The following is a 56,828-nucleotide window of genomic DNA, read 5'->3' as shown; positions in this document are numbered from 1 at the left end:
TTGTTTGACCGACACAGTGGTGGCGAATCAGCCATCTTGGTACATATCGATTTTCAGCAGTCTGCTAGCCAGGACAAACATCAGGAAGATCTACAGGAATTTGTGGAGTTAGTCCGCTCTGCCGGACTGGATGTGATGGACATCATCACTGCCAAGCGCTCCAGTCCCGATCCGAAGTTTTTTATTGGTAGCGGCAAGATTGATGAAATCAAAAGCGTTAAACAAGCAACTGACGCTAATGTCATTATTTTCAATCATAACTTGTCGCCTGCTCAGGAGCGTAATATTGAACGGGCGGTAGAAGCTCGTGTGATTGATCGCATTGGCTTGATTCTTGATATCTTTGCTCAACGAGCGTCGACCTTTGAGGGTAAGTTACAGGTTGAGCTAGCTCAGTTGCGTCATTTGTCTACACGCTTGATTCGAGGTTGGACTCACCTTGAGCGACAGAAAGGTGGTATTGGCTTACGAGGCCCAGGTGAAACTCAGCTAGAAACTGACCGTCGTTTGCTTCGTGAACGTTTAAAATACATTGATAAGCGGCTGGAAAAAGTTTCCAAGCAACGCGAACAAGGAAGACGTTCTAGAAAACGGGCTAATATTAAAACAGTCTCTATTGTAGGCTATACCAACGCCGGAAAATCTACATTATTTAATTACTTAACAACCGCCGGCGTATTGGCGGAAGATAAGCTGTTTGCGACTCTCGATCCAACGTTGCGTCGTATCAGTTTGCCGCAAGGTGCCGATGTCATTATTGCTGACACAGTGGGGTTCATTCGTCATTTGCCCCACGAATTAGTAGCAGCGTTCCGAGCCACACTTGAAGAGTCGGTTGAGGCGGATGTGTTATTGCACGTGATAGATGCTGCCAGCGAGCGCCGCGATGAGAATATGGAGCAGGTGGAAGAGGTTTTAACCGAAATTGGCGCAGAGACTATTCCTAGACTTGAGATTTATAATAAAATCGATCTCATTGAAGGTGCTGAGCCCCATATCGACCGTGATGATAAAGGTCGCCCGATACGTGTCTGGATTTCAGTGATAAAAGAGCAGGGCATTGAGCTGTTGCGTGAAGCGATTGAAGAGCTGGCACAGGAAGAGCAGTTTAATGCTGATCTTCGAATTCCCCCACAGCAGGGGAGGTTACGCGGATTGCTTTACGAATTACAAGCCGTTGAATCCGAAAATACCGAGAAAAATGGTGACATTTTATTGACGGTCAGTCTGCCAAAATCCGACTGGATTCGCCTGGGCCGTCAGCTTGAGAAAGACCTTACATCTTATGTGGTGAATTCATAAAGACTAGAGAATTGTAACATAATGCCCGATTTGCCTTGAAAGGGCGCGGACTGCTCCCTACAATTCGGGATAGATTTTTTTAATAGTGAACTGGAGATGACTATGGCCTGGAATGAACCGGGTAATAACAACGATCAAGACCCATGGGGCAAAAAGCGCCCTAATAATCAAAACGACCTTGATAAGTTGCTGAAACAAGCCGGAGAAAAATTCGGCGGTATATTTGGTGGTGGTAAGGGCGGTGATAAAGGTAGCTCGGGTAAAAACAGCAATGTCTCTTTTATCATTGGCTTTTTGGTGCTGGTAGCAATTTACTTATTTAAATCAGCCTATACCGTGAATGAAAAGCAAAATGCTATCGTCTTAACATTGGGTAAGCATACTCGTACTGATACTGCCGGTTTGCACTTTGCCTTCCCTCCGATTCAACAAGTTTACTTGATTGATGTCGAAAGTATTAAAGACGTTGAAGTCGAAGGCATCATGTTGACCAAAGACGATAATGTGGCAACCGTCAAAGTAAAAGTTCAGTATCGAGTAAAGGATCCTTTGAATTACAAATTTAACGTAGTGGACCCTGTTGAAACGCTAAAGCATGCTACTGAAGCAGCATTACGACAGGTTATCGGACATACTCGGTTACAAGATGCACGTACTGATAAAAAAGAAGATGTTCGTAAGAATGTTGAAAATGAGCTCAAATCCATTCTAAAGCCCTATGATGCGGGTATCGAAATATTCCGACTGAACTTAATCGGTAACGTGGATGTTCCTCCATCAGTGAAGCCAGCTTTTGATGATGCCATTAAAGCGGAAGAAGATCAGCGTGCTTACATTGAGCAGGGTGAAGCTTATCGTAGTAAGCAGATTCCTCTCGCTGAAGGCCAAGCGCAACAGCTTATCCAACAAGCAAACTCTTATCGTGCGCGCGTTATTGAAAAAGCAGCCGGTGAAGTTGCTCGTTTCGAGAAGTTGTTACCAGAATATATGGCTGCTCCCGGCGTCACGCGTCAGCGCTTGTATATCGAAACAATTGAAAGCGTATTGAGCAAATCCAGTAAGATTATGTTGGATGTAGAGGGAAGCAACAATATGACTTATATACCGTTAGACAGTATTTTGAAGCGTAATAAGGCTTCAGGTTCTGAAAACGATAGTCAGAAGCAGTAATAGGAGACGAACATGAATAAGCTAATTTCGTTAATTGTAGTACTTATCATTGCTGCTATCGTAATCATTACCTGTACCTTCAAGGTTAAAGAGTGGGAAACTTCGATAGTGTTGCAGTTTGGTGATATCAAGAAGAATGAAGATGGCACCGCAAAATTGTATCAGCGAGGCTTTCACTTTAAATGGCCTATAGCTGATGAAGTCATTACCATGGACAATCGTATTCAGACCTTTGATGGTGAATCAGATCGTATCGCAACAACTGAACAAAAAGATTTGATTGTCGATAGCTATATCAAGTGGCGTATTGAGGACTTTGATCATTTCTATCGTCGTACCGGTGCTAACTACCGTGTTGCCGAACGACTATTAGATAACACTGTTGAGAATGCTTTGCGTGAAGAATTTGGTAAGCGTACTCGTACTCAGGTTGTTTCAGGTGAACGTGAAGAGGTGATGGGTTTAATGCTCACAGAGACGCAAAAAATTGCGCCTGACCTGGGTATTGAAGTTGTTGATATTCGCGTAAAAACGATCAACTTACCAACTGAAGTCAGTGAGTCGATTTATAACCGTATGCGTAATGAGCGTGTCAAAATTGCTAATGCGCACCGGGCAGAGGGTGAGAAAGATCGTCAAATTATTGTTGCCGAAACAGATGTTCAGATTCAGCGCATTCTAGCTGGTGCGGATCGTGAAGCTCGTGAGATTCGTGGTCAAGCTGATGCAGAAGCTGCTGAGGTTTACGCAAAAACTTATGGTAAAAATCCTGAGTTTTATTCCTTCTTGCGAAGCCTGGATGCTTATAAAGAGGCTTTCAAGAACGAAGATGATGTTATTGTCATCAAGCCTGATAGCGACTTCTTTAAGTATTTCAAAAATGCGGATGGCAAATAGCCACATTGCAAAATCTAAGGCCAGCTTAGCTGGCCTTTTTTAATGGTTTAAGGTTTGGAACGACTTAAGCAGGTGACCTTATGACACAGGAAATTATGATCGCACTGGGGTTATTGCTGGTATTCGAAGGTTTTTTACCGGCAGTGATGCCTAAAGCGTGGAAGCGCATGATGTGGGAAGTGATGAAACGCCCCGACAGCAGTGTGCGTATTGGCGGTTTTATAACCATGCTGGCAGGCCTTCTGTGGGTATTGTGGGTCATATAGGAATTCAGGTTGTATCCTGAACCTAGAAACTATCGGACTTTTAAAGCTAACTTATTGATATTCATAGCCCCGTGAACTGTTCTAATCTGTGATTTGGATTTTTTCAAAAAAAGGGGGATTTTCGCGTTTTTTGACGGTAAAATGCGCGGTTTCCTGTCCTTTTTCGTGGCAATAAACCGATCAATCTACTAAGTAGAGAAAGAGTTAAAAATGGCACAAAGCGTTGTGGTACTAGGCACCCAATGGGGTGATGAAGGTAAAGGTAAAATCGTTGACTTGTTAACTGAACAGGCGAGCGCCGTTGTGCGCTACCAGGGCGGTCATAACGCAGGTCATACATTGGTCATCAAAGGTGAGAAAACCGTGCTTCATTTGATTCCATCAGGGATCTTGAATGACGGTGTTATGTGTTACATCGGAAACGGTGTGGTGCTTGCTCCAGATGCCTTACGCAAGGAAATGGATATGTTGCTAGAGCGAAACGTGCCAGTTTTGGAGCGTTTGCGTGTTAGCCCAGCCTGTCCATTAATTCTTCCTTACCACGTAGCCTTGGACAATGCGCGTGAAGCATCGCGCGATGCACAAAAGAAAATCGGTACTACCGGTCGTGGTATCGGTCCTGCCTATGAAGACAAGGTTTCGCGTCGCGGCTTGCGAGTTGAAGATTTGTTTGACCTTCCTCGCCTGGAAGAAAAACTGCGCGATATTATGAAGTTACATAATTTCGTATTAACCGAATATTACAAAGCCGAAGCTATCGACTTTGATGAAACATTGGCTTTGTGCAAAGAATATGCTGAGTGGTTGAAGCCGATGGTTTCAGACGTGCCAGCAATTCTTGCGGATATGCGTCGCGCAGGCAAAAAATTAATGTTTGAAGGTGCGCAAGGTACTTTGCTGGATATTGACCATGGTACTTATCCTTTTGTAACCTCTTCGAACACTACAGCGGGTGGTGTTGCTACCGGTGCTGGCGTTGGCCCCCGTCATATTGATTATGTCTTGGGTATCACCAAAGCCTACACTACACGCGTTGGCGGCGGCCCTTTCCCAACCGAATTATTCGATGATACTGGCAAGCACCTGGCTAAAGTCGGTAACGAATTTGGCGCAACCACTGGTCGTCCACGTCGCTGTGGTTGGTTAGACGCAGTAGCACTAAAACGTGCTGTTGATATCAACAGTGTATCCGGCCTTTGTATGACCAAGCTGGATGTGTTGGATGGTCTTGAGACGGTTAAAATCGCAGTGGAATATGACTGTCCTGTCAATGGCGTCATGCACAACACACCAAGCTGCGCTGAAGATTATGAGCGTTTAAAGCCAGTTTATATTGAGCTCCCAGGTTGGTCAGAAACAACCTTTGGTGCCAAGTCATTAGGCGACCTTCCAAAGAATGCCATCGACTTCATTGCTAAAGTTGAAGAGCTGGTCGGCGTGCCAGTAGATATTATTTCAACTGGTCCAGATCGTGTCGAAACCATTATTAAGCGTCATCCTTTTGAAGCTTAATAAGATAAACACCTAAAGCGACCTTCGGGTCGCTTTTTTTTGTAGCTGAATAATAAGAAAAGGAATTAGTATGCTGAGTGCAGGTAGCAACCGAATTGCGAGTCTCGATTTAATGCGTGGTGTGGTTATATTGATGATACTGGTCATCAATATTAATTATTTTTCTACTCCAAGCTTATTGCGCTATAACCCCTTGGCATTCGGAGAGTTTTCTGACGTCGATAAATGGACCTGGTTTTTCGAGTATGCATTCGTAAAACAACGTTTTATGACGATGCTGGCGATTTTGTATGGCGCTGGTATTGTTCTGTTTGCCAATAAATACATTAAACAAGGCGTCTCGCCAACTAAGCCATTTATTTTACGCTCGCTGTTGCTGATCATGTTTGGTTTGATTCATGCTTACCTTATCTGGGATGGCGATATCCTGGTAGCTTATGCTCTCTGTGGTCTAATCGTATATTGGTTACGTAACATCAAACCGGTTTTATTGATTAGTATTGGTGTCATTCTAGCCTTTGGTGCTACCTCTCCTGATATTTATGCGTCAATGCTAGCGATCGTTAATCCGCCAGAAACAAGCCCTTACTGGTTTGCAGATGCCGAAACTCAAGAACAAATGCTAACAGCTTACCAAGGTTCATGGTGGCAGTTAACGCCTGAGCGTGTCGAAAGGGCAATAAGCCGCCAGAGCTGGGACTTCCTATACTTTACTCTTTGGCGTTGTGCGGGATTAATGATGATCGGTATGGGGCTGATTAACACTGGCTTCTTTAGCGGAGAACGCAACCATAAAGTGATCATGTGGTGGTGTTTGCTGATAGGCGTTCCAGTTTCGGCACTAACCGCGTGGCTTTATATTGAATCAGGCTTCTCATATCAATTCTTTATGAGCTATTTATCTGTCAGCTTTTATATCGGCGGACTGGTGCTGGCAATGGGATATTTGTGCTTATTTATTGTTTGGTCACAATCAAACTTTGCTAAAGTATTGCAAAGCCTGATGGCACAAGTAGGACGCATGGCATTCACTCTGTACATTATGCAAAGCATTATTTGCGGCTTTATTTTCTACGGTTATGGACTGGATATGTATGGAAAAGTATCGCGCAGTGAGTTGACTTTAGTGACGTTAGCAATCTGGGTTGTACAGATACTGTTTGTTAAGTTGTGGTTTAACTATTTTAAGCAAGGTCCACTAGAAACGCTTTGGCGAAAGGGCTACAGCTGGGGGCAACGTTAATGAGTAAAGATTTACCAAAAGGTACCTATAAACATTACAAAGGCAAACTCTACGAGGTGCTGGATGTGGCGCGTCACTCAGAAACCCTGGAATACTTTGTAGTCTATAAAACTTTGTATGGTGATTTTGATACCTGGATCCGTCCCTTTGATATGTTCACAGAGACTGTAGAGGTTGATGGTGTCCAGGTTAAGCGTTTTGAGTTGGTTGAAGAAAAGTAACAGCTTTGCATTAACCCCAAACAAAACAACTGGCTTGTTTACCCATCACATTGAAACTTAATCGTTTGTTGGCAGGTTTCTGAGCCAGGCCATAGCAAATATGCAATGGTATCAGATGTTCTTCGCGAGGATGGCAATACAGAGCACCTGGTGCATTTTGCCATTCCATCAATCGTTCAGCTCGTTCAAATTCATGCAGCGATGCGCTCATACAGGTCTCCGTCAGCCATTCATCAAAAGACTCATTCAAAAGTCTAGACTGTTGATCTGAAGCACCGAAAAAGGCTTTTAAGTTGTGAAACGAAAATCCTGAGCCAATAATCAATACATTGCTGGATAACAGAGAGCGTAGTGCGCGGCCAAGTTTGATGTGCTCCTCAGGATCTAAGCTGGCCAGCAATGACACCTGAATGCAGGGAATATCGGCTTCGGGGTACATGATTTTGAGCGGCACAAAAACACCATGATCCAAGCCTCGGCTGTTCTCAAAATGACTCGCAATGCCCTTTGACTCGAGTAAAGAGTGAACCTTGTTAGCAAGTTTAGAGTCGTTCTTAACCGGGTATTGAATATGGTATGACTCGTCTGGAAATCCGTAATAGTCGTAATACAGAGAAGCCTTAGAGTTACCGATAATGCTGACTTCGGACTCTTCCCAGTGAGCGCTGAAAACAAGAATGGCATCGGGCTTAGGTATGTCTTTAGCAAGCAACTGCAACGCATCCACCATTTCTTGATGAGCTGGATCGCCCAGCAGCGGCAAAGGACCACCGCCATGAGAAAGAAATGCAATCGTTGCTTTTTGCTCAGCCATATTAAATCCATTAATCAACTTACAATGTATATAAAGTCTATGGTAGCTGACAAACGGGAGTAGGGACTATAACCCAATGCACATAGTCACTGTGCGCTGTTGTTATAACTTGAGATATTTATGAATCAGTTGTGACATAGTTTCAGGTTGTGTCTGTAATAGCATGTGAGTTGCTTCAACGACTTCAACCTGTAAATTGCTGCAAAGCTCTTCAAATGCTTTGACGTTATAAGCACTCACCAAGTTATCCATCGTGCCCTGTACATAGACACAAGGCACATCAATTAGCTGTGTGGGTTTTTGACAAGTAGCAATAGTTATAAGACGTTTTTTCAGATTCGGAAAATCGACTGATCCAACCGCCTTACGAAAAAGAGCAATTAATTCAGGCGATGACCAGCGGTTAAATAAAATATGCGACAGTAGCTTGTCGGGAATAATATTCAAGAGACGAACTGGAAGAAAGCGACCAATCTTACCAATGAAACTAGGCGGCTGCAGGAAGCAGCCAAAGAAAACGATTTGTTTGATATGGAGCTTGTTGCGTTTTGCTAACTCATAAGCCAGTAAACCCGAATACGACTCTACAATCAGAACAATCTCTTCATCACCCACCGCTTCTTCAATAATCGAAACCTGATTCAAAATACTTTGATCAGAATCTTTGGTCAGCGGTATCACCTCGACTGGCACATCAGCTTTGAAGGTATCAACAAAAGGCTCGAATAAAATACCAGTACCATCAACACCTGGAAGTAGAATGATTTTCATAGCTGCACTTAAATTTTGTTATAAGATCATCCTACATCAGAGGGAAGTAAAATATAAGTAGCGAAAAGGGAATGTGAAAAAGCGCGGAATTAATCCGCGCGGCTCATAAATTTCTTTTCTTCGACGTTGATTTTAACTTTCTCGCCATTAGCGATATATTCTGGAACTTGGATGGTTAAGCCGGTAGAGAAAACTGCCGGTTTGGTGCGAGCAGTGGCTGAAGCACCTTTGATTGAAGGGTCGGTTTGTTCGATGACCATTTCAACGGATTGTGGAAGCTCCAGGCCAATGACTTTCTCGTTGACCAGAACGACACGCAAATCTTCGATGTCTTCTGTGATGAAGAGTAGCTCGTCTTCAATGTCTTCTTTATTGAAGGTGTACTGGCTGTAGTCTTCGCTGTCCATAAAGATAACGCTATCACCTTCGCTGTAAGAGAAGGTTGCTGCGCGTTTGGTCAGATCGACGGTAGTGATCTGGTCGTCGCCTTTAAAACGTTCTTCAACTTTCAAGCCGGTCTGGACGTCGGTGAAACGCATTTTGTATAAGGTTGCGGCGCCGCGAGCGCTAGGACTGCTGACTTCAATATTCTTAACAACCAACAATTTACCATTATATTCAACGGCCATGTTGCGCTTGATATCACTTGCTTTTGCCATGATGAACTCTCGATGTATAGAGGTTAAAAATTGGGCATATTGTATGAGGATGCAGGGAAATTGGGAATAGGGCTTACGGAAATAAATCAGCCGTCGATATGTAAAGGGTGTGATAGGGGCGGACCTGTGTCCGCCCGATTGTTATCCTTAAAGGATAGGGGCTTTACAGTGATTTCTTGAAGAACTCGGTCAAATCTTTCTTCAGCTTGATCAAATCAAACTCACGTATATACATCATGTGGCCTGATTCGTAGTAGTACATGTGCACATTGTCTTTGAGCTGTTGAGGCAAGCCCATGTGCGAAAAGGTGTACTCGGTGGCGAAGAAAGGCGTCGCAAAGTCATAATAACCATTGCCCACATAAACCTGCATGTCTGGGTTGCGCAACATGGCTGCGGTTAGCTTGTCGCTGATGTCGCGATTCTGACGATAAAAATCTTCATAGTTCCAGCTTTTCACACCGCCGCCTAAAATGTAATACGGCAAGTCAGACTTATAATTTAGCTCAGTAGAAAGATAGGTCATCAGGTTTTCGGTGTAAGTGCCGTGAATCGCCATGTAGCTCGGGTCGCGATAACCAGCTTTGTTTAAGGCATCCAGCTCAGGTGTGGTGAAACGGCTGTCCAGACGACCGATGGTCTCGCCTTCTGCACGTTTAATGTTATGCACAAAGTCATTCAGAGAAATGCGTAAGTCTTTCTCCATCACCAGATCAACTGACAGACCGGTGAAATCAGCAACACGTTCTGCAATAGCGCGTTTCTTGCGCGGCTCCAGATTATCGCCTTGCAGTAAAGCCAGCGCATATTCGTTTAAGGCAAATTCTTTGGCACGTTCGATGGAGTCTTGTAAATTGGCATCCAATGGCGCTTTCAGCTTTTTGTGATACCAGGCGGCTGCGGTGTAGCTTGGCAACATGGTAACCGGCGGTAACAAATCCATCTGATCATTAAAATCATCCAGCTGGAAATTGAGAACACTGGAAACCAGCATGATTCCATTGAAATAGACGCCGTGGTTTTGTCCCATGTGATAGGCGATACCCGCAGAACGTGTAGTACCGTAACTTTCACCAATCAAAAACTTCGGCGAGCTCCAGCGCTCGTTGCGCGTCATATAGAGGCGAATAAATTCAGAGACCGTAGAAATATCTTCCCAGACACCATGAAAATCTTCGTTTGTGCCTTTGTCGTGCGCACGACTGTAGCCAGTGCCAACGGGATCGATAAAGACGATATCAGTCAAATCCAATAGCGAGTATTCATTGTCGACCATTTCAAAGGGTGGCTTCAATGGGAACCCCTCTTTATCCATGACTACGCGTTTCGGGCCAAGGGTACCCATGTGTAACCAGACTGATGCTGAGCCGGGACCACCGTTGTAGGCAAAGGTAATCGGGCGATCTTTGGTTTTTGCACCTTTCTGGGTATAGGCAGTGAAGAAAATAGAACCGATGACTTCATTGTTTTCGTTATAGACAAAGGAGTTACCCGTTTCAGCCTTATAGTTGATGGTCTTGCCTCCAACTTTAGTTGAATGCTCGGTAATAACGGTTTTCTCTTCAGGATACGGATTCGGTGCTTCTGACTTTTCTTCAGCGGCAATCGCGCTAAAAGATAAGGTCATACTCAATAACAGGACTACTAATTTCATGGAAAATCTCCCAATTACAAAACAAGTAATAATACACAAACAAAATATAACTCCACAGCCTAGCAATATTGGGCGATTGAGCAAGAGAGGATTTGTAAGAAATATTATCGGTTGGGCTGGTATGCCTTAAAAATCCTCGTGCGAATAGTGGCCTGTAAAAATGCCAATCGAATACTTCTTATATTAAAATCTTATGTTAAGCTGAGTCCTGTTGGTGATAACTCGACTACGCTTAGGGATATTTCTTTATGAAAGAGTGACTTAAGGTTCATGTATGGATTCGGTAGAGGCAGAATTTCTGGCGCTATAGTTATTACCTATCACTTCATATATGAATTAAAACAAGCCTTTATGGATTCGCTTGATCCAGATCAAGTATTCAATATCGGTCCTTCCTTATGATCACTCTGCTAAAACACCCTGAGTTTATGTAAGTCCTTGGTTTATAAGGAAGGTTATGATGAGTGAGCTAAAAAAAGATAATTATAACTATAAGGTCATAAGGCAGTTTGCCATTATGTCTGTAGTTTGGGGAATTGTCGGCATGGCGGTTGGGGTTTTAATCGCTGCCCAGTTGATGTTCCCGGCATTGAATTTCGATACCTCTTGGCTGTCTTTTGGCCGTCTCCGTCCTCTGCACACTAACGCTGTAGTTTTTGCCTTTGGTGGGTGTGTGTTAATGGCAACTTCACTGCACTGTGTTCAACGTACCAGTTATGCGCGTCTAATCAGCGATAAGCTGGCGGCGTTTGTATTCTGGGGCTGGCAGTTAGTGATTGTGTTGGCGGCGATAACCTTGCCAATGGGTCTAACCACTACTAAAGAATATGCTGAGCTAGAATGGCCAATCGATATCCTGATCGCTATCGTATGGGTTGCTTATGCGGTGCTGTTTTTCGGCACAATTATGAAGCGCAAGGTGTCACACATTTATGTAGCCAACTGGTTCTTTGGTGCATTTATCATCACCATTGCGGTGCTGCATATTGTGAACAGCGCAGCACTTCCGATTGACTGGACTTCATGGAAATCTTACTCGGTTTACTCGGGTGCGATTGATGCAATGGTCCAATGGTGGTATGGCCATAACGCGGTGGGCTTCTATCTGACAGCGGGCTTCTTGGGTATCATGTATTACTATGTACCGAAGCAAGCTGGGCGTCCGATTTACTCTTATCGTTTGTCGATTGTTCACTTCTGGGCATTGATTGCGATTTATATGTGGGCAGGCCCTCACCACTTGCATTACAGCTCATTGCCTGACTGGGCTCAGTCTTTAGGTATGGTCTTCTCTTTGATTCTGCTTGCTCCATCATGGGGTGGCATGATTAACGGTATTATGACCTTATCCGGTGCATGGCATAAGTTGCGCACTGACCCAATCATCAAGTTCCTGATCGTTTCTCTATCCTTCTACGGTATGTCGACCTTCGAAGGCCCAATGATGTCCATCAAGACAGTGAATGCTTTATCGCATAACACTGACTGGACAGTGGGTCACGTTCACGCTGGCGCATTGGGCTGGGTGGCGATGGTTTCGATTGGTGCCTTATATGCCATGATTCCTTCCATCTTTGGTAAAGAGAAGATGCACAGCATCAGCTTGATCAATATGCACTTCTGGTTGTCGACTATTGGTGTGGTGCTCTACATCGCTGCGATGTGGATTGCAGGTGTGACTCAAGGCTTGATGTGGCGCGCAACGAACTCTGACGGTACTTTGACTTATACCTTCGTGCAGAGTCTGGAAGCCACCTATCCTTACTATGGTATTCGTTTGCTTGGCGGCATCATCTTCCTGGCCGGTATGTTCGTAATGGCATACAACGTGATGAAGACGATTTCCGGCGCAAAAAATGCGGATACTCGTATCCCACAACCGGCGCACTAGGAGGGCACACTGATGAATCATGATAAAGTCGAAAAGAACATTGGTTTAATGGGTATTTTGATTGTAGTGGCTATCAGTTTTGGTGGCCTTGCTGAAATCGTGCCCTTGTTTTTCCTTAAAGATACCACGCAACCCATTTCAACTTTGCGTCCATATACCGCGCTTGAGCTGGAAGGCCGTGATATTTATATCCGCGAAGGTTGCCACGTGTGTCACACCCAGATGGTACGTCCATTTCGTGCAGAAACTGAGCGTTATGGTCACTACTCGGTAGCGGGCGAGGATGTTTACGAGCATCCATTCCTATGGGGCTCGAAGCGTACCGGTCCTGATCTGGCGCGAGTCGGCGGACGTTATTCAGACGAGTGGCACTATGTTCACTTGATGAATCCACGCGACCCGGTTCCTGAGTCAAACATGCCTTCTTTCCCCTGGTTAGATGAGAATATTCTTGATGGTGAGAAAACTGCCGCCAAGATGAAAACCATGCGTAAGTTAGGCGTTCCTTATACAGACGAAGAAATTGCTAACGCAAAAGATCAGGTTGCAGGCGAAAAAGAAATGACTGCCTTGATTGCGTATTTACAGTCACTTGGCCATGAGCATGGCACAGTACAAGATTCAGGAGGTGAGTAATGGATATTAATATTTTCCGCGGTGTTATGACCCTGATTATTATGCTGTTGTTTATCGGCCTCTGTATCTGGGTGTACTCGAAAAAACGCAAGCCAATGTATGAAGATGCAGCACGTATGGCGTTGGATGATGATGACAAGGAGTCTAGTGCCAAAAATGGTAAAAAGGCGGTGACTCATGAGTAATGCATTAAGTTTTTATATTATTCTGATCGTTGCCATCAATATTCTTGGTTGCGTGGCACTACTATTTTTTACTCGTAAGAAGAAGCAAAGTGGTGAAAAGGGAAAGACTACTGGGCATGTATACGATGGTATCGAAGAGTACGACAACCCCATGCCGCGTTGGTGGTTATGGTTGTTCTATATCACCATTGTGTTTGCAGTGATCTATCTGATTTTGTATCCCGGCTTAGGTAAGTTCAAGGGTGTATTAGGTTGGTCGCAAATTGGTCAATACGAAGAGGAAGTGGCGGAAGCAGACGCTAAGTATATGCCTCTCTTTGAAAAGTATGCAGCTATGTCCGTAAAAGACTTACAGGATCAGCCTGAAGCTTTGCAAATGGGCCAATCGATCTTTGCTAACACCTGTTTTGGTTGTCATGGTGCTGATGGTCGGGGTGGAATCGGTTTCCCTAATCTAACTGATGATGACTGGTTATATGGCGGCACTCCTGAGGACATCATGTATTCAATTATGGAAGGACGTAAAGGTGCGATGCCTGCCTGGGGTGGTGCTTTAGGTGAAGAAGGTGTCTCGCAGGTGGTTCACTATATTTTGAGTGAAAACGAAGTTGAGCGTACTTTTAAGCCAGGTTTGGTGGATGAAGGTAAGACTAAATATGAAGCCATGTGTGCTGTCTGCCACGGCAAAGATCTGAGTGGTAACACGGCGATGGGTGCTCCGAACCTGAAAGATACAACCTGGTTGCATGGTGGCTCCATCAGCATGATTAAAGATGTGATTGAGAATGGTATTCAGGCCAATATGCCAGCTCATGATAAAATTTTAGGCGAAGAAAAAGCGCACCTGGTTACTGCCTATGTGTATAGCTTATCTCATGCGGACGATGAGCAAAACAAACAGTAAAAAAGGTAATATTGATCCAAACATAATGCAGGTTTGAGCAATGAGCGAACAACAAGATACTTACGTCGTCGGTGACGAGCAAGACCTCTACGAAAAGCGTAAAAAAGTCTTTTCGAAGAAAGTGTCGGGGCGATTTAACAACCTCCGGGTCTTGTCTGTATGGTTGTTGCTTGGCCTGTATTATGGTCTTCCCTGGTTAAGTTGGAACGGTCAACAGGCCGTTCTTTTTGATCTCCCAGCTCGAAAATTCCATCTTTTCGGACTGACTTTTTTTCCTCAAGATTTTATTTTCCTGACGTTACTATTAATTATCGCTGCCATGGCATTGTTCTTTTTTACTACTGTTGCGGGGCGATTATGGTGTGGTTATGCCTGTCCTCAGACGGTCTGGACTGAAGTCTTTATCTGGATGGAGCGTTTAGCGGAAGGCGATAGAAACAAGCAACTTAAACTTGATAAGCAGCCGTGGAACTTTGAAAAAATTCGCAAGCGGGTGGCCAAACACTCTTTGTGGTTGATCTTCGCTTTATTTACCGGCTATACCTTTGTCGGTTACTTCACGCCGATTACTGAGCTGACCGATAAAATATTAACGTTGAGTACCGGACCGTGGGAAACTTTCTGGGTCCTGTTTTACAGTTTTGCGACCTGGGGCAACGCCGGCATGTTGCGTGAACAGGTCTGTATTTACATGTGCCCTTATGCGCGCTTCCAAAGTTCCATGTTCGACAAAGATACACTGATTATTGCCTATGATGAAAAACGTGGTGAAGATCGTGGCCCGCGTAAAAAAGATATGCCGAAGGAAGAGTATGAGGCAAAAGGACTGGGTGACTGTATTGACTGCATGCAATGTGTGCATGTTTGCCCTACTGGTATCGATATCCGTGATGGCTTGCAGTACGAATGTATCGCCTGCGCAGCTTGTATTGATGCTTGTGATGAAGTGATGGATAAAATGGGCTATGAACCGGGACTGATTCGTTACACTACGGAAAATCGCGATAATGGTAAAGAAGTAAAACTCATACGCGGTAAAACTATTGGTTATGGCTCAGTGCTCCTGTTAATGAGCTTAATTTTTGTTTTGGCAGTATGGTTGCGTACACCGTTAGAACTCGACATCATTAAAGATCGTAACCGCTTATACTTAACCACAGCGGAAGGATTTATCGAAAATATTTATAACTTGAGGATAGTCAATAAAGACCAGGTTGATCATACTTATACCATTGATATAACTGGTCATTCTGAGTTGCTGTATCAGGGGCCTAAGACAGTAACAGTTGTAGCTGGCGGTGTTATGACTGTGCCTGTTCGTGTCTCAATAGACCCTATCAATTTAACCGGCAGGACTGAGAAGCTGACGGTTCGTATGCAAAGCGTGCATGATGAGTCCATGGCAATTAATCAATCTACCAATTTTATTGGCCCTGTTAAAAGACGCTAATCGCGCGGAAGCCACATGAATCAAATGCAAGATACAGATACTAAACCCTGGTACAAACAGTTTTGGCCCTGGTTTGTTATTGCGATTCCAGCCAGCTCGGTGGTGACTGGAATTTTATTGGTAACGATTGCTGTGAACAATCCAGCAAGTATGGTTAAGGATGATTATTACAAAGAAGGCTTAGCAATCAATCAGATTCTAGAGAAGCGTCAGCTGGCGAAAGATATGGGCATTAAGGCGGATGTTGAATTAACGGATAATCGTTTAGAGATCGTATTGCAGTCGAAGCAGCCGATTGAGGATAGTCTTTTTCTGGATTTTCGTCATGCTACATTGGACGTAAGAGATTTTTCTCTGGCATTAAAGCAAAATGCTAATGGCGTTTACTTTGCCGAATTAATGGCGGATGGTTCAGTAAAAGATACTCAGGGAAAGTGGCATGTCACTTTACGCCCACATGGAGATGAGTGGGAACTGGAGCAAGTTTGGACACTACCCACCAAGCGTGAATTAACCTTAGGCTATTGATATGGACGCAAAAGTCCGTGGCGAGTGTTTTCACTGTGGTCTGCCTATTCCGGCAAACTACCAGCAAAAGCTGGAAGTACTTGGTAAAGAACGTGAGTTCTGCTGCGTCGGTTGTTATTCCGTTGCTGAAACGATCGTTAATAATGGCCTGGTCGATTATTACCAGTTCCGAACTGAACAAGCGATTAGACCTGATCAGGAATTACCACCTGAATTAATGGCTTTTGATGAAACCGATATTCAGTCTGAGTACCTAGTTGAACAGAGTAGCCATACTTCTGAAAATAATAATACCTCTTCAATTATTTTATTATCCGAGTCTATTCGCTGTAGCGCTTGTGCTTGGCTGATTGAAAGAACATTAAGAAAAATCAATGGTGTTACTGGCGTACAGGTCAATGTGGCCGCGCAAACCATTAATCTGCAATGGCAGTCCGAAGCCATTGAGTTAAGCAATATTTTGAAGCGCTTACATCAGCTTGGTTATTCGGCGCTTCCCTATAAACCAGAACAGGCTCTGGCCATCAACATCAAGCAGCAAAAAAGTTGGCTACGTCGTTTAGGATTGGCTGGCCTAGGCATGATGCAGGTGATGATGTATGCGGTGGGTTTATATCTTGGCGCATGGGATGACGTTAATCAGCAGCATGGCCATTTCTTACGGTGGGTAAGCTTTTTTATTGCAACGCCTGTGTTGTTTTATGCAGGATTTCCTTTCTATTTCAGCGCTATCCAGTCACTCCGTCAGTTTCGATTAAATATGGATGTACCGATTACCTTAGCTTTATTTTTAGCTTATGGCGCCAGTATCTGGGCGGTCATTACACAAAGTGGTGAAGTCTATTTCGATTCGGTGACCATGTTTGTTTTCTTCTTGTTAATTGGCCGCTATCTGGAATTTAGGGCGCGCCAACAGGTGAGCGAAAAAGTTTATAAAGGCCAGAACAGCTTGCCGGTATATGCGGAAAAAGTAACCGGTAATGAATCGCAAGGTAAAATGGTTTCGTTGAAGAAGCTACAGATTGGCGATGAGATTCTGATCCGTCCGGGTGCAACCGTTCCTATTGATGGGGAACTTGTGAGTGCGCAAGCGGAAGTCAACGAAGCCATGCTGAACGGTGAGTTCTTACCACGTCATAAACATCAGGGGCAGATGGTGATGGCAGGAAGCGTTAACAATCACCAGGCAATTCGCATTAAAGTTTCAGGTAACACAAGCAACAGTTACTGGGCAAAGCTATTGAGCATGCAGGAAGCGGCCTTGTTGGAGAAACCTAAGGTGGGTTTGTTAGCCGACACGGTGGCGCGTTATTTTGTATTGTTTATTTTATTGTTGGCCGCGGTGGTCGCCTGGTATTGGCTACGCCATGAGCCGCAAGAAGCGCTGTGGATTACGCTTTCTGTGCTGGTAGTGAGTTGTCCATGTGCGCTTGGCTTAGCAACGCCGATTGCTATGACCTGTGGCGCCTTGGCGCATAATCAGCGCAATGTGTTAATTAAAGGCCAACACTTTTTACAAAACACCAGTCACATTACCGATGTGATTTTTGATAAGACTGGAACTCTTACCGAAGGGACTTTTACCGTCGATAAAGTGGAGCTGTTAGCTGACCATTCAAAGGCTCAGGTGTTGGCTATCATTGCTGCACTGGAGGCTCAGTCGGAACACCCTATTGCACAAGCGTTTTATGAGCATCAGGTTAAAGATGTTGTTGCCAATGACATCAATCATCATTCCTTCGCCGGAGTATCTGGAAAAATTAAAGAGCAACGCTATTGGTTTGGTAATCGTCAGTTTATTGAAAGTTGTGGTGGTAACACTGACAAGAAAATGGATTCTGGTTTGTGGCTCTATGATGGACAAAATCTTATAGCACATATTGTGTTAACCGATAAGATTCGTCAGCAGGCTAAGCTCATGGTCGAGCAATTAAAAGCTAAAGGGTACCGCCTGCATATTTTAAGCGGCGATCCAAGCGAGCAAACTGAGCAGGTGGCTCAGCAACTGGGTATTGAGATTTGGTGCCATGCCATGAACCCGGAGCAAAAGCTATCGTATGTTAAATCGTTACAGGCAAATGGTGCTCGCGTGTTGATGGTCGGTGATGGACTGAATGATGCGCCGGTAATGTCTGCTGCCGATTCTTCGATAGCCATGGCCAAAGCTTCCGATTTAACGCGCACCACAGCGGATGCCTATTTATTGTCAGAGCATTTATTGGATATACCTTTTGTCTTGAAGAAAAGTCGTCAGACTCAGTCAGTGATCAAACAGAACATTACTTGGGCGCTAGCCTATAATGCGGTAATGATTCCTTTTGCAGCAATGGGCTATATCCCGCCTTACCTGGCGGCAATTGGTATGTCACTAAGTTCGATTGTGGTAGTGGTCAATTCACTGAAACTTAAACGTGAAAATAAGCAGGGCATAAGCTAATTATGGATGCTATATATTTATTGATTCCACTGACATTAGTGTTATTGGCTATCGCTATCGGCATCTTCTTCTGGGCTGTGAACACCGATCAGTATTCGGATCTGGATAAAGAGGCGAGTCGCATTCTTTTTGAAGAAAAAGGTTTTGAAGAGAAAAAGTTTGAAGAGAAAGGTTCTAAAGAAAATCAGCCTGAAGAAAGTAACGAAAAGGAAACCGACTCTGAGCAATCTTCAAGAACAAGCCATAATCAATCAGGACAAAAGCAATGATAAGTGAACAAGTGATCACGGCGCTAGTATCAGCTTTTGCCATGGGCTTTTTAGGCTCGACCCATTGCATTGGTATGTGTGGTGGTCTAACGGTTGCGCTCAATACTGGCACCGATAAAGACAAGTCGCTGCGTTTATCTTTCACCTACCAAATCTTTCGCGTATTGAGTTATGGCATTCTCGGTGCGTTGGCAGGTGGTTTTGGTTACCTGTTTAGCAAGTGGACTAACTTTCCGGTATTAATCGTATTGGGCGGGCTCATGCTGATCATGATGGGCTTTTATCTCCTGAGCTGGCAGAATTTACTGATTTATTTTGAAAGCGTCGGTCGTAAGTTGTGGAAAAAAGTGTCTCCTGTGCAAAGTCGATTCCTGCCAATTAAAAAATTCCATCATGCTGCCGTAGTTGGCCTGTTATGGGGACTGCTACCATGCGGACTGGTCTACAGCGCGCTGGCTATGGCCAGCACGTCTGGTACCGCTCTGGGTGGTTTCGCCAGCATGGTCGCTTTCGGACTTGGAACCTTGCCGGCCATGTTTGCAGTAGGCGTGTTCAGTAATAAGCTGGTTAATTTTTTCCGCAACCCAAAAGTCAGAGCCGTGTTTGGCCTATTCTTTATTGTCTGGGGTAGCTTCTATATTTATCAAGCAGTTACTAAAATGTCGAACGGGCAGGGTGGCCATCAGCATCATCAGATGCAGCAAGAAGTGCAGACAGAAATGCACCATGACCATTGAGCATATAACAAAAGAATCTTAGAAAAAGGTTTACACCGCGAAACTATCGTTGTAAATTTGCCTGCAATGAACAACACATTTAGTCATTTGAACCAATGAATCATACTTTAGTTTTAACAGCACAATTACGACGTCGCAGCTTTCGTATTCGGAAGGCTGGGGTCTATAGCGCGTAAAAAAAGTATGTAACTAGATTTTGAAACCCAGCCAACGGCTGGGTTTTTTTATGCCTGCATAAAAACCTGCCGCTGGCTCTGAGCGAAAATAATTAAAGGTAATTACTATGCAGCACTTTCTAACAACAGAGAGTTGGTCAAAACCGGATCTGCAACAGATTCTGGACTTTGCAAAAGATCTGAAACAATCTCCCATTAAACCTTTGTTAAAAAACAAAAGCATAGCGCTGTTGTTTTTTAATCCTTCATTGCGTACCCGCACCAGTTTTGAAATTGGCATAGAGCAGCTCGGCGGTCATGCGGTGGTGTTACAACCCGGGAAAGACGCCTGGCCGATTGAGTTTGAACTGGGAACGGTCATGGATGGCGAAGCTGAAGAGCATGTTAAAGAGGTGGCACAAGTTCTGTCTTCTTATTGTGATCTGATTGCGATCAGGGCCTTTCCAAAGTTTATTGACTGGCAGCAAGACAAGCTGGATACCCTGCTTAAAAGCTTTGCTCAGTACGCCACCGTGCCTGTGATTAATATGGAAACCATCACCCATCCCTGTCAGGAATTAGCGCACATTATGACCCTGCAGGAAAAGCTCGGTGATTTGCAGGGAAAAAAATATGTGCTGACCTGGACCTATCATCCGAAGCCTCTCAATACAGCGGTGGCCAATTCAGCACTGATGATCGCCAGTAAATTTGGTATGGATGTCACCCTGCTGTGCCCGACGAAAGAGTACGTTTTAGATGAACGCTATATGCAGTCGGCACATAACAACTGCCAGCAAAATAACCAGAATCTAACTGTCACCCACAATATCGAAGAAGCCTATTCCGATGCAGAGATTGTCTATGCAAAAAGCTGGGGAGCTTTGCCTTACTTTGGTCAATGGGAAAAAGAAAAACGGATCCGCGATCAATACAAACACTTCATTGTTGATGAACAGAAAATGGCAATGACCAATCAAGGATTATTCAGTCACTGTTTGCCCTTAAGACGAAATGTTAAAGCAACCGATGCTGTCATGGATGCCGATTACTGCGTTGCGATTCAGGAAGCAGAAAACCGTCTACACGTACAAAAGTCTTTAATGAATTATTTAGTTAACCATCATTCCTCTTGAATGAATAGCCATAGGTAATAGTCATGAGTCAAAACAAAGTTGTTCTAGCATTTTCAGGCGGTTTGGATACCAGTTTTTGTGTGCCTTATTTAATCGATAAAGGTTATGAGGTGCACACCCTGTTTGTAAATACTGGCGGGGTTAATGATGATAAGTGTCAGCAGATTGAAAGTCGGGCATTGCAGTTAGGCGCCAAGCAGCATTGGCAAGTTGATGCGCAGCAGATGCTATGGGAAGAAATTATCACGCCACTGGTATGGGGCAATTCAAAATATCAGGGCCAGTATCCCTTGTTGTGTGCGGACCGTTATCTGATTGCCAAAGAATCGATCAAGCTGTGTCAGCAGTTGGGCACCAACATAGTCGCCCACGGTTGCACCGGCATGGGTAACGATCAGGTACGTTTTGATATTTCGATCAAGGCACTGGGTGATTACACCATTCTGTCTCCAATACGGGATATTCAACAGCAAGTCAAAGATGTGAGAAATTATGAAATTAAATATTTGCAAGACAAGGGGTTTGAAACCTCAACCGAACATAAAAAATACAGCATCAATGAAAATTTGTTGGGCGTGACTGTTTCCGGTTGTGAAATCGATCAGTGGCAGGAGCCGCAAGATGATACCTATGTGTTAACCAATCACTACCAGAATTTTCCACAGCAGTCTCAGAAATTAATCTTGGAGTTTATCAAAGGTGAAGTGGTTGCCGTCAATGGTCAAAAGATGGCGGGAGTAGAGATCATGCAATTGCTCAACAAGACGCTAGGCCAGTATGGCGTAGGGCGCGGCATCTATACCGGTGATACTGTGATTGGCTTAAAAGGTCGTATTGTGTTTGAAGCACCAGCACTGTTTGGTTTGCTGAAAGCACATCAAGCCATTGAAGAGGTGGTGCTGACGCAATGGCAAAATCAATTCAAACCGCAAGTCGCTGAAAAATGGACAGAGTTGGTGTACAAGGGTTTTTATTTTGATCCGCTGAGCAATGACTTACACCAGTTTCTTGCTTCAACTCAATCGCACGTTAATGGCTCGGTAGAGTTATTGGTTTATCCCGGACAACTTCAAGTGGTTGCTGTCAATGCTCCAACTATTTTGAGCACTAAGGATGCCTGCTATGCACAAAGTGCAAGTTGGGGAATACAGGAGGCAGTTGGCTTTATTCAATTGTATGGTAACAGCACTGCAATCTGGGCCAAAGTGAAGCAAGAGCAGCAAGAACGGGAAGGTGCTGCATGACCTCGATACTTTTAGAAAATACCATCAAGCATCTTAAAGCTTTAGTGGCTTTTGACACCAGCAATCCACCACGCAAAATTCATGAGTCTGGCATCATTGATTATTTGACTGAGCACTTAAGCGATGCCCAAGTTGAGATTCTAGATTATGGCAATGGATCAATTAATGTCTATGCGGTAAAAGGGCAGCCCAAATATTTATTCAATTTTCATATCGACACCGTTCCGGTTGCACAAGGCTGGAAAAGCGATCCCTTTACCTTAGTGGTTAAAGATGACCAAGCTTGTGGTCTAGGAAGTTGCGACATCAAAGGTGCAGCCGCCTGCTTTCTGGCTTGTGTTGAGCAAGGGTTGAATGATTATGCTGTTCTGTTTTCATCGGATGAAGAGTATGGCAATAGTCTCTGCGTTAAATCATTTTTACAGCAAAAGCATAACTACCAAGGCGTGATAGTGGCAGAGCCAACACAGTGCAAAGCTGTTACTGCGCATCGTGGTGTAGCTACAGCCGAAGTGTCTTTCACTGCGGAAAGCGGCCATAGCTCTGAACCTAGAGCACTTTCTGAAAATGCCATCCATCAGGCAACGGCGTGGATGACGCAGGCGATTGAATGGGCGACTCAACAGCTTGGCAATCACTATCAGAATCTAAAGGGTACTTGTCTTAATCTAGGCAAGATAGAAGGCGGTATCAAACCGAACATTATTGCGCCGAATGTGACTTTGCAAATGGGTATCAGACCATTACCGGGAGACGATCCAGAGCAAAAGCTACAAGAGATGGTTCGCGCAATCAAGGTGAATCATCCCGTCACGGTTACTGCAAAGTTCATTGCCCCGTCATTCCCTTTGAAGCTTTCAAATAAGCATTCAAACCAAGAACCATCTAGCAATGCACTTCTGGCAAACAAGCTTGGTTTAGAGCTCAGTGAGCCTGTGAACTTCTGGACAGAAGCCGCATTGTTTTCTGCCGCAGGCTATCCGGCCATTGTCTATGGGCCTGGCAATATTGATAAAGCTCACACTGCCAATGAATGGGTTGCGCTTAGGGATCTGGAAACAGTGGTTTCAAATTACTGGAGGATTCTTGGCAATGACTAATCATAAAGTCAAAGAGACCATTATTCGGTTGCTCAATAATATCGGCAGCGAAAGTGAGATCAGGAAATATTTAAAACGATTCTCCAGTAACGAAGGGATGAAGTTTGCCATTATCAAAGTGGGCGGAGGTATTCTTAAACAAGACATTGATAATCTGGTGTCTTCGCTGTCGTTCCTGCAACAGGTTGGCTTGACGCCTATTGTCGTGCATGGCGCTGGTCCTCAGCTGGATGAACAGTTGCAGCAGGCAAATATCAGCCCACAATTTATTGATGGAAAGCGAGTAACGAATCCAGAAGTGCTTAAAGTCGCGCGCAAGGTTTTTATTTCTGAAAATCACAATCTGGTCAGTGCATTGAAAAGCGCGGGTGTTGACGCTGTATCATTTTATTCTGGTATTTTTGAGTGTGAACTGGACGCTAAAGACCTTGGCCTGGTGGGTACCATTAAATCGGTACATGATGAAGATTTAATCGAGAGTGTAAGAAACGGTGCCATTCCTGTAGTCAGTCCTCTAGGCGAAACGGAACAGGGCCAGATCGTTAACGTCAATGCAGATATCGCTACATTAGCTTTGGCAAAAACCATAGAACCCTACAAGGTGGTCTTTTTAACCGGAACCGGCGGCATACTCGATGCGAATGATAAGCTGATCCCGGTTATTAGTTTACAAAATGATTATGAGCACATGATGCAGCAAGACTGGTTGCATTCTGGCATGAAATTAAAGTTGCAACAGATTCATGAGTTACTCAATAGCGTATCGAGTGCAACCTCGGTTTCGATTACCAAGCCCGGCTTAGTCGCCAAAGAATTGTTTACCGACCGAGGCTCTGGAACTTTAGTTAATAAGGGTGAAAAAATTCTTACATTCACTGACTGGCAACAGATCTCAAGAGACAAGTTGGCGCAATTAATCGAATCGTCATTTGGTCATAGTTTATCCGATGACTACTTTGAACAAACACGGCTGCATACCGCTTATGTCACCGAGTGTTATCGCGCGGCCACCATTGTTACGCACGATTACACAGTGCCCTATTTAGATAAGTTTGTGGTAGAGGATGGTGCCAAAGGCGAAGGGCTGGGAACTGCTGTGTGGAATACCATGTTGCATGATAATCCTCAATTGTTTTGGCGTGCGTCGACATATAACCCTATTAATAAATTTTATTATTCCGTGGCTGATGGCTTTATTCGTGGCAAGGAATGGAACGTATTCTGGCGAGGGATAGATGACTTGTCATTGATTCAGTCGTGCATACAGCAGGCAACTGGTAGAGCACGTACTGTTGTCAATTCAGGAGAGATACCAGGAGAGCAATCATGATCCAGCAATACAGCGTGGCTCTGATTGGAGCCAGAGGTTACGTGGGTGAAGAATTGATTAGACTTCTGAGCCAGCATCCAGTTTTTGATCTGCAGTTAGCAGTCTCGCGCAGTAAACAGGGGGTGCCTGTTGAGGGCTACAGCAAGCGGCCATTGGTCTACCAGGACTGTACGCCTGCTAAGGTGGCGGAAGGGAAGTATGATTTGATTTTTCTCGCGTTGCCGAATGGACTGGCGAAAGATTATGTGGAGCAAATTGATCGTTTATCCAGCGAGTCTGTGGTCGTCGATCTCAGTGCTGATTATCGTTTCGATGATAACTGGCATTACAGTGTACCTGAGTTGAATCAGACCAATGGTGTAAACCGGATCAGTAACCCTGGTTGTTACGCCACCGCTATGCAGCTTTCTTTGGCACCGCTTGCTTCTTTGCTGGATGGCTCTGCACATTGCTTTGGCGTGTCAGGATATAGCGGCGCAGGAACAACACCAAGCGACAAAAACAATGCTCAGCTGTTACAAGATAATTTGATTCCCTATCAATTGTCAGAGCACGTGCATGAAAAAGAAGTAAGTCGTCATCTGGCGATTGATGTGAAGTTCACTCCGCATGTTGCCAGCTTTTTTCGCGGCATTTCTATGACCACTCATATCAGTTTGCAGCAAGCTATGACTATTAAAGCTGTCATTGAACAGTATCAAGGGTGTTATCAACAGCATCCATTAATTGACGTTTGCGAGACAATTCCTTTGGTCAAGGATATTCAAGGCCAGGCTGGCGCCATCGTAGGTGGCTTTAAATTGGATCACAGTGGTAAGCATTTGGTGGTCTGTTGCGTCCTAGACAACTTATTAAAAGGCGCCGCGGTGCAAGCGCTACAAAATGCTAATCAGGCATTCAATATTAATTCTTTAGAGGCAATTCATTATGATTAAGCCAAAACAATTGTGGGCAACCAGTGGTAAGGAAAATAAAGCTACGGAAAATAAAGGTACACAAAAGAATGAACTGCAACAGAGGGTCGAACAATTCATGTCCGGTCAGGATGTGATTCTGGATCAGCATTTGTTTGAGTTTGATATACAGGCGAGCAAAGTACATGCCCAGGCTTTGCAACGTATTGATATCTTATCTCCAGTTGAGCTTGACCAAATCTCAGCAAGTCTGGGTGACTTACTTTCTCAGTTTGCAAAGGGTCAGTTTGTTCTGGATCAGACATTTGAAGATGGTCATTCTGCAATCGAATATTATTTAACAGAGCAGCTAGGTGACCTTGGCAAAAAAATTCATACCGGCAGGAGTCGTAACGATCAGGTTGCAGTTGCAACCCGGTTGTATTGCAAACAGTCATTGCTGGAATTAAAGCAAACTTGTGTCCAAATTTCTCAGGTGTGTTTAACTCAAGCCGAACAACATGCTGATAGCGTTATGCCCGGCTATACTCATATTCAAAGGGCAGTAGTGTCAAGCTGGGGCTTATGGTTTGCCAGCTTTGCTGAGTCATTCTGCGACAATGCATTACTTGCGCAGCAGACGCTGGACTGGATTGACTCTAATCCACTAGGCACCGCCGCAGGTTATGGCGTTAACCTGGCGCTTGATCGCGAATTTACCACTGCGGCACTGGGCTTTTCGCGGATGCAGATTAATCCTATGTATGTGCAAAACAGTCGTGGCAAGTTTGAGCTGCAAGTGTTGACTGCTTTTAAGCAGGCGATGCTGGATGTGCGGCGTCTGGCATGGGATCTGAGTTTGTTTACCAGCGAGGAGTTCAATCTGGTGCGGTTACCGGATCTATTCAGCACCGGATCATCGATTATGCCGAATAAACGTAATCCTGACACGGTGGAGCTGATGCGTGCTCAGTATGCTAAGTTGGTGGGTGCTTATAATGAGATTGAGTCATTACTGTCTTTACCCAGCGGGTATCAGCGTGATTTGCAAAATACTAAGGCACCATTAATCAATGGCGTTACGGATGCGCAGCTTTGTTTAGAATTAGTTCCCGAATTATTGTTGGGCCTTGATATTTGTCATGAGCAATGCGCAAAAGCGATTGAACCGGCGATGTTTGCGACTGAGAAAGCTATTGAGTTAGCTAAAGAAGGGGTGCCATTCAGGCAAGCTTATCAGCAATTAAAAGACAATTATCAAGAGTTAGCACAAAGGAGTCCACAACAGGCATTGCATAATCGAGTTTCACCCGGTGCCTGTGCTAATTTAAAGTTATCCGAACTGGCCAAACGATTAGAAAATGTGTAAAAAATGCATCTTTTAACTGATTGAGTTTCTTGAATTAAAGCAGAGTGATTACGGATTGATCTAGATCAATCCGCTTCACAACTAAATTACCTATCCTGTACCCATCGTAATTTAAAAACTGGTGCAGGCTATGCCTAAATCGTCAATCTGGAACCGCGAACTTGTTGAAAAATATAACATTGCCGGTCCTCGCTACACGTCTTACCCAACAGCATTGCAATTCAGCGATGATTTTGGTGTTGAAGATTTTAAAAAGACCCTGAAAACGTCCAATATCGGTAAGCCTCTATCGCTGTATTTACATATTCCGTTCTGCGAAAACATCTGCTATTACTGCGCCTGTAACAAAGTCATTACTAAAGATAAGTCTAAAGCGGATCGCTATTTAAAAGCATTAGTCAAAGAAGCTGAAATGATTGCGCCTTATGTCAAAGGCCGTAAAGTGACGCAGATACATTGGGGTGGTGGTACGCCAACATTTCTAGCCAATGAACAGATAGAAGGCCTGGTCTCTAAGTTAAGAGAGCTATTTGAGTTTGATGATGAGAACGGCGAATTTTCTATCGAGATTGATCCGCGCAGCGTGGACAACAAAACCATGGCCAGTTTAGCCCATGCGGGCTTTAACCGTTTAAGTATGGGCGTGCAGGATTTTAATCCTGTGGTTCAAAAAGCGGTCAATCGCATTCAGCCAGAAGAAGATACTCGCCATTTATTATTGCAGGCGCGTCGTCATGGCTTTAACTCCATCAATATAGATTTGATTTATGGTTTGCCACATCAGACCGTCGATAGTTTTAATGAAACGATTGATAAAATCATTACAATGGCGCCGGACCGTTTGTCAGTGTTTAATTATGCTCACTTGCCGCATCGCTTTAAGCCGCAGCGCCGAATTAACTCTTATGACTTGCCATCGGCTTCTGAGAAGTTGCGCATCCTTGAGTCTTCGATCAAAAAGCTGACTGAAGCGGGTTATGTGTATATCGGCATGGACCATTTTGCATTGCCGCATGACGAGTTGACTCAAGCTCAGGAAGAGGGTGATCTGCACCGAAATTTCCAAGGCTACACCACTCATGCTGAATGTGATTTGGTAGGTTTAGGTGTGTCGTCAATCGGTCAGGTTGGCAATAGTTACAGCCAAAGCATGCGCGGACTGGATGAATACTACGAGAAAGTTGAAGCTGGCGAGTTGCCGGTGTGGCGCGGTTGTTACCTGACGGATGATGACTTGCTGCGCCGAGAAGTGATTATGCAACTGATTTGTCACTTCAGACTGGACTTCAGCCAAATTGAAAAAGCCTTTAATATCAACTTCAAAGAGTACTTTGCAGAAGAACTGGAATCACTGGGACGCTTTGAAGAAGATGGCCTGCTCAATGTAAACGAGGACAGTATCCAGGTTAATGATGCTGGCCGTTTGCTGATTCGCAACATTTGCATGGTTTTTGACGCCTATTTCAAAGAAATTAACCTCATACAGAGTTTTTCTAAGGCGATCTAATTACACCTAAATTGATTTAAAAAATGGACAAAATGTAATACACTGAACAAAATATTTAGGTGTGTGAATCTTATGGCATTGCCATCAATTAAGTGTCAAAGTTGTAGTATCAACCAGTTATGTTTGCCGGTGATGCTCGCCGAATCCGAAGTCGAGCATTTGGACAGCATTGTTCAACGTAAAAAGCCTCTCAATAAGAATGAGATGCTTTTTCATGCCGGTGAAGAATTCCATGCCATTTATGCAGTCCGCTCGGGCTGCATCAAGTCCTATACCATTTCTGAAAGTGGTGAAGAGCAGATCACAGGTTTTCACCTGGCGGGTGAAATCATTGGTTTGGATGCCATCAGTTCCGGTAAGCACCCCAGTATGGCCAAGGCATTGGAAACCTCAATGGTTTGCACCATTCCTTATCCTAAGCTTGAAATGCTTTCCGGGGAAATTCCTGGATTAAGACAACAGTTGGTCCGCGTCATGAGCCGAGAGATTCATGACGATCAAGAATTGATGCTGTTACTGAACAAGAAAAGTGCTGATGAGCGCTTAGCAGCCTTCCTGCTTAACCTTTCCAGCCGCTTCGGCAAACGTGGATTATCGCGCACCTGTTTCAATCTGGTCATGACGCGTGGTGATATTGCAAATTATTTGGGTTTAGCAGTCGAAACAGTTAGCCGTCTCTTCACAAAACTGCAACAGAATGAATTGATTGCCATAAAAGATAAAGAAGTGACCATAACCGATTTAAGTAAATTAAGTGTCCTCGCCGGAGGTAAGTGTCATCACTGATACAGGTCAGTAACCTTCACCGGAAAGGACAATTAAGGGGGCAGGGCAATGAAAAATCGTTTTAATGTGTTGTACAACCCAGCGAAAGCCTGGGAGCAACTGAAGGAAGAAAAGTTTACCGTAAAGCAGGTCTATCTACGGATGGTGATCTGGATGGCATTATTGCCACCATTGTTTGCATTTATCGGGGCAGTCTATAGCGGTTGGCGAATTGGTTACGAAGACCCGGTTAAGCTAACCTGGGAAAGTGCCCTTACTATTTCAATTGCAGCCTATATAGCCATTTTAGTAGGTCTTTACATCTTTGCGCGTCTGGTTCATTGGATGGCGCAGACCTATGATTCAAATGCCAGCATTGATGATAGTTTCGCCCTGATCGCATACTCCTGTATGCCATTATTCCTAATCAGCGTTTTCAGCGCCTATCCATTATTGTGGATGAACACACTGCTGACCCTGGTCGCGGTCGCATTAGCGCTACGAATTCTCTTCGCTGGAACACCGGTAATGATGAACATAGATAAAGACCGCGGTATCTTATTCACTAACTCAATACTTACTGTTGCGTTGGTGTTAGTGGTGGCCACCCTGGTTATCAGCGTGCTGTTCTGGGCGAATGGTATGGGACCTGTCTTTACACGCTAATCTGCATATGAGGGTCTGAACTGAGCCTCATCAGACTTCTATTACCTCTTTAATGTTGTCATTCTAAATAGCGACCAAAGGAAGTACTTTTAGGTAATTCAGAATCTGCTCTTTTGAATCTTTAATGAGTGGATTAAGGGTAAAGCACACCCCTGAAACACCCCACAGCAATACTTTTTGAAATTCATCACATTCCGCGTTATTCTAGGCTTTGTCGACTCTGCAACTGAATCAAGCAGGACGATAATTCCAGAGGAACAGGAGTGGGGCATACGATGGATACTGTATATAAAGGATTTAATTTCTCTTCACAAGCTGAAAATTATCGGCGCTATCGACCGGATTACCCGGAACAACTATTTCATTATCTCGCCATGCTAAGTGACCACCATGAGAATGTGTGGGATGTAGCAACTGGAAATGGACAGGCAGCAATAGGTTTAGCACAACATTTCACCAAAGTTTACGCGTCCGATATCAGTACTCGACAGTTAGGTATTGCACATCAGCGAAAGAATATTAAATATTTTGTAGGCAGCGCAGAACAGTGCAAATTTCCTGATGAAAGCATGGACATAATAACAGTGGCGCAAGCACTGCACTGGTTTGATATTGATAAGTTTTTTTCAGAAGCAAAAAGGATATTAAGACCCGGCGGAATCTTAGCCGTGTGGAACTACCAACTACTGGAAATAAACCTCGAAGTCGACGCCGTCATTCGCCACCTATATGACCAAGTGTTAGCTGACTATTGGCCAATGCAGCGAAAAGCGCTGGAAAATAACTATGCCGATTATCAGTTCCCTTTTAAAACGATCCCAACCCCAGACTTCATGGTCGAAAAAACCTGGACCTTCGATCAGGTCATCGGTTATCTCAACAGCTGGTCAGCCACCCAGAACTATATCCAACGAGAACAGAAAAACCCCATCAGCCAACTATCACAAAAACTGGTCTTCTCCTGGTGCGATACCAATCACATGAAAAAAGTAAAGTGGCCAATAAAGTTAACCGTGTGCCGTAAACCAGAAAGCTAAGCGTTTGTAGGGGCAACTTATGAGTTGTCCCTTGATTATCTTTGCAGTTATTGGTGGTATTCCGGTGGTAGCGGGCTTGATAATCAACCCAGAAAACTTTTGGATTATATTGCCGCTTATCGGATGGGCTATTGGGGTATTAATTCATGGTTTAAATGTATTTGAGTCCGTCAATATATTTGGCCCTAAATGAGATAAGCGGAAACTTGAAAAAAACTGGGTCAAAAACTTTGAAATATTTGATGCGTTTCTAATTACCCACGCGCCTTTTCTATTATCTTCGTCGTTGAAACTCCATCCACAAAATCAAGAATGATGACCTGTCCACCATTTTTCATGACGGCGTCGCCGCCAGCTATTTGTTCAGGTTTGTAATCGCCGCCCTTTACTAAAATATCGGGTAAGCATTCGCCGATTAATCGTGCGGGAGTGTCTTCTGTAAATTCTACGACCCAGTCGACGCTGGCGAGGCCTGCTAACACTTCCATTCTTTGTCCTACTGGATTGACGGGTCTGCCTTCGCCTTTCAGTCTGCGTACTGAGTCGTCGCCATTGACTGCGACAATTAATCGGTCGCCAAGAGCTGCGGCCTGTTTAAGGTAGCTGACATGGCCTGCATGCAGGATGTCGAAGCAGCCGTTGGTCATGACGATGGTTTCGCCGGTGGCTTTGGAATTTTGAATCAGTTCCAGCAATTCGTTTTCACTGACGACACCTTGCGATAGTGGTTGGTGTTGTAGCATGACGTTGAGAAGTTCCTGGCGAGTGGCGGTTGCGGTGCCGAGTTTGGCAACGACGATGCCGGCGGCCATGTTGGCTATCTGGGTTGCAGTTTTGAGATCAAGTCCGCTGGCTAAGCCGGTGGCTAAAGCTGCGACTACGGTATCGCCCGCACCTGTGACATCGAATACTTCGCGTGCTTGGGTCGGTTGCAGGAAGGGCTCGTGGTTTTGTTCAAACAGCGCCATGCCTTTTTCGCTACGGGTCACTAATAATGCGTCGAGCTGGAGGGCTTCTCTTTGCGCGTTGCCTTTGCTAAAGAAGTCATCTTCGTTGGCACTAACGCCGGCTATGATATCAAACTCGGATTGATTCGGAGTGATTACGGTGGCGTTCTGGTATTTTGAAAAGTCGGAACCTTTCGGATCAACAATCACTGGTTTGCCGGCTTTTTTTGCGGCTTGAATAATGGACTGTGGATCTTGCAAAGTGCCTTTGCCGTAATCGGACAAAACCACCAGATCATGTTCAGCAATAAGCTGAGTCACCAAATCTAAATCAACACCGGATTGCAGTGAAAAATCTTTCTCAAAGTCGAGGCGGATCAGTTGCTGATGACGGCTGATAATTCGTAGTTTGGTGATAGTGTTTTGATGGGCTCTTTGATCAAAGGCCGATTGAATATTATGGCTATTGAGCAGCTTGGATAAGCTGTCCGCTGCTTCGTCCTGACCCGTGATACCGCACAAGGTAACCAGGCTACCTAAAGCTGAAATATTCAGCGCGACATTGCCCGCTCCGCCAGCTCTATCCTCTGTTTCTAGAACATTGACTACGGGTACCGGCGCTTCAGGCGAAATACGTGAAGTGCCACCATGCCAATAGCGATCCAGCATGATATCACCAACTACTAAAATCTTTGCTTTTGAAAAGTCAGGTAGAGTTACTTTCAAGGGACGAACCACGGTCTTTTCTTAATGTAGCGGTAATAATACCCATTTGTGGACAGGCATGTAAGAGCTAATCAGCAAATTGTGAAGAAAGTACTAGCAGTATCCGGCATTGGGGCTATAGTGTAGAGGTGTCCGTATAACTGGAGAATAACGATGATAAAAGCTTTAAAGATAACCATTCTATCGTTTGTATGTGTCTTACTGGCTGCTTGTGCTGGAGCACCTAAAAAAGAAAGTGCGGCTACCTGCCGTCACGCTATAGATGTGGCCTACGAAGAACTCAGCTTTGCTGAAAGTGAAGGTTTTGCGGGAAGTGTGAATTACACTAAGGCAGCCAGTTTATTGACCGCTGCTAAAACCAATCAAACCTTTGAGTCGTATGATGCATGCGTTAAAAATGCGACTAAAGCCAGATATTACATAGCAGAGTCAAAGAAAGGCTAATATATAAGAATAAAGGCATCAAAGGCGACTTCTGGTCGCCTTTTTGCTATCTGGAGATATTGGTCTGGACGCATTGGCCTTGCTTCGGATAACCGTTACAATGGCCTAGGGCTATTATTTGATGGCTCTGTAACTAGGAATACTATATGTCAAAAAGAAAGAATCAGGATCCACAAGCTGAGCTAGAATCTCAACGCTACAACAACCCAATCGCAAGTCGGCAGTTTATCCTGCGCCAGTTAGAGGAAGCGGGCGAACCTGTTTCGCTGGACCAGTTAGCCAAGCGGTTGGAGATGAAGGAACCTGAACAGATTGAAGCACTACAGAAACGCCTTAACGCCATGGAGCGAGATGGGCAGTTACTCTGTAACCGAAAGGGGCGCTTTTGTCTCGTAGATGCCACCGATTTGGTGCGCGGTAAAGTATTAGCGCATAGAGACGGCTATGGCTATTTAGCGCTTGAAAAAGGCGGTGACGATTGGTACTTGTCGCCACGCGAAATGCACTCTGTATTTCATGGTGATAAGGTACTGGCGCGAGTTAGAAATATCGACCGTCGTGGTCGTACTGAAGGTGCCATCGTTGAAATCCTCGACGGCTCAACCAGCCATATTGTAGGGCGTTTGCACGAAGAAAACGGTCTGCGGTTTGTAACCTCCGAAGATCCCAGAATTTTACATGATTTAATGATTTCGCCAGAAGACAGCTTGAAAGCTGAAGTTGGCCAGGTAGTTGTGGCGCAAATTGTTCAGCGCCCTAAACGCAATCAGCATGCACGCGGAATCATCACCGAAGTATTGGGTGATTATTTGTCGGCGGGTATGGAAATCGAAATTGCCATTCGTAATCATCAGATCCCGCACGAGTGGCCTGATGATGTATTGTCCGAAGTGGGAGAGTTGCCGGTCGATGTTACCGAAAAAGATTGGCAGGGGCGCGTCGATTTACGCAAACTACCGCTAGTGACTATTGATGGCGAAGATGCTCGCGATTTCGATGATGCTGTCTATTGCCGTCGAAAAGCCAAAGGTGGCTGGACCTTATGGGTCGCCATTGCTGATGTTAGTCATTATGTACGTCCTGGCTCTGCGTTAGATGATGAGGCGATTGAGCGCGGAAACTCGGTTTATTTCCCAGAGTTTGTGGTGCCGATGTTGCCAGAGTTGTTATCGAATGGTCTTTGCTCATTAAAACCGAATGTTGATCGTTTGTGTATGGTTGCTGAAATGTCTTTATCGGCAACGGGTCAAGTGACAGCGACAAAGTTCTATCCGGCAGTCATGCACTCACACGCACGTTTCACTTATGAGAAAGTGTGGGGGATATTAAGTGGTGATGAAGCATTACAAAAAGAATATGCACCATTAGTTGGCGATCTGAAAGAACTGCATGAGCTCTTTAAAGCTCGTCTGAAATTGAAAGAAGGTCGCGGTGCCATCGAGTTTGAAACCACTGAGACGCAAATTGTTTTCGATGAGAACAAAAAGATCGAAAAAATCGTCGGTCGAGTACGCAATGACGCGCATAAAATCATTGAAGAGTGCATGATCTGCGCCAACGTAGCGGCGGCTGAGTTTATTGAAAAGTATGAAAAGCCTGGCGTCTATCGTGTCCACGAGGGCCCGTCAGAAGAGCGTCTGGAAAAATTCAGAGCTTTCCTTGGTGAGCTGGGCATTTTCCTGTTTGGTGGCTCGAATCCAGAACCTAAGCACTATCGCGAATTGCATGATGCGATATCACAGCGTCCGGATCAGGAATTAATCCAGACCATGATGCTACGTTCGATGATGCAGGCGGTTTACAGCCCGGATAACCAGGGACACTTTGGCTTAGCCTTCGACTCTTATACTCACTTCACTTCGCCTATTCGTCGTTATCCAGACTTATTAGTGCACCGAATCATCAAAGCGATTCTTGCCAACGAAGTTGGGGTAGCTGGTACAGAGGGTGGTGTTAATTACGAAGAAAAAGAGTTGGTCGCTTATTCTGAACACAGTTCGATGACCGAGCGTCGTGCCGATTTGGCTACGCGCGATGTTGTAGATTGGTTGAAGTGCGAATACATGCTAACTCGGGTTGGCGAAGAATATTGGGGCACCATTTCCAGTGTCACCAGTTTTGGTATTTTTGTTGCGCTAGACGAATTGTTTGTGGAAGGACTTATCCATATCAGCGAACTGGGCGATGATTACTATCACTTTGATGCCTTGAAAATGCGTTTGATCGGCGAGCACAAACGACAGTCGTATCGTGTTGGCGACCGTGTCAAAATTAAAGTTGCTAATGTTGATATGGAGCAGCGCAATATTGATTTTGCACTACTTGATCGTGAGCATGTTAAGCGTGAAGAACCAAAAGGTAGTGAACGTAAGAAGCTTTATGCTAAGGCTAAAAAATCAGGGTCTCTGAGCGGTGATAGTAAAGGTGATGGCAAAAAAGGTAAAGACGGTAAAAAGCGCCGTGATTACCGCAAAGGAACGGACAAAGGCAGTAAACCAGCTTCAGGAAGCGCCAAGAAGGGCGCGAAAAATGCCAAGCCAAAGCGCGGTAAGAATGGCAAGAAAAAAAGTAAATAGCAATTTAAACCCATTTAAAAAGAGTTACCCATGTCAGAATTAGTCTATGGACTTCACGCCGTTGAAGTCCTGTTAAAACGTAGTAGCGATCGTGTCGAGAAACTGTATATTCAAAGCAATCGTCACGATCAGCGTTCGCATAAAGTGGTTAAGTTAGCGCAAGATAAAAATATTACGATTATCCAGAAAGAGCGCCAAGAACTTGATGAGATGACCGATCAACGTCATCAGGGTGTGATTGCCGTTTGCCGCCCCGAAAAGAAGACCAGTTACCACGAGAAGCATATTCCTGAATTGCTTAATCAGATAGAAGGAGCGCCTTTTATACTGATATTAGATGGCGTAACTGATCCGCATAATTTGGGCGCCTGTTTGCGAAGTGCCGATGCGGCTGGTGTGCACATGGTTATAGCGCCAAAAGATAATGCTGCCAGTATTACCGACGTGGTGCGTAAAGTTGCTTGTGGAGCGGCTGAAACCGTACCATTTATTCCAGTAACTAACCTGGTTCGCGCCATGAAACAATTGCAAGAAGCCGGTGTCTGGATAGCAGGAACAGCAGGCGAAGCCGAGCAGGATATTTATCAGGCCAATCTTAAAGGCCCGCTAGCTATTGTGATGGGCGCAGAAGGCGATGGTATGCGTCGTCTGACACGCGAAAACTGTGATTACCTGATTAAAATCCCTATGGCGGGAGAAGTTTCTAGTTTGAATGTGTCTGTCGCCACAGGAGTAACATTATTTGAGGCGGTACGACAAAGAATACAGTAATTGTTTAACTGAAGTTGAAGGGAAAGGGAAAATAATGAATAAACTTATTTATGTTCTATTGGGTTTATCTTTAGTGGCTAATGGGTACTTTTTATTTAATCAAAATACCCAAGAAGAAAAGATTGTTATTAAAGAAACGATTGTAGAAAAAAAAGAGAGCAGACAAGCGACTGAAAATAAAATAATACAGTCAATGCCCTCCAAACCAGATGAAGGATTGGTAAATGAGCAATTCTATTTGGATAAGATTGCTGAACTGGAAAATGAGATCGGTCAATTGAAACAGCAACATGCTGACTTTGCTGAAAAACCAAAAGATGGCTTCAGCTACAAGACCAGTGCAGCGATGGATAAAGAGTTGGTTGAAAAATTAAATCTTGATATGAATAAGGCAGTAGAGAGCTTCAAGAATGAAACGGTTGACCCAGCTTGGGCTTTTAAACATCAGGATACTATTTATGAGGTGATTACTAATTCTGATATCACTAATCAGATAAACTTGAAGGATGTAACCTGTAAAACTTCTATTTGCAAAATATCAATGGAAACGTTTGATAACAAGCAGTCGACTAAAGTGATGGCAATGATGGATGCTTCTCAGCTATTAAGAAGTAATGAGTTACTTAACGGCTATGGTAATCAAACATCTCTAGAGCCTGACACTAATAATATTTTTATGTACATTTATGTTGAAGATGAGGAGTCAGATTAGTTGCTAAGTAACCGATTGAACATGCTATTTTTCTGACTTAGCAAGTCTAATGCATCTTTAATTTCTACCTCCTGAAAGCTAATCGAGTCGTTAGCTTTCAGTTGTCCTAACACTGGCAAGTCTGCCGTAATGACTTGCCCCATCCTTGGATAGCCACCTGTTGTTTGACCATCTGCTAAAGTGATAATCGGTTGCCCATCGGGTGGTATCTGAATAGTGCCTGCTGTGATGGGTGTGGTGGTCATGGACAATGACTGTTCTGTTTTTACAGCACTGCCTTTCAGGCGCATTCCCATGCGGTTACTTTGACTGGTAACATGATAGGCAGAATCAAGAAAGGCTTGCTGAATTTCGTGAGAAAAGCATGACCATTCTCTTCCTTGAATAAAGCGTATTTGATAATTATCGCCAAACTGAAGTTGTAAATCTCTGGGCGTTGTTCTCGTTTCAGGTATGAAGCAGTTGTTCAAAGAAAGAGTGTCATCATTTCTAAAAACTCTTCCCCCTAAGCCGCCAAAATTAGCCATGAAATTGGTTGAATAGCTCTCCATGATTTTTGGCACATTAGGTTCTGCTGAGAACGCCAGGTAGGCTCTCGCTCCGTTGAGTAGTTTGCCAAACTTTAATTGGTCACCTTTTTTTACAAACAAGGTTTCATGCATAGGGACAGAACGATCGTTGAGCAGCAATTCAAAGTGTGCGCCCGTAACGGCTATCGCCAAGTTTTGAGTGAATTCAAGCACTGGTCCAGCTTGGGTGATTTCAAGGCAGGCCGAGTCAAGCGGTTTACTAACCAGCCAGTTGGCTATTTGCAGACTGACGGGATCAAGGGCTCCATTATTCGGAATGCCATAACGGCGGAAACCATGACGTCCCAAGTCTTGTAGACTGGTTTGCAATCCACCTTTGAGGAAGTGAATGCTCATGCTTCCTCCTTATTCAGCTTTTCAAATTCATCAAAATTAATCGGCACAAAGCGGACTTTGTCCAGTGGATTGGCTATGGCAGGTGGTGACTGCTCAACATGTAACATCGCAATTGGCGTTCGCCCGATTATCTGCCAGCCACCTGGGCTGGCAATAGGGTAGACGCCTGTTTGACTGCCGCCGATACCGACTGAGCCTGCCTCAATGCGCGTTCGAGGATTATCTCTTCGCGGACAATGTAGGCGCTGATCTAAATCGCCAAGATATAAAAAGCCCGGCAAGAAACCAAGCATATAAACGGTGTATTCTTGTTGGGAGTGAGCTTGAATCAATTCTTCAATCGTCATTTTGCAGTAGTCAGCGACATACTCCAGATCTTCCGCCACGCGGGTGTCATAGCACACAGGGATTTCTATAAGTGAACCTTGTTTGTTCGAAACTGGTTTTGCTTTCTTGATGGCGCTATTTAAAGTCTGCTGTGCTTGTTCAGGGTTAAAGTGTAGCGGATTAAATATGACCAATAGACTGTTATAAGCGGGCACTTGCTCAATGAAGCCTTCAAGTTGTTTTTGCATCGCAAGATCGGTAATCGTTTTAGCAACACCCAGAATAAAACGAGTCAAGTCTTCGCTAACAGTGCCCTCGAATTCAATTAAGATTGAATGGTCACTGTTGATGAAAGTTGTGAAGCCGAATGACATGGTATGGGTGATCCTTAAAATCTATCAAGCAATGCTGATATTGTTTTCTTGTAGAAGCTGATAAAGCTGCTTGGCAATATCCTGTGCGGATGGATTGTCGCCGTGCAAACAAATGGTGTCCACTTTTAACTCAAGGGGTGTTCCTTCAATGGAAGTAATGGGTAATCCTTTAGCTAGCGTTAGCGCCTGATCAAGGCTTTGCTCAAGAGTTCTATGCAGCGCCAGTGTGTGTCCTCTCGGCACGAGATGAGTGTTGGCATGGTAATTTCTGTCCATAAAGCCTTCGTGAAGAAAAGGAAGGCCAAGTTCTTCAGCAGCTTGATACATGTTGGATTGAGCCAGGCCTATCAGTTTTAAGTTAGAATCAAAGCGTTTGACTTCATCGGCAATGATATAGGCCAGATCTTTATCGGCTGCGGCATCATTGTATAAAGCACCATGAGGTTTCACATGATGCAACCCAGTATTTTGACGCCGACATTCTTCTGCCATGGATTGAATTTGCTCTTGCAGCGTTTGGCGAAGTGTTTGCTCAGAAAGCTTGATTGATACTCGACCAAAGTTTTCTTTGTCCGGATAGGAGGGGTGCGCACCAATTTTAAGCTGATGCCGGATAGCGTTGGCGATTGTGACCCTGATACTTTCTGGGTTGCCGGCATGGCCACCGCAAGCGACATTACAGGAGGAAATATAAGGCATCAATGCCGCGTCCAGCTGCCACTGACTGGGATTAGTGCTTTCACCAAGATCGCAGTTGATGTCGATAGTTTTAGAGTTTGTCATAGCTTACTAATTTAACATATTTGCTCGGCTCACAAGAGAAGCACTTAATAAAATCTACAAGAGGTCGAATGCTGATAATAAACTACGGGCGCTGAGCATTAAGGTTACAAGCACTACTAAACCACCTAACAAGTTTTGCAGCAGTGAATTTTTATGCTTACCCAGAAACGACTGGTTCATGGTCCACAATAAGAAGATGGCAATGATTGGAAGCAATAAGCCATTAGCAATTTGTGCGAACCAGATAATCGAAATCGGCTTAAAACCTATGGAAGCTAGAATAACTCCAGTGAACAGAATACTGATCCAGACTGCGCGGAATTTATAAGAACGCATGTCACTGCCAAGGTTCATCAAACCTGCCAGCGCATAAGCAGATGCCAATGGCGCTGTGATAGCGGAAGTTATGCCTGCAGAAAATAATCCAATCGCCATCAGGTATTTGGCGCTGGCGCCAAACAAGGGCTCCAAGCTCAGCGCCATATCAGCAGCTGAATTAATTTCAATTTGTTTGGCGAAGAATGCGCTGGCGGCAGTGGAGATAATCGCCATGGTGATAAGACCGCCCAGAGGAATTGAAATCCAGAGATCGCGACGCGCTTCGGGTAAATCCTGTTCGTCATGCCATTTCTTTTTTGCGCTACTGGCGTGTAGAAATAAATTGTAAGGAACCACTGTGGTGCCGATAAGGGCAATAACCGTTAACGTTGCACCATCCGGTAGACTAGGAATCAACAATCCCTTATACAGTTCGCTTAGGTCTGGCTTGGTGATAATAAAGGTCAGCAAAAATGAAACGCTCATCAACAGCACAATGGCAATTAAAAAACGTTCAATAAGCTTATAACTGCCAGTCCATAACAGGGTAAAAGCGATGATGCCGATCAGTAGCGCCCAGCCATTCAGTGTACCAGCCAGAAACCATTCACCGAAAATCGCATCAATGCCTAAAGTTGCTCCAGCGATATTGCCGCCTTCGTAAGCAGCGTTGCCAACGATGATGGCGCTAATGACCAGCAACACAGCAAGGGCTTTAGCGATGGGGTTGGTAAACTGTTCACGAATAGACTCGCCTAAACCTTTGCGACCGACCACGCCGAGGCGGGCGGTCATTTCTTGGAGAATCATAGTAGCGACAACTGAAAACACCAGCGCCCACAGTAAAACGAAACCGAAATTAGCACCGGCTTTGGTGGCGACAGTGACAGTGCCCGGTCCGATAAAAGCGGCCGTGACTAAGGTCGCAGGCCCAAAAGAAAATTTACGCTTTTTCACTATGAGTAGGGTGTTGGTAAAAGTCTTTTGAGACTACTGATTTATATCAGCATAAGCAAGCGACCAAAGCTATCAGCTACAGTAAATCAAGCGCCATTTCATCGGGCCACACACTAAATTGAACCTGTCCAATATGGGATTTCATCAATAGAAGCATAGCCAGGCGTGACTGTCCGATGCCGCCACCAATAGTTAATGGCAATTGATCCTGTACCAATTTCTGGTGCCATGGCATGTGCAATCGATATTCGCATTGACGCAATTCGAGCTGGCGCAGAAGGGCTTTTTTACACACCCGTATGCCCATGGACGAAAGTTCGAAAGCATCCTGAAGAATCGGGTTCCACACCAGAATATCGCCGTTTAAACCATGCAAACCTTCGCCTGTTGGTGTGCTCCAGTCATCGTAATCTGGTGCTCGACCATCGTGAATGGTGCCGTCCGCCAGTTCGCCGCCAATGCCGATCAGGAATACAGCACCGTATTGTTTGCATATTTCATGCTCGCGCTGTTTGGCGGTTAAGCCTGGGTAGAGTTGACGCAAATCTTCGCTATGAATAAAAGTGATGTGTTCGGGCAACAGCGGTTCGCGTCCCATCTGCTGCGCGATAGCGACATCAACAGAGCGCATGGCATCATAAATTTGCTCAACGGTCAGCTTTAAATAATCCAGCGTTCGCTCGGTAGGACTAATCACTTTTTCCCAGTCCCATTGATCCACATACAAGGAATGGCGTTCGCTCAATGATTCTTCATCAGGACGCAGTGCACGCATTTGAGCAACGATGCCATGACCCGGTTCAAAACCTCCGCGCGCTAGCAACAGTCGCTTCCACTTTGCCAGCGATTGCACAACCTCAAGCTCTTTATTCAAGGTACGGCTTAAAACCGCTACCGGGCGTTCGATACCGTTTAAGTCATCCTGCACGCCATCGCCCTTGATGGTTAGAATGGGTGCTTGAACCTCAATCAATGATAGCGCGTCGCATAAAGTCTCAGTGAAGCGGCTTTTAATCGCTTGGATAAGCTTTTGATCCTGAACAAAAGCCTGATGTGGTAACTGTTGCATGGTGAACCCCTTTTCTTATGAGTCGTTGTTATATCGACAAGTAATTTGTTAAATGAACTGTATTTATCTAATTTAACAAGCTAATATGCAATATCCGTCTAACAAAATTGTTCTTTGGCAATATTAAATCTAATTTATTGCGTTTCTGTTGAGCGATATCGAAATAAGGGGCTGAAAAGTGCAAAAAGATTATCAAATCGACAATCTGGATAAATCAATACTGTCAGAGTTATTACGCGAGGCGCGCACGCCCTATGCCAAGATTGCCGAGCAGCTGGATGTGAGTGCTGGAACCATTCATGTTCGGATCGAGAAAATGCGTCAGGCGGGAATCATTAAAGGTACCAAGGTTCGAATCGAGCCTAAAGCGTTAGGTTTTGATGTGTGCTGTTTTGTCGGAATATTTCTAAAGAGTGCGAAAGACTATCAACCGGTAGCGGCTTTGCTGGAACAGATCCCGGAAGTCATCGAAGCCTATTATACAACCGGTCAGTACAGCATCTTGACCAAGGTGGTGACGCCGAATATTGAAACCTTTCAGGATGTGTTGATTAATAAATTGCAGGCGATTGAGCAGGTACGTTCGACCGAAACAATGATATCCCTACAGAATCCGATCCATAGGGATATTGATGGGCTTCTGACCTAAGGCGCTAATAAGCTTTACGACAGCTTGAAGGCAGATACTTGGCTTCAATATTGGTTTTATTCTCGCCAGCGGCGCTCATACCTTCTGGAGGTTCATCGCCACCACAAACCCAGGAAATAGGGCTGGTTGGACTGGCGGTGACATAAATCGGTCTGATACTTAATATTTTGCCATCCAGTGGTGCATTGACTTTATTACCCAGGGTTACATGAATCGCACCATCTTCCACCTGAATTCCACTGACATAATTACCCAGTAAATGTTCTGGCTTAGGCGCACCTGCTTCGAGGTTATCTTTAGGGAATTTAGTGTGATATTGGTAATATTCCTTAATTGTGCTTTGCACTTCACTGGATAGAGTGATGCTCTCGGCAATTTTCGCGCGCACAACATAATTCTGATATGCGGGTAATGAAATAGCGGCCAGAATACCAATAATGGCAACAACCACCATTAGCTCAAGTAAGGTAAATGCTTTTATTGTGTGTTTCATAATTAAAATCCTGTACCCATCTGGAAAATCGGTAAATAAATTGAAAGAACCACCTGGAACACAATGGCTATGATCAATAGGTGCAAGCCAATGGCCATGATGCCGGTTTTTCGATGAGTTGACTCAATCGCTTGCGTTTCCAGAGTGCTAATTAAAGTTGGACTCTCCTCAGAAAAGGTTTGCAACTTAAATAAAGCCAGCAACTGTTCTTTTTCCTGAGCGTAAAAAATGTGATTAAAAGTCAGTTGTTCGGACTGACTGAAGAAAGGTGAGTTGAGTGCTTTAGTACGCTCAGCCTGATTGTCTGGCAGGCGGTGATGAAAAGCATTCAGGTTGTGAATAAAACGAACGCGGCTTAATTGCATCATGATGCCACGCATGATTGGCAGTTTGGTGAATAGCTTGCTTTGTGTATAAGACTCAACGGAAGCTAAATTGGCCAGAACAAATAAGCCAATAATCAAAACAGGAGGCAGGTACAGTAACAATGACCACCATGATTTGAACTGCAAAACATCCATGCGGTGCTGAAAGCTCGATGAGTACATTTGCCCATCAAAAACAATATTATTGTAGGCGGGTATCAGATAAAGACTGAAAACTCCGAGCACTATCAAGGCAATGACGCTCAGCAATGCTGCATAACCGGTGCTGCGGAGAATTCGACTTTTAATAATCTGTGCAATCTGCATTTCGCTAGTGTTGGCTGCAGTGTAATGTTGCAGAACCTCCAATTCATTCAGCCCCAGCTCCTTGCCGCGTCTTAATTGTTCAGTAATGGGCGAGCTTTTAATATTAAGTTTCTCAAAAGCGCGTTCAAGACTTTGTGTGGCTTCATAAATGGTATGCGCCTGTTGCCAGCTTTCCAGTTGGGTTTTAGGAACCTCGTTAACCAGAATATTAAAAGCTGTCCTGGGCTCTTCCCCTTTGGCCATTAGATGAACAAATTGGCGCAAGTAAAATAATGAGTTATCGTTTTTCATAATGATTTATTTTGCATGACCTATTTTGCAGATAAAGGGCATAAGATGAAATGTTTCGTCCTGCTTGATGGTGCAGACAGGTCTTATCACCGAGTTATGACTATCATCCAGTATAAAAGTTAGTTCTGTCGAGGAATATTGCTGAAAAGGCTGCATAGCGATAACCATGCGATCATTTTGGCTGTACAGCTGAGAAATCTGTGGTAACTGGCTGGTTTCCGATGGTTCATAGTCGTGTCTAGTATCGTCGAAGTGGCCATGTAAGGCGTAATATTCCTGCTGTTCGATTCGGGATGAAATAAACTGATTACTGATGGGGGCTGCAAAGGCAACCTTATATAAATAGTCAGCGGTAAGTTTCAGGCCGAAAAGACTAAGAGTCATGATTATCGCCAGTACAGCCAATACTTCCAAGCTTAACCAGGAGTCGGCCTTGAAGAAACTCTTACCGAGCAGGAAAGGGTATTTGTTGCGCAAAGAATCCACAGCTGTTTTTCTAATCTCCATATTTGGGGTGATCCTAATACAGTAGTCAGTTGAGGTCAATTTGCCTACCCACTTCGTATTCAGGCTATAAAATAGAATTCATCAAATAGTCTTTCAAGCTCTTGAAATTACTATCCATAGTGGTTGATAAGTTAGGTTTGTTCAACGGATTGCGAATGGTATCAGGCAACTCAACAGCTTCGCCTGTAATGGATTCTACCGATTGGGCAAACTTGGCCGGGTGAGCGGTTGAAAGCGCAACCGATTGCCCTGTGACATTGGTTTTCTGTATGGCTCGTAGGGCTACCGCCGTGTGCGGGTCAATGGTGTATCCCGCCTGATGGGTTTTGAGCATGGTTTGTTCCACCTCAGATTCACTGATGGCGATAGCGCTAATTTCACGATGCATCTGTTCAGGATGCTCTTTATAAAGGTGCAGCAGTCGTGGAAAGTTGTTAGGGCTAGCAACGTCCATAGCATTAGATGATGTTCTGACGGTTGGGCGGGGTTGCCATTGGCCCTCTTCGAAGAATCGAGGAACCGTATCGTTGGCATTGGTCGCTGCAATAAAGTGCTTAATGGGCACGCCCATTTTCTGAGCAAGAAGGCCTGCCGTGATATTGCCAAAATTGCCGCAAGGTACTGCAATTGTATCAATTGGTTGTTTGAGCAACTGAGGAAGCGCTGCATAGTAGCAAACCTGGGCTAACAGGCGCGCAATATTGATAGAGTTAGCTGAATTCAGGCGATGCTTCTGGTTAATTTCCTTATCATCAAAAGCCTGCTTCACCAGACTCTGGCAAGTATCAAAGTCGGCTTCGACAGCAACCGTGTGAATATTATTCCCCAGCGTGCAAAACAGCTGTTCCTGCTCTATTGATATTTTTCCCTTGGGGTACAGAATTACTACATTGATATGGGCCTTATTTTGTAAAGCATGGTTTTGAAAAGAATCAGCATGGAAAGCATGTGCCACTGCAGCTCCGGTATCGCCGGAGGTGGCGGTAATGATGGTGATCGGTTCATGTGTAAACTGGCTTAGACACTCGGCAAGAAAACGCGCGCCGAAATCTTTAAAAGCTAACGTTGGGCCATGAAATAACTCCAGGATATGTTGCGAATCAGAAAGTGAGTGCAGCTTTAACGGGAAATTAAAAGCCTGTTGAATAAGACTTTCTAATTGAGCTTCATTCAGTGAGTCGCTGGTAAAAGGTCGCAACACGTTAAAGGCGATTTGTTGAAAGCTATCATTGCTGAAAGCAGACTGAGAGAAGCAATCTGGTGACAATGCCGGTATCTGTTCAGGCATGTACAATCCTTGGTGGTTACCCAGTGGCTTCAAAACAGCCTGCTCAAAGCTAACTCTATCTGTAGAATCTTTGATGTTAATAAATGGCATGGTTATTCCTCGGCAATAATTCTAGCACCAGATGATGATAGCTGGCAGATATAACAAAAGGCCTGATCATTAGCGCGATAGTTAGACGATAAATAACGTTCCAACGTTTCGGCACTGTCCAGAGTATCAGTAAACGCAAATAGGGTTGGCCCCGAGCCAGAAATGCCTACCATTTTGGCGCCAAGTTTTAGTAACTCGCTTTTGTGGGTGGCATAATCGGGTAATAAATCCTGCCGATAGGGTTCAGCAATCAGGTCGTTAAAATGAGTATACAGTTGCTTCTCATCTTGTTCGTAAAGACTTTGGATAAAATTAGCAAGATTGGCGGCATGTGCAATGGTGGTTTGCAGGGACAATTGTTTTGGCAGAACCTCTCTGGCCTGTTTGGTCATGATGCGAGTGCCCGGATTGGCTACGACAAAGTAACCTGAGAAGTTCCAGGGCAGCTGACGACTGATGACATCATCATTACCCATTAACTGCAGACCGCCTAGATAGCAGGGAGCGATGTTATCGTAATGTAAGCTGCCACTGATTTGCGCTTCCATCTTACCCATCATCAGTAACAGTTCATGCTGGGAAAAGGGGGTTTTATACCAATGGTTTAATGCCACCATCATCGCAACGATTGAGCTACTGCTGGAGCCCAGTCCGCTTCCAACCGGCAATCGCTTATCCAGTGTTACCGACAGGTTTTCAATGGGGATTTCTCGTCCTGTCGCTGCGTTCTTTGATTCAAGTTGTTGATTAAAAAACTGCAGACAAAGGAAGATAATATTGTCCTTAGGATCTGCTGGCAGTTCCTCATGGAAAGGCCCTTTAACGATCCACTTGCCGTAGCAGTGACGAGACACTTCTATAATGTCTCCCAACAAATAATCATTAATGGGTTGTAACGCTGCGCCCAGTAGATCGTAACCAACTGAGAAGTTGCCAATCGAGGCCGGTGCGAATACTTTAATTTTCATGAAGAAATCTCCTGCTCTCTATGCGGAATGTTCTGTAACACATCGGCAAATAAACCTGCTGCGGTAACTTTTGCACCTGCACCGTAACCTTTCAGCACTAACGGAATCGGTGAATAATAGTGGCTATAAATTGCAATGGCATTCTCACCATTTTTAACCGAGTATAAAGGGTTATCCTGACTGACCGATTGTAATGAAACTTCTAGCTTATTATCATTAAAACAGGCGATATATTTCAGGGTTTCATTGTTACTCTTTGCCCGTGCGAATAACTCAGCAAAATAGTGATCAACTTGCGGCAGTCGTTGCATAAATTCTTCAGTGCTACCATTAAGATTAAAGTCTGAGGGCAACAGACCCTCAATGACAATATCAGAGAGTTCATATTGTGCGCCAACTTCTCGTGCCAGAATAAGCAGTTTACGGGCAACATCCATACCGCCTAAATCATCGCGTGGATCCGGTTCGGTAAAACCTAGCGACTTAGTTTCCAGCACTGCTTCTGAAAACGACTTGCCTTCCTCCATCTGCCCCAGAATAAATGACAATGAACCGGACAGAATGCCTTCTACACGATGAATCGCATCGCCGGAGGTAATCAATGAATCTATGGTTTTTAATACTGGCAGGCCAGCCCCAACATTGGTTTCGTACAGATACTTGCGAAATTTTTGATGGGCCAGCATTTTCAATTGCTGATAGTAAGAGTAGGGGCCAGAGTTGGCTTTTTTATTTGCAGTAACCAGATTGAAGCCCATCTCGATATAATCAGCATACTGTTCGCTAACCTTCTCGGAACAGGTGCAGTCTACCAGTGTTGGGTTAATATAATCGCCTGAGGCTAATAACTGACTTAAAATCTCTTTTGATAAAGTATTGGAGCTTTGTTGCAGGCCAGTCTGCCAATCAGATTCAAGTAAACCATCCTTGCAGCTAACGTAACGCTTTGAATTAGCGACCAGACAAATACGTAGAGCGATATTTTTGTCCTGCAAAAAACTCTGTTGTGCATAGACCTGTCGAATCAATTCCTGGCCAACATTGCCGCAGCCTATAATAAAAAGATCCAGGCGCTGTCGGCGATTGAAAAATTCGGCATAGACTAACTGGCACGCCTGTTTTGCTTGCTCACCCTTGATGACCACCGAAATCGAACTTTCCGAAGAGCCTTGGGCAATTGCTTCAATGTTGATATTGCCATGTGAAATCGCCTGTAAAAATTTATAGGCGACACCTTTTCTGTTTTTTAATCCTTGCCCAACCAGTGAAACGATTGCGCGGCTTTTATCAACTTGTATCGGGTTGAGCTGGCCTTGCCGGATTTCGTTTTCGAACTCCGAGTTTAAAATGTGTAAGGCACGCTTACACTCGCTGTTGCGAATCGCGAAGCAGATACTGTATTCGGAAGACGACTGGCTAATCAGAATGATCGAAATATGTTTTGCAGCCAGTGTTTCAAAAATGCGTGCGGCTGAACCATAAGAGTTCCGTAGATAAGCACCGCTGACATTAAGCAGGCAAATATCAGGCTGGTAGGACACTCCTTTAATGGAGTCCTGGCCATGATGCAATGGCTGGATTAAGGTTCCGCTATCTGCGGGTGCGAAAGTATTCTTAATGCGTAATGGAATGCTTTTAAGTTGCAGTGGAAAAATGGTTTTGGGGTGAAGCACTTTAGCGCCATGATGAGCAAGCTCCATTGCTTCCTGATAAGTCATCGAAGGCATTAACTTCGCATTCTCAACGATCCGAGGATCTGCCGCATGGATTCCGGAAACATCAGTCCAAATCTCGCACGCTTGCGCATCAGTCAGGTAAGAGAAAAGAGCGGCTGAGTAATCCGAGCCATTGCGACCCAACAGGCAGGCATCACCAGATTGAGTGGCAGCGATAAAGCCTGGCGCTAGATTAATATGGGAAAAGGTGGGTGCTGCCTCTTGCCACTTCCTCATAGAGCGGGTTAGCTCTGCTCGCGAGTCCAGAGTCGCACCTTCCGCAACGATATAGTCCTTACTATCAATCATGGCGACGGACATTCCTTGCTTCTGTAATAAAGCCAGCAGGAGATAGCAGCTCAGATATTCGCCTGCCGATAGTATGACAGCAATATCTGAGTCACCGAGCTCAGGCTTGGCCTTTAATTCCTGCATTTGCTGAAAGACAAAATCGAGTTTTTGCTTTAACAGCGAATCATTGGACAGCCCCAGTTCTGCTGCCAGCTTCGCATGATAGCGTGCAATGGATTCTAGAATAGACTCTGTAGTCGTTGATGTTTGGCTGGTGCAGAATAGTTGTAATTCGTTGGTTGTGTTAGCTATAGCAGATAAAACAACCAAGGTGTTATTTCTTTCCTGACCAATAATATCAGCCACTTGCAGCATGCTTTGCGCATCTGCCAGCGATGATCCGCCAAACTTGAGTACTTTCATGGTATCTATTCCTGTGTCTTTCAAAAAAGCAAAAAAAAGCCCGAGGTTTTGAGGCCTCGGGCTTGGTAATGGGTATTTCTATTACACAATAACTAGCCGGCGACCTCCGTAGGGAAGATCGTTGTGGTGGTCGTTGTTGTATAGAATGTGTGCATGAGCGCAGATTAAGGGTAAACACTAAGTCTGTCAATGCCATGAAGTAACTGCGATATAACCATTTGTTCTGGTTGATTTTTAGACTCTATGCGACTAAAATACGCGCCCTTAGTGGCTATCCACTAATTTTTTGACAATCTGGTTTACTCCTTGTTGCCTTTAACTTCTTAAATAAATCAAAGAGTTACTGGTGGCTGGAAACCGAAAGGAGACTTTAATGAGACACTACGAAATCGTATTCCTAGTGCACCCTGACCAATCTGATCAGGTGCCTGGCATGATCGAACGTTACACAAAGATGATCGAAGACGGCGCTGGCACAGTCCACCGCTTAGAAGACTGGGGTCGTCGTCAACTAGCCTACCCAATCAACAAACTTCATAAAGCACACTACGTTTTAATGAACGTTGAAACTACTGGCGAAATTATCGAAGAGCTTGAAGATGCATTCCGCTTCAATGACGCAATCTTGCGTAACATGGTAATGCGTCGTAAAGAAGCTGTTACCGAAGCCTCTCCTATGGCTGCTGCTAAGAAAGACGAGAGAGATGAAAAACCTCGCCGTGAAGCAGAAGTTAAAGAAGAGAAATCTGAATCAACTGAAGAAGCTTCGGCTGAGTAATAAGGAGACATATCATGGCACGTTTTAATCGTCGTCGTAAGTTCTGCCGTTTCTCGGCTGAAGGTGTTGTTGAGATCGATTACAAAGATACCGCAACATTGAAAAACTACATCACTGAAACAGGCAAAATTGTACCTAGCCGTATCACGGGCACAAGCGCAAAATATCAACGTCAATTGGCGTCTGCTGTTAAACGCGCTCGTTTCTTGGCTTTGTTGCCTTACACTGACAGCCACGAATAAGCGGCATTTTTAAGAGGAAATAACGATGAACGTCATTCTACTTGAAAAAATCCGCAATCTTGGTGACTTAGGTGATAGCGTATCCGTAGCTGCTGGCTATGGTCGTAACTTCCTGATTCCACAAGGTAAAGCGGTTCCTGCAACTAAGGATAACCTCAAACATTTCGAAGAGCGTCGTGCTGAATTACAAGCTGCCGCTGACGAGAAGTTTGCAAAAGCACAAGCGCGCGCTGACCAACTTGCTGGCCTAACTGTGACTGTCACAGCAAACGCTGGTGACGAAGGTAAATTGTTCGGTTCTGTTGGCACAGCTGACATCGCTGACGCAGTAACAGCTCAAGGCGTTGAACTTCAGAAGAAAGAAGTTCGTATGCCAGAAGGCGCAATTCGTCAAACTGGCGAATTCACTTTTGAAGTGCATTTGCACCCAGAAGTTGAAGCTAACATCAAAGTTATCGTTGTTGGCGAAGAACAAGCTTAATAGTTTTAAAAGCTTACAAAAAAAGGCACCTTCGGGTGCCTTTTCTTTTTCTGGTGTTTGCTCGTTGCCAATGCTTCGTTAAAACTCTTCTCGAAATGCTCATGGACACAAAAGTCCACTCCGCTTTCTCAAATCCTTTTGCCTCGCCTTGGCTTAGCTCAAACGCCAGAAAATACGGTAGTAGATATTTGAATTATTTAAATCGGCAAGCATCACTATTTTTCTGGAAGGGCTGCAAATCGCTTGGTGTCTGATAATTTATCTTCCCAAGTGGCTCTGTCATCACAGAATATATGAGCAGTGGGATTGATGCTTGGAGAAGAATCCAAACTTCCCGCCGGAACAATGACAAACTTGTCTTTTATTTCGGTAGGTAAGGGCGAACCGCACTCTGAGCAGAAGCTTTTGGTAAAACGTGTGCTGGGTAAATTAAATGTTTTTACCAGCTCCTTTCCTTTAAACCAGTTTAAATTGGCATTAGTAGCAAATAAGTTTGCCGCATGAACGGTTCCTGTCCCTTTTCGACATCTGGAACAATGGCAATGATAAAAACTGTCAAAATTATCGCTGATATCGAATTGAACCTCGCCGCAAAGGCATGAACCTGTAATTTGCATAGTAACCTCTTAGACTAAGTGTCTGACTTCCTATCGTTCAAAAATACTCTAGGTCGTTTGACTTTTGAAGTGCTTCTTAGTCAGTAATAAAGGGATTAAAAACAAGACTAAAACAGACCCGTTTAGATACAAGTGGGCAGCAACGTGATTAGCGAAAGATAAGGCTGTATCTAAAACTGCCCAGACTAGAGTCGCGGAAACTAACAACCACCAGTCTTGTCTTGTTCTACTTTCAAAAGCCTTTACAATCGCATAGAAAAATAACAGCCCCCAACTGGCTACGGTTGGCCCAAAGACGCCAATTAAAAACCGAAGGGATTCCGGGTTACTGTCAGGAAAGGCTGTTTGTAGGTGCTGGAAGTAGGGTGCTGCTAGTGGGGTATACACCATAATGGGTAGCAGCAATCCACCGATGATATGAATAACGGCCAAGATCTGCAGCCAACGTCTTGCCAATGAAATGCTCATCATAGAAAACGATCCATAATCTCTTTACTCGGAATCATGCAGTAATTGTGTTTACCAAAGAGCTTGTAGCGGTTTAAAGCGATTCGATCATAGCACCAGTCACGAAACCGTAGAGGAAAAATCCGTAAAAACCTCAGCCTGGGCCAAGGCTTTTTGAGTTGTTTGATAATTTCGAAAAAAGCTTCCGATCGAAAGTATGCTTCATTACCTTTGATCAAAACCATCGTCTCAAAATTCTTAGTATCAAGACCATGCTTGGATAACAACTCCAGACCTTTGGGCGACTGAACCGAACAGAACTTAAACACCGCATCAGGATCACGTTTGATTACAAACGGAACCCAGGCAGAGCAGAGCTTGCATTCACCGTCGAAGAGTATGATTGGGTGGGTTGGCATTAGTTTATTTACTCTGTCTCTATTGGTTGCAGTTTTAGTCATAAATACTGTGAGTTAGCATCTCATATGTTTAAGCATAAATCTTTTTCGTTCTCACAGTTCTTCATACTTAGCATTTTCTCCCTAATTTTTTCAAGCATGCAGGCGCCTGTGTCTCACTTTCAAAAAAGGTAATGCAAGAAGTCGCTTCATGGGTATTGGAAAAGCTTTTTTGGTATTTGCTTTCCAAATAAGGTCTGCGATATGACTGTTGTAAATATTCATTTAAAACAACTAGTTAAATCTATTTTAAGTATATTCTAGTAATTTATAGGAATAAATGAAAATAAAGTATTACGCTAATCCTAAAACGAGGCTACTATTCGAGCATGTTGAATAAAAAGGTGTGACATATGCCAAAGAAGATAGATTACCCTCACGCATCAGTAGCCAAGAGTATTGAGCTAGCAGAGTCGGTATATGATCTTGGAGGCTCTTCCAGTCAAGAGATGTGTGCTGAAAATATGGGAAGGAAGGTGGGCGGAGGTTTTAAGGCTATAGTTTCAGCCGCGGCAAAATTTGGATTAATTACAAATAATAGAGGTCAACTCAGTACTACAAAGCTTTTCCAAGATTACTATTTGGGCTATTCCCAAGAAGAAAAAGCCGAAATACTTCGTAAAGCCTTTTTGCGTGTGTCTTTGTTCCAGGAAATATATGAACGATTTAAGCATCAAAAGCTACCTATTGATATTTTCGACAAGCTTCTAATACGTGAATTCGATGTGAATCAGCAAGTAGCAAGCCGAGTTGCTAAATATTTTATTGAAGGTGCTAAGGCAACAAAGCTTTTAAATGGTGATAATACGTTTCATTTAGTTTCAGATGAAGCGAATTCTTCTAAAGTACAGGAAGTTGGTGATGAGGCAGAAAGTGCCGATAAGCAAGTTCAGGAGGATGTTTCGAAGGAATCTGTCGCTTCCAATGAGTTTTCAATTCGAATCGCAGGGCCAGGCATGAATTCCACCATCGTTATTAGAGAAGAAGAAGATCTTGATATAGTTGAAGTGATGCTTAAGAAAGTGAGGAAAAAACTATTAGAAGCTCAAGAGTAAGAAAGCCCAGTCAGGCTGTGCCTGACTGGGCTTTTGAAATCTCCTAGGATAAACAAGCTGTCCAATAGGAGGCTAGAACTATCTAGCATCATTTCAAGGTGAGAGTTGTAATGATGGACTTGGATGGAGCTAGTGTCAAGTAGCTTGGGTGTTTATGGAGGACTAATCATGTCCCAAAAACCACCATTTCCAGCTCCGGCCGGTAAGCGATGGATTTTCGTAAAATCCTATAAGCATTACCGCACTGGTAAGCAGGTCTACCCGAAAAAGGCTAAGTGTTTTTGCTTTTTAGTTAATGGATAGTGCTTGCTTGTTAGAAGGGGGGAGGAAACTCCTCCCTTTACTCTGACCCTATTAGTTCATTAAAGGGTCACTCATAGTATTCTGTATTATAGGCTCCCAATTACAGCATGTACGGTGTGGGCTAATCAGCTTTATTAAAGATTGAAAGGTTCCCAATCAGACAGGGGAATATCCATACCACCAATATGCGGGGTCAAATATTTTGTTATTATTTTGAGTTTTGCTTCGTATGTGTAGATGTGTAAATTTAAACGAAGCTTTCTATTTTTATTAGCGAGTTTTTGAAGGTATAGTTGGGTATAGGGAATGTAAAAAGCTTTATCTCGCCGGGTTTAAGTACAAAAGGTATCTGTTCAGATTCAAGCACAGGAGATAGCTCAGCTTCCATCTCTGGATAGCTCATTATATCGATTTCTCTGAGCACGAGTTCTCTGTTACCAGTATTTGAAACAGATATCTCACAGATTTGTGAGTTGTCATATACTTCAGTCCTTGGATTCCATGCTGTAAGAGTTCCAACAAGTGAAGTCCGCTTATGGAAGAGACTAAAATATAACGAAATTATTGAGATAGTTAAAGCTCCTCCTGAAATTACAAGCGTGATTATGTCTTTTGTCTCCATCGGGTCACCCATAGAAAATTAACTGTTGTTGTATAAATTAACTAGTATGACTTTATTATCAACTGACTACTCAGACAAGCGCTAGTTTGATAATAGTTATCTGGCGGATTACTTTGTCATGTGGTGGTTGTAACTAGAGCGATAACACTTATCCATAACTTATCCACAGCTTTATTGTATTGCTGTTGACTGCATAAGAGTTAAAATGGCTTACGTGGTAAACTCTTGTGGTTTATAAAAGGGTTCGTGTTCAGTGTTTTGAATACGGCCGAAACTTATTGTTAACGCTAGAACCTAAAAATGCTTACAGCCAATCAATCAGATAATAAAATCAAAGACTTAAAGATTCCTCCTCATTCTATCGAGGCCGAGCAGTCGGTACTTGGCGGGGTGATGCTGGATAATGAAGTGTGGGAGATGGTGTCTGAGATGCTGTTGTCCACCGACTTTTATGTGAAAAACCATCGTGAGATTTTTAAGGCGATGGAGGAGTTGGCCAATACGGCGAAGCCGATGGATGTGATTACTCTGTCGGAGCACCTCGAACATAAAGGTGATACTGACATCAGTTTGGCGTTTCTAGGTGATTTGGCGCAAAACACGCCAAGTATCGCTAATATCCGTGCCTATGCTGAGATCGTCCGCGAAAAGGCGATTATGCGTCAGTTAATCTCTGCATCGAATGAAATTGCTGATGCGAGCTTTAACCCAAAAGGTCGTAGTCTGGCTGAATTGATGGATATGGCGGAACGTAAGGTGTTCGCCATTTCGCAGGCTCGCGAAACCAGCGGTGAAGGCCCGAGCAAGGTCGAAGATATTCTGAAAAGTACTATCCAGCGGATTGAGACCATTCAAAAGACAAAAGGCGGTATCACCGGTCTGGCGACTGGATTCTCCGATCTGGATAAAATGACCTCTGGTTTGCAGGCGGGTGATTTGGTGATTGTGGCGGCGCGTCCGTCGATGGGTAAAACCACTTTTGCCATGAACATCGTTGAAAATGTTGCCTTGAATCAGGAAAAGCCGGTACTGGTATTCAGTCTTGAAATGCCGAGTGAATCAATCATTATGCGTTCGATTTCATCATTGGGTCGTCTTGAGCAAAACAAGATTCGTTCTGGTCAGATTCAATCGAGCGAAGACTGGGACAAGTTTAACAGCGGTGTTCTACAGCTGAAAAATCACACCAAATTACTGATTGATGATGCGGGCGGTTTATCGCCTGCTGAAATGCGTTCGCGCTCGCGCCGAGTTGCTCGCGAATACGGCAGCGTCGGACTCATCATGGTTGATTACTTGCAGCTAATGACGGTTCCGGGCATGAGCGACAATCGTACCCTTGAGGTTAGTGAGATTTCTCGCTCATTGAAGGCCTTGGCGAAAGAGCTGGAAGTTCCTGTGATTGCCTTATCGCAGCTTAACCGTTCCTTGGAGCAACGAAGCGATCGCCGTCCGGTGATGTCGGATTTGCGTGAGTCGGGTGCGATTGAGCAGGATGCGGATTTAATTTTGTTTATCTATCGTGATGAGGTTTATCATCCGGAAACCGAACGCAAAGGTATTGCCGAAATTAAAATTGGCAAACAGCGTAACGGACCTATTGGTAGTGTTGAGCTGAGCTTCCAGGGGCAATTCTGTCGATTCGATAATCTCGCGCATCAAGATTACGAAGCACAAGGTTATTAACAGCAGGCCATATTTATGCGCTCAACCAAAGCGATTATCGATCTGGCGGCACTGCGCCATAATTTAAATACGATTAAGACTATCGCCAGCGGCAGTCGCGTGATGGCGGTGGTGAAAGCTGATGCTTATGGGCATGGCCTGGTACAAGTTGCTAAGGCGCTGACTGAAGGCGCTGATATGTTTGCGGTGGCAACAGTTCAGGAAGCCTTGTCATTGCGTAAAGCAGACATTAAAACGCCAATCCTTTTACTGGAAGGCATATTCAATGCCAAAGATTTAGAGCTGGTGGTGGAGCATGATTTACAGGTTGTGCTACATCATTGGCCACAAATTGAAGCCCTGCAAAACTTTAAAACGGATAAGACGATTCATGTCTGGATTAAATTGGACTCTGGCATGAACCGTTTAGGTTTTGCCTTGCAAGATATGGCTTTAATTGAATCAACACTATCAAAAATTCCAGCAGTGGCAAATCCAATTCGATTGATGTCACATTTCGCTTCGGCGGATGACCCTGAAGATGACTTTTCGACCATACAACTAGAAGCTTTTGATCAGGCCACTAAACATATTACCACTGAAAAATCGATGGCCAATTCTGCCGGAATCTTAACTCAGAAAGATGCTCATTATGATTGGGTAAGGCCCGGTTTATTGCTTTACGGTTGTTCACCTTTAATTGGCACCGAAGCATCGGAATATGATTTAAAACCTGTGATGTCACTGGAATCGCAAATTCTGGCGGTTAAACCGATTAACAAAGGCGAATCAACTGGCTATGGCCGTCATTGGTTTGCGGATCGCGATACCTATCTGGGGCTGGTTGCTATTGGTTATGGCGATGGCTATCCGCGCCATGCAAAAAATGGCACGCCGATCTGGGTCAATGGTCGCATAGTGCCGCTGGTAGGACGCGTATCGATGGATATGCTGGCGGTGGATTTAGGGCCAGATTGTCAGGATGCGGTGGGTGATCGTGTGGTGCTGTGGGGTAAAGAATTGCCAGCCGAACGAGTCGCGCCCCATGCTGATACCATTCCCTATACTTTGTTCT

Annotated in this window: 58 protein-coding genes (1 of these 58 only partly in view); 38 read left to right on the top strand and 20 right to left on the bottom strand. The window is 44.3% G+C overall.

Going from position 1 to position 56,828, the window contains the following annotated elements:
- The 7 genes from hflX to ACN0VI_RS12340 all read left to right on the top strand — a co-directional run bounded on the left by hflX (position 1) and on the right by ACN0VI_RS12340 (position 6,611).
- A complete protein-coding gene (gene hflX, locus ACN0VI_RS12370) occupies positions 1-1,302 on the top strand; it encodes a ribosome rescue GTPase HflX (protein WP_331891124.1) in 1,302 nt (433 codons plus the stop codon).
- Between the two features lie 102 nt (positions 1,303-1,404).
- Entirely contained in the window at positions 1,405-2,472 is a 1,068-nt protein-coding gene (gene hflK / locus ACN0VI_RS12365; RefSeq protein WP_331891123.1) for an FtsH protease activity modulator HflK, read from the top strand.
- Between the two features lie 12 nt (positions 2,473-2,484).
- On the top strand, positions 2,485-3,369 hold the full coding sequence (gene hflC, locus ACN0VI_RS12360; RefSeq protein ID WP_331891122.1) for a protease modulator HflC: 885 nt from the start codon (positions 2,485-2,487) through the stop codon (positions 3,367-3,369).
- Positions 3,370-3,449: 80 nt separating this feature from the next.
- Entirely contained in the window at positions 3,450-3,635 is a 186-nt protein-coding gene (locus tag ACN0VI_RS12355) for a DUF2065 domain-containing protein (RefSeq protein ID WP_331891120.1), read from the top strand.
- Positions 3,636-3,845: 210 nt separating this feature from the next.
- Entirely contained in the window at positions 3,846-5,147 is a 1,302-nt protein-coding gene (locus ACN0VI_RS12350) for an adenylosuccinate synthase (RefSeq protein ID WP_417447016.1), read from the top strand.
- Between the two features lie 70 nt (positions 5,148-5,217).
- Positions 5,218-6,390 carry a DUF418 domain-containing protein gene (locus tag ACN0VI_RS12345; RefSeq protein WP_417447015.1) on the top strand — a complete coding sequence of 391 codons (1,173 nt, stop codon included), beginning with the start codon at positions 5,218-5,220 and terminating at the stop codon, positions 6,388-6,390.
- Positions 6,390-6,611, top strand: a complete 222-nt coding sequence (locus ACN0VI_RS12340) for a DUF1653 domain-containing protein (RefSeq protein WP_331891114.1) — start codon at positions 6,390-6,392, stop codon at positions 6,609-6,611. The genes ACN0VI_RS12345 and ACN0VI_RS12340 overlap by 1 nt, the downstream gene beginning before the upstream one ends.
- A 10-nt stretch (positions 6,612-6,621) precedes the next feature.
- On the opposite strand, the gene ACN0VI_RS12335 is transcribed toward ACN0VI_RS12340, so the two are convergent.
- The 4 genes from ACN0VI_RS12335 to ACN0VI_RS12320 form a co-directional block, all read right to left on the bottom strand.
- Entirely contained in the window at positions 6,622-7,425 is an 804-nt protein-coding gene (locus ACN0VI_RS12335) for a DODA-type extradiol aromatic ring-opening family dioxygenase (protein WP_417447014.1), read from the bottom strand.
- A 102-nt stretch (positions 7,426-7,527) separates the two neighbouring features.
- Complete coding sequence (locus tag ACN0VI_RS12330; RefSeq protein WP_331891112.1) at positions 7,528-8,196, bottom strand: alpha/beta hydrolase; 669 nt, start codon at positions 8,194-8,196, stop codon at positions 7,528-7,530.
- Between the two features lie 89 nt (positions 8,197-8,285).
- Positions 8,286-8,855, bottom strand: a complete 570-nt coding sequence (gene yeiP, locus ACN0VI_RS12325; RefSeq protein ID WP_331891111.1) for an elongation factor P-like protein YeiP — start codon at positions 8,853-8,855, stop codon at positions 8,286-8,288.
- Positions 8,856-9,018: 163 nt separating this feature from the next.
- A complete protein-coding gene (locus tag ACN0VI_RS12320) occupies positions 9,019-10,509 on the bottom strand; it encodes a S10 family serine carboxypeptidase-like protein (protein ID WP_331891109.1) in 1,491 nt (496 codons plus the stop codon).
- A gap of 460 nt (positions 10,510-10,969) precedes the next feature.
- Here ACN0VI_RS12320 and ccoN point away from each other — a divergent pair, with 460 nt between their 5' ends.
- The 20 genes from ccoN (at position 10,970) to ACN0VI_RS12220 (ending at position 30,941) form a co-directional block, all read left to right on the top strand.
- The gene (ccoN, locus tag ACN0VI_RS12315) at positions 10,970-12,400 is read left to right on the top strand and encodes a cytochrome-c oxidase, cbb3-type subunit I (protein ID WP_417447013.1); all 1,431 of its coding nucleotides are present in this window, start codon (positions 10,970-10,972) and stop codon (positions 12,398-12,400) included.
- Between the two features lie 12 nt (positions 12,401-12,412).
- Entirely contained in the window at positions 12,413-13,036 is a 624-nt protein-coding gene (gene ccoO, locus ACN0VI_RS12310) for a cytochrome-c oxidase, cbb3-type subunit II (RefSeq protein ID WP_331892686.1), read from the top strand.
- Entirely contained in the window at positions 13,036-13,221 is a 186-nt protein-coding gene (locus ACN0VI_RS12305) for a cbb3-type cytochrome oxidase subunit 3 (RefSeq protein ID WP_417447012.1), read from the top strand. The genes ccoO and ACN0VI_RS12305 overlap by 1 nt, the downstream gene beginning before the upstream one ends.
- Entirely contained in the window at positions 13,214-14,125 is a 912-nt protein-coding gene (ccoP, locus tag ACN0VI_RS12300) for a cytochrome-c oxidase, cbb3-type subunit III (protein WP_417447011.1), read from the top strand. Before ACN0VI_RS12305 ends, ccoP begins: the two co-directional genes overlap by 8 nt.
- Positions 14,126-14,165: 40 nt before the next feature.
- Positions 14,166-15,575 carry a cytochrome c oxidase accessory protein CcoG gene (gene ccoG, locus ACN0VI_RS12295; protein ID WP_417447010.1) on the top strand — a complete coding sequence of 470 codons (1,410 nt, stop codon included), beginning with the start codon at positions 14,166-14,168 and terminating at the stop codon, positions 15,573-15,575.
- Positions 15,576-15,590: 15 nt separating this feature from the next.
- Complete coding sequence (locus ACN0VI_RS12290) at positions 15,591-16,103, top strand: FixH family protein (protein WP_331892682.1); 513 nt, start codon at positions 15,591-15,593, stop codon at positions 16,101-16,103.
- Between the two features lies 1 nt (position 16,104).
- Positions 16,105-18,540 carry a heavy metal translocating P-type ATPase gene (locus ACN0VI_RS12285; protein ID WP_417447009.1) on the top strand — a complete coding sequence of 812 codons (2,436 nt, stop codon included), beginning with the start codon at positions 16,105-16,107 and terminating at the stop codon, positions 18,538-18,540.
- A gap of 2 nt (positions 18,541-18,542) precedes the next feature.
- The gene (gene ccoS / locus ACN0VI_RS12280; protein ID WP_417447008.1) at positions 18,543-18,809 is read left to right on the top strand and encodes a cbb3-type cytochrome oxidase assembly protein CcoS; all 267 of its coding nucleotides are present in this window, start codon (positions 18,543-18,545) and stop codon (positions 18,807-18,809) included.
- A complete protein-coding gene (locus ACN0VI_RS12275) occupies positions 18,806-19,546 on the top strand; it encodes a sulfite exporter TauE/SafE family protein (RefSeq protein WP_331892678.1) in 741 nt (246 codons plus the stop codon). The genes ccoS and ACN0VI_RS12275 overlap by 4 nt, the downstream gene beginning before the upstream one ends.
- Before the next feature lie 277 nt (positions 19,547-19,823).
- Complete coding sequence (locus tag ACN0VI_RS12270) at positions 19,824-20,837, top strand: N-acetylornithine carbamoyltransferase (protein ID WP_417447053.1); 1,014 nt, start codon at positions 19,824-19,826, stop codon at positions 20,835-20,837.
- Positions 20,838-20,860: 23 nt separating this feature from the next.
- Positions 20,861-22,081 carry an argininosuccinate synthase gene (locus ACN0VI_RS12265; RefSeq protein ID WP_417447007.1) on the top strand — a complete coding sequence of 407 codons (1,221 nt, stop codon included), beginning with the start codon at positions 20,861-20,863 and terminating at the stop codon, positions 22,079-22,081.
- The gene (locus ACN0VI_RS12260; RefSeq protein ID WP_417447006.1) at positions 22,078-23,181 is read left to right on the top strand and encodes an acetylornithine deacetylase; all 1,104 of its coding nucleotides are present in this window, start codon (positions 22,078-22,080) and stop codon (positions 23,179-23,181) included. The genes ACN0VI_RS12265 and ACN0VI_RS12260 overlap by 4 nt, the downstream gene beginning before the upstream one ends.
- A complete protein-coding gene (locus ACN0VI_RS12255; RefSeq protein ID WP_417447005.1) occupies positions 23,174-24,511 on the top strand; it encodes an acetylglutamate kinase in 1,338 nt (445 codons plus the stop codon). The genes ACN0VI_RS12260 and ACN0VI_RS12255 overlap by 8 nt, the downstream gene beginning before the upstream one ends.
- Complete coding sequence (gene argC, locus ACN0VI_RS12250; protein WP_417447004.1) at positions 24,508-25,446, top strand: N-acetyl-gamma-glutamyl-phosphate reductase; 939 nt, start codon at positions 24,508-24,510, stop codon at positions 25,444-25,446. The genes ACN0VI_RS12255 and argC overlap by 4 nt, the downstream gene beginning before the upstream one ends.
- Positions 25,439-26,773 (top strand): argininosuccinate lyase, encoded by a 1,335-nt coding sequence (gene argH, locus ACN0VI_RS12245; protein WP_417447003.1) that lies wholly within the window; start codon positions 25,439-25,441, stop codon positions 26,771-26,773. Before argC ends, argH begins: the two co-directional genes overlap by 8 nt.
- A gap of 130 nt (positions 26,774-26,903) precedes the next feature.
- Positions 26,904-28,280, top strand: coding sequence for an oxygen-independent coproporphyrinogen III oxidase (gene hemN, locus ACN0VI_RS12240; protein ID WP_331892666.1), 1,377 nt, complete (start codon positions 26,904-26,906; stop codon positions 28,278-28,280).
- A 72-nt stretch (positions 28,281-28,352) separates the two neighbouring features.
- Positions 28,353-29,066 (top strand): fumarate/nitrate reduction transcriptional regulator Fnr, encoded by a 714-nt coding sequence (fnr, locus tag ACN0VI_RS12235; RefSeq protein ID WP_331892664.1) that lies wholly within the window; start codon positions 28,353-28,355, stop codon positions 29,064-29,066.
- A 48-nt stretch (positions 29,067-29,114) separates the two neighbouring features.
- Positions 29,115-29,711, top strand: a complete 597-nt coding sequence (locus ACN0VI_RS12230; protein WP_331892662.1) for a Yip1 family protein — start codon at positions 29,115-29,117, stop codon at positions 29,709-29,711.
- Positions 29,712-29,986: 275 nt separating this feature from the next.
- Positions 29,987-30,748, top strand: a complete 762-nt coding sequence (locus ACN0VI_RS12225; RefSeq protein ID WP_417447002.1) for a class I SAM-dependent methyltransferase — start codon at positions 29,987-29,989, stop codon at positions 30,746-30,748.
- A gap of 19 nt (positions 30,749-30,767) precedes the next feature.
- The gene (locus ACN0VI_RS12220) at positions 30,768-30,941 is read left to right on the top strand and encodes a 2TM domain-containing protein (RefSeq protein WP_331892658.1); all 174 of its coding nucleotides are present in this window, start codon (positions 30,768-30,770) and stop codon (positions 30,939-30,941) included.
- A 61-nt stretch (positions 30,942-31,002) separates the two neighbouring features.
- Here the strand turns inward: ACN0VI_RS12220 and hldE are convergent, their stop codons facing one another.
- Positions 31,003-32,421, bottom strand: coding sequence for a bifunctional D-glycero-beta-D-manno-heptose-7-phosphate kinase/D-glycero-beta-D-manno-heptose 1-phosphate adenylyltransferase HldE (gene hldE, locus ACN0VI_RS12215; protein ID WP_417447001.1), 1,419 nt, complete (start codon positions 32,419-32,421; stop codon positions 31,003-31,005).
- A 153-nt stretch (positions 32,422-32,574) separates the two neighbouring features.
- Here hldE and ACN0VI_RS12210 point away from each other — a divergent pair, with 153 nt between their 5' ends.
- The 4 genes from ACN0VI_RS12210 to ACN0VI_RS12195 all read left to right on the top strand — a co-directional run bounded on the left by ACN0VI_RS12210 (position 32,575) and on the right by ACN0VI_RS12195 (position 36,924).
- Positions 32,575-32,865, top strand: a complete 291-nt coding sequence (locus tag ACN0VI_RS12210) for a hypothetical protein (RefSeq protein WP_331892655.1) — start codon at positions 32,575-32,577, stop codon at positions 32,863-32,865.
- A 146-nt stretch (positions 32,866-33,011) separates the two neighbouring features.
- A complete protein-coding gene (gene rnr, locus ACN0VI_RS12205) occupies positions 33,012-35,441 on the top strand; it encodes a ribonuclease R (protein ID WP_417447000.1) in 2,430 nt (809 codons plus the stop codon).
- 30 nt (positions 35,442-35,471) lie between these two features.
- Positions 35,472-36,212, top strand: a complete 741-nt coding sequence (gene rlmB / locus ACN0VI_RS12200; protein WP_331892652.1) for a 23S rRNA (guanosine(2251)-2'-O)-methyltransferase RlmB — start codon at positions 35,472-35,474, stop codon at positions 36,210-36,212.
- 34 nt (positions 36,213-36,246) lie between these two features.
- Entirely contained in the window at positions 36,247-36,924 is a 678-nt protein-coding gene (locus tag ACN0VI_RS12195) for a hypothetical protein (protein ID WP_417446999.1), read from the top strand.
- On the opposite strand, the gene ACN0VI_RS12190 is transcribed toward ACN0VI_RS12195, so the two are convergent.
- The 5 genes from ACN0VI_RS12190 to asnA all read right to left on the bottom strand — a co-directional run bounded on the left by ACN0VI_RS12190 (position 36,921) and on the right by asnA (position 41,678).
- The gene (locus tag ACN0VI_RS12190) at positions 36,921-37,850 is read right to left on the bottom strand and encodes a biotin-dependent carboxyltransferase family protein (RefSeq protein WP_417446998.1); all 930 of its coding nucleotides are present in this window, start codon (positions 37,848-37,850) and stop codon (positions 36,921-36,923) included. The genes ACN0VI_RS12195 and ACN0VI_RS12190 overlap by 4 nt on opposite strands.
- Positions 37,847-38,551 carry a 5-oxoprolinase subunit PxpB gene (pxpB, locus tag ACN0VI_RS12185; protein ID WP_417446997.1) on the bottom strand — a complete coding sequence of 235 codons (705 nt, stop codon included), beginning with the start codon at positions 38,549-38,551 and terminating at the stop codon, positions 37,847-37,849. Before pxpB ends, ACN0VI_RS12190 begins: the two co-directional genes overlap by 4 nt.
- A gap of 24 nt (positions 38,552-38,575) precedes the next feature.
- Positions 38,576-39,334 (bottom strand): 5-oxoprolinase subunit PxpA, encoded by a 759-nt coding sequence (pxpA, locus tag ACN0VI_RS12180; protein WP_417446996.1) that lies wholly within the window; start codon positions 39,332-39,334, stop codon positions 38,576-38,578.
- Between the two features lie 54 nt (positions 39,335-39,388).
- On the bottom strand, positions 39,389-40,609 hold the full coding sequence (locus ACN0VI_RS12175) for an Nramp family divalent metal transporter (RefSeq protein ID WP_417446995.1): 1,221 nt from the start codon (positions 40,607-40,609) through the stop codon (positions 39,389-39,391).
- Positions 40,610-40,685: 76 nt separating this feature from the next.
- Complete coding sequence (gene asnA, locus ACN0VI_RS12170) at positions 40,686-41,678, bottom strand: aspartate--ammonia ligase (protein WP_417446994.1); 993 nt, start codon at positions 41,676-41,678, stop codon at positions 40,686-40,688.
- Positions 41,679-41,856: 178 nt separating this feature from the next.
- Between asnA and asnC the strand changes: the two genes are divergently transcribed.
- On the top strand, positions 41,857-42,327 hold the full coding sequence (asnC, locus tag ACN0VI_RS12165; protein WP_331892637.1) for a transcriptional regulator AsnC: 471 nt from the start codon (positions 41,857-41,859) through the stop codon (positions 42,325-42,327).
- 4 nt (positions 42,328-42,331) lie between these two features.
- Here the strand turns inward: asnC and ACN0VI_RS12160 are convergent, their stop codons facing one another.
- From ACN0VI_RS12160 to thrA, 6 genes are all read right to left on the bottom strand, one after another.
- Positions 42,332-42,820 carry a pilin gene (locus ACN0VI_RS12160; protein ID WP_417446993.1) on the bottom strand — a complete coding sequence of 163 codons (489 nt, stop codon included), beginning with the start codon at positions 42,818-42,820 and terminating at the stop codon, positions 42,332-42,334.
- Between the two features lie 2 nt (positions 42,821-42,822).
- The gene (locus ACN0VI_RS12155; RefSeq protein ID WP_417446992.1) at positions 42,823-43,803 is read right to left on the bottom strand and encodes a hypothetical protein; all 981 of its coding nucleotides are present in this window, start codon (positions 43,801-43,803) and stop codon (positions 42,823-42,825) included.
- Between the two features lie 6 nt (positions 43,804-43,809).
- Positions 43,810-44,310, bottom strand: coding sequence for a hypothetical protein (locus ACN0VI_RS12150; protein WP_417446991.1), 501 nt, complete (start codon positions 44,308-44,310; stop codon positions 43,810-43,812).
- A gap of 64 nt (positions 44,311-44,374) precedes the next feature.
- Positions 44,375-45,688: a threonine synthase gene (gene thrC, locus ACN0VI_RS12145; RefSeq protein ID WP_417446990.1), complete on the bottom strand. Its 1,314-nt coding sequence runs from the start codon at positions 45,686-45,688 to the stop codon at positions 44,375-44,377.
- 2 nt (positions 45,689-45,690) lie between these two features.
- Positions 45,691-46,656: a homoserine kinase gene (gene thrB / locus ACN0VI_RS12140; protein ID WP_417446989.1), complete on the bottom strand. Its 966-nt coding sequence runs from the start codon at positions 46,654-46,656 to the stop codon at positions 45,691-45,693.
- The gene (gene thrA / locus ACN0VI_RS12135) at positions 46,653-49,085 is read right to left on the bottom strand and encodes a bifunctional aspartate kinase/homoserine dehydrogenase I (RefSeq protein ID WP_417446988.1); all 2,433 of its coding nucleotides are present in this window, start codon (positions 49,083-49,085) and stop codon (positions 46,653-46,655) included. The genes thrB and thrA overlap by 4 nt, the downstream gene beginning before the upstream one ends.
- 373 nt (positions 49,086-49,458) lie before the next feature.
- Between thrA and rpsF the strand changes: the two genes are divergently transcribed.
- From rpsF to rplI, 3 genes are read left to right on the top strand one after another with little or no spacing between them, the layout of a single operon-like run.
- Positions 49,459-49,863 (top strand): 30S ribosomal protein S6, encoded by a 405-nt coding sequence (gene rpsF / locus ACN0VI_RS12130; RefSeq protein WP_331892713.1) that lies wholly within the window; start codon positions 49,459-49,461, stop codon positions 49,861-49,863.
- A gap of 14 nt (positions 49,864-49,877) precedes the next feature.
- The gene (gene rpsR / locus ACN0VI_RS12125) at positions 49,878-50,105 is read left to right on the top strand and encodes a 30S ribosomal protein S18 (RefSeq protein ID WP_012800504.1); all 228 of its coding nucleotides are present in this window, start codon (positions 49,878-49,880) and stop codon (positions 50,103-50,105) included.
- A gap of 25 nt (positions 50,106-50,130) precedes the next feature.
- Entirely contained in the window at positions 50,131-50,586 is a 456-nt protein-coding gene (gene rplI / locus ACN0VI_RS12120; RefSeq protein ID WP_331892711.1) for a 50S ribosomal protein L9, read from the top strand.
- A 215-nt stretch (positions 50,587-50,801) separates the two neighbouring features.
- Here the strand turns inward: rplI and ACN0VI_RS12115 are convergent, their stop codons facing one another.
- The 3 genes from ACN0VI_RS12115 to ACN0VI_RS12105 are packed head-to-tail and all read right to left on the bottom strand — an operon-like array spanning position 50,802 to position 52,069.
- A complete protein-coding gene (locus tag ACN0VI_RS12115; protein ID WP_417446987.1) occupies positions 50,802-51,203 on the bottom strand; it encodes a GFA family protein in 402 nt (133 codons plus the stop codon).
- 48 nt (positions 51,204-51,251) lie between these two features.
- Positions 51,252-51,674, bottom strand: a complete 423-nt coding sequence (locus tag ACN0VI_RS12110; protein ID WP_417446986.1) for a hypothetical protein — start codon at positions 51,672-51,674, stop codon at positions 51,252-51,254.
- Complete coding sequence (locus ACN0VI_RS12105; RefSeq protein WP_417446985.1) at positions 51,671-52,069, bottom strand: thiol-disulfide oxidoreductase DCC family protein; 399 nt, start codon at positions 52,067-52,069, stop codon at positions 51,671-51,673. The genes ACN0VI_RS12110 and ACN0VI_RS12105 overlap by 4 nt, the downstream gene beginning before the upstream one ends.
- Positions 52,070-52,461: 392 nt before the next feature.
- Here ACN0VI_RS12105 and ACN0VI_RS12100 point away from each other — a divergent pair, with 392 nt between their 5' ends.
- Positions 52,462-53,163 (top strand): hypothetical protein, encoded by a 702-nt coding sequence (locus ACN0VI_RS12100; RefSeq protein ID WP_417446984.1) that lies wholly within the window; start codon positions 52,462-52,464, stop codon positions 53,161-53,163.
- A 550-nt stretch (positions 53,164-53,713) separates the two neighbouring features.
- On the opposite strand, the gene ACN0VI_RS12095 is transcribed toward ACN0VI_RS12100, so the two are convergent.
- Positions 53,714-54,088, bottom strand: a complete 375-nt coding sequence (locus ACN0VI_RS12095) for a hypothetical protein (RefSeq protein WP_417446983.1) — start codon at positions 54,086-54,088, stop codon at positions 53,714-53,716.
- Between the two features lie 300 nt (positions 54,089-54,388).
- Between ACN0VI_RS12095 and dnaB the strand changes: the two genes are divergently transcribed.
- Positions 54,389-55,774 carry a replicative DNA helicase gene (gene dnaB / locus ACN0VI_RS12090; RefSeq protein WP_331892695.1) on the top strand — a complete coding sequence of 462 codons (1,386 nt, stop codon included), beginning with the start codon at positions 54,389-54,391 and terminating at the stop codon, positions 55,772-55,774.
- Between the two features lie 15 nt (positions 55,775-55,789).
- Positions 55,790-56,828, top strand: the 5' portion of a protein-coding gene (gene alr, locus ACN0VI_RS12085; protein ID WP_417446982.1) for an alanine racemase. It continues 56 nt past the right edge of the window; the window shows 1,039 of its 1,095 coding nt (coding positions 1-1,039); the start codon lies at positions 55,790-55,792; its stop codon lies off the right edge, out of view.

Source organism: Kangiella sp. (genome assembly GCF_048265365.1).
Taxonomy (GTDB): domain Bacteria; phylum Pseudomonadota; class Gammaproteobacteria; order Enterobacterales; family Kangiellaceae; genus Kangiella.
Note: the sequence above shows the minus strand (reverse complement) of the source record. Positions and strands in the feature narration are given on the sequence as shown.

Excerpts from the sequence above, each read along its gene's own strand:
- hflK (WP_331891123.1), top strand. The coding sequence starts at position 1,405 with ATGGCCTGGAATGAACCGGGTAATAACAACGATCAAGACCCATGGGGC.
- hflC (WP_331891122.1), top strand. The coding sequence starts at position 2,485 with ATGAATAAGCTAATTTCGTTAATTGTAGTACTTATCATTGCTGCTATC.
- ACN0VI_RS12355 (WP_331891120.1), top strand. The coding sequence starts at position 3,450 with ATGACACAGGAAATTATGATCGCACTGGGGTTATTGCTGGTATTCGAA.
- ACN0VI_RS12350 (WP_417447016.1), top strand. The coding sequence starts at position 3,846 with ATGGCACAAAGCGTTGTGGTACTAGGCACCCAATGGGGTGATGAAGGT.
- ACN0VI_RS12345 (WP_417447015.1), top strand. The coding sequence starts at position 5,218 with ATGCTGAGTGCAGGTAGCAACCGAATTGCGAGTCTCGATTTAATGCGT.
- ACN0VI_RS12340 (WP_331891114.1), top strand. The coding sequence starts at position 6,390 with ATGAGTAAAGATTTACCAAAAGGTACCTATAAACATTACAAAGGCAAA.
- ACN0VI_RS12335 (WP_417447014.1), bottom strand. The coding sequence starts at position 7,425 with ATGGCTGAGCAAAAAGCAACGATTGCATTTCTTTCTCATGGCGGTGGT.
- ACN0VI_RS12330 (WP_331891112.1), bottom strand. The coding sequence starts at position 8,196 with ATGAAAATCATTCTACTTCCAGGTGTTGATGGTACTGGTATTTTATTC.
- yeiP (WP_331891111.1), bottom strand. The coding sequence starts at position 8,855 with ATGGCAAAAGCAAGTGATATCAAGCGCAACATGGCCGTTGAATATAAT.
- ACN0VI_RS12320 (WP_331891109.1), bottom strand. The coding sequence starts at position 10,509 with ATGAAATTAGTAGTCCTGTTATTGAGTATGACCTTATCTTTTAGCGCG.
- ccoN (WP_417447013.1), top strand. The coding sequence starts at position 10,970 with ATGAGTGAGCTAAAAAAAGATAATTATAACTATAAGGTCATAAGGCAG.
- ccoO (WP_331892686.1), top strand. The coding sequence starts at position 12,413 with ATGAATCATGATAAAGTCGAAAAGAACATTGGTTTAATGGGTATTTTG.
- ACN0VI_RS12305 (WP_417447012.1), top strand. The coding sequence starts at position 13,036 with ATGGATATTAATATTTTCCGCGGTGTTATGACCCTGATTATTATGCTG.
- ccoP (WP_417447011.1), top strand. The coding sequence starts at position 13,214 with ATGAGTAATGCATTAAGTTTTTATATTATTCTGATCGTTGCCATCAAT.
- ccoG (WP_417447010.1), top strand. The coding sequence starts at position 14,166 with ATGAGCGAACAACAAGATACTTACGTCGTCGGTGACGAGCAAGACCTC.
- ACN0VI_RS12290 (WP_331892682.1), top strand. The coding sequence starts at position 15,591 with ATGAATCAAATGCAAGATACAGATACTAAACCCTGGTACAAACAGTTT.
- ACN0VI_RS12285 (WP_417447009.1), top strand. The coding sequence starts at position 16,105 with ATGGACGCAAAAGTCCGTGGCGAGTGTTTTCACTGTGGTCTGCCTATT.
- ccoS (WP_417447008.1), top strand. The coding sequence starts at position 18,543 with ATGGATGCTATATATTTATTGATTCCACTGACATTAGTGTTATTGGCT.
- ACN0VI_RS12275 (WP_331892678.1), top strand. The coding sequence starts at position 18,806 with ATGATAAGTGAACAAGTGATCACGGCGCTAGTATCAGCTTTTGCCATG.
- ACN0VI_RS12265 (WP_417447007.1), top strand. The coding sequence starts at position 20,861 with ATGAGTCAAAACAAAGTTGTTCTAGCATTTTCAGGCGGTTTGGATACC.
- ACN0VI_RS12260 (WP_417447006.1), top strand. The coding sequence starts at position 22,078 with ATGACCTCGATACTTTTAGAAAATACCATCAAGCATCTTAAAGCTTTA.
- ACN0VI_RS12255 (WP_417447005.1), top strand. The coding sequence starts at position 23,174 with ATGACTAATCATAAAGTCAAAGAGACCATTATTCGGTTGCTCAATAAT.
- argC (WP_417447004.1), top strand. The coding sequence starts at position 24,508 with ATGATCCAGCAATACAGCGTGGCTCTGATTGGAGCCAGAGGTTACGTG.
- argH (WP_417447003.1), top strand. The coding sequence starts at position 25,439 with ATGATTAAGCCAAAACAATTGTGGGCAACCAGTGGTAAGGAAAATAAA.
- hemN (WP_331892666.1), top strand. The coding sequence starts at position 26,904 with ATGCCTAAATCGTCAATCTGGAACCGCGAACTTGTTGAAAAATATAAC.
- fnr (WP_331892664.1), top strand. The coding sequence starts at position 28,353 with ATGGCATTGCCATCAATTAAGTGTCAAAGTTGTAGTATCAACCAGTTA.
- ACN0VI_RS12230 (WP_331892662.1), top strand. The coding sequence starts at position 29,115 with ATGAAAAATCGTTTTAATGTGTTGTACAACCCAGCGAAAGCCTGGGAG.
- ACN0VI_RS12225 (WP_417447002.1), top strand. The coding sequence starts at position 29,987 with ATGGATACTGTATATAAAGGATTTAATTTCTCTTCACAAGCTGAAAAT.
- ACN0VI_RS12220 (WP_331892658.1), top strand. The coding sequence starts at position 30,768 with ATGAGTTGTCCCTTGATTATCTTTGCAGTTATTGGTGGTATTCCGGTG.
- ACN0VI_RS12210 (WP_331892655.1), top strand. The coding sequence starts at position 32,575 with ATGATAAAAGCTTTAAAGATAACCATTCTATCGTTTGTATGTGTCTTA.
- rnr (WP_417447000.1), top strand. The coding sequence starts at position 33,012 with ATGTCAAAAAGAAAGAATCAGGATCCACAAGCTGAGCTAGAATCTCAA.
- rlmB (WP_331892652.1), top strand. The coding sequence starts at position 35,472 with ATGTCAGAATTAGTCTATGGACTTCACGCCGTTGAAGTCCTGTTAAAA.
- ACN0VI_RS12195 (WP_417446999.1), top strand. The coding sequence starts at position 36,247 with ATGAATAAACTTATTTATGTTCTATTGGGTTTATCTTTAGTGGCTAAT.
- ACN0VI_RS12190 (WP_417446998.1), bottom strand. The coding sequence starts at position 37,850 with ATGAGCATTCACTTCCTCAAAGGTGGATTGCAAACCAGTCTACAAGAC.
- pxpB (WP_417446997.1), bottom strand. The coding sequence starts at position 38,551 with ATGTCATTCGGCTTCACAACTTTCATCAACAGTGACCATTCAATCTTA.
- pxpA (WP_417446996.1), bottom strand. The coding sequence starts at position 39,334 with ATGACAAACTCTAAAACTATCGACATCAACTGCGATCTTGGTGAAAGC.
- asnA (WP_417446994.1), bottom strand. The coding sequence starts at position 41,678 with ATGCAACAGTTACCACATCAGGCTTTTGTTCAGGATCAAAAGCTTATC.
- ACN0VI_RS12160 (WP_417446993.1), bottom strand. The coding sequence starts at position 42,820 with ATGAAACACACAATAAAAGCATTTACCTTACTTGAGCTAATGGTGGTT.
- ACN0VI_RS12155 (WP_417446992.1), bottom strand. The coding sequence starts at position 43,803 with ATGAAAAACGATAACTCATTATTTTACTTGCGCCAATTTGTTCATCTA.
- ACN0VI_RS12150 (WP_417446991.1), bottom strand. The coding sequence starts at position 44,310 with ATGGAGATTAGAAAAACAGCTGTGGATTCTTTGCGCAACAAATACCCT.
- thrC (WP_417446990.1), bottom strand. The coding sequence starts at position 45,688 with ATGCCATTTATTAACATCAAAGATTCTACAGATAGAGTTAGCTTTGAG.
- thrB (WP_417446989.1), bottom strand. The coding sequence starts at position 46,656 with ATGAAAATTAAAGTATTCGCACCGGCCTCGATTGGCAACTTCTCAGTT.
- thrA (WP_417446988.1), bottom strand. The coding sequence starts at position 49,085 with ATGAAAGTACTCAAGTTTGGCGGATCATCGCTGGCAGATGCGCAAAGC.
- rpsF (WP_331892713.1), top strand. The coding sequence starts at position 49,459 with ATGAGACACTACGAAATCGTATTCCTAGTGCACCCTGACCAATCTGAT.
- rpsR (WP_012800504.1), top strand. The coding sequence starts at position 49,878 with ATGGCACGTTTTAATCGTCGTCGTAAGTTCTGCCGTTTCTCGGCTGAA.
- rplI (WP_331892711.1), top strand. The coding sequence starts at position 50,131 with ATGAACGTCATTCTACTTGAAAAAATCCGCAATCTTGGTGACTTAGGT.
- ACN0VI_RS12115 (WP_417446987.1), bottom strand. The coding sequence starts at position 51,203 with ATGCAAATTACAGGTTCATGCCTTTGCGGCGAGGTTCAATTCGATATC.
- ACN0VI_RS12110 (WP_417446986.1), bottom strand. The coding sequence starts at position 51,674 with ATGATGAGCATTTCATTGGCAAGACGTTGGCTGCAGATCTTGGCCGTT.
- ACN0VI_RS12105 (WP_417446985.1), bottom strand. The coding sequence starts at position 52,069 with ATGCCAACCCACCCAATCATACTCTTCGACGGTGAATGCAAGCTCTGC.
- ACN0VI_RS12100 (WP_417446984.1), top strand. The coding sequence starts at position 52,462 with ATGCCAAAGAAGATAGATTACCCTCACGCATCAGTAGCCAAGAGTATT.
- ACN0VI_RS12095 (WP_417446983.1), bottom strand. The coding sequence starts at position 54,088 with ATGGAGACAAAAGACATAATCACGCTTGTAATTTCAGGAGGAGCTTTA.
- dnaB (WP_331892695.1), top strand. The coding sequence starts at position 54,389 with ATGCTTACAGCCAATCAATCAGATAATAAAATCAAAGACTTAAAGATT.